Below are 57,671 nucleotides of genomic sequence, written 5' to 3' on the forward strand. Positions count from 1 at the left end.
CCCCAAACCACCATTGATCAAGTCAATGGCTCAGGCGTTAAACATCTCACCGTGAAAAAACCGGTGAACATGGCTGAATTAAAAACCATGGTCAGTCAAATCGGTGAAGCATTAGACGCCGCTTCACAAAGTGAAGTGATCAATGCCGAGTTAGAAGAAAAGCATCAAACTTTGCAAAAAGCGATTGCCGCGCGCGGTGAGAAAAAAGCCCTCTTTATTATGAATGAAATGGGGCAAGGCAAAAATGGCAGCAGTCAAAACTTTGCCGGCAATGATACGAGTGCGAATGCTTTAATTGAGCTCTTGGGCATGAACAATCCCTTTGCAAAACAATTCAGCGCTTATAAGGCGGTGAATGTGGAAACACAAATTCAGCAAGGGGCGGACATTGTCTTCATCGGTAAGCGCTATGATGGCAAAACAGAAGTACCGCCCATTGTGCGTTTAGACAGCGCTGCTTTAGGTTGGCCTGCGCCCGTTGCGCCTAAATGTGTCTATGAAGTTGACATTAGCCACATGCTTGTCTATGGCATCCATTTATATGATGATGCGCTCGCCCTCAATGGGCTCGTCAATGAGTGCCTAGGGGAAGAGTAGTTGTGGGGGAACGATCATTATCGTTGAGCCTGCTAATCATGGTGGGCTTGATCATCTGTACGGTTGTGATCTCAAGTTATGTGGGTGCGCTCAGCATCTCATGGTCAGAGATTTTTAACACAGGCAGTTTAGACAATTACATCTTCTGGCAGATTCGTCTGCCAAGGATTCTCGCAGCACTTTTAGTTGGCGGCGCATTTGCCATCTCAGGTGCTGTGATGCAAGGTTTATTTCGCAATCCCTTGGTGGAGCCCGGCATTATTGGGGTCTCAAGTGGTGCGGCGTTTTTTGTAGCGTTAACAATTGTTTTGGGTGGCAAGCTATTTCCTGCACTAATAGATTACTTAAACGATTATACGCTGCCTGTCGCAGCCTGCATTGGTGGGTGGGCTGTGACAGCTTTTTTATACTATGTCTCAAGACACAATCAAAATGTGAGCGTCAGTTCGATGTTATTGGTGGGGATCGCCATCAATGCTTTCATTGGCGCGCTCTTGGGCTTACTGAGCTTTGTGGCAACCGATGATCAATTGCGCTCTTTGACCTTTTGGTCATTGGGCAGCTTAGGCGGATTTGATTACTCAAAGCTGCTCGTATTATTGGTGATTCAGCTTATAGTGGTGCCTTTTTTCCTTTTGAGAATTCGCGCGATGAATGCGATGCTCCTAGGTGAACGAGAAGCGCGCCATTTGGGCATCAATGTGGAGCGCTTAAAGAAACAGCAGATCTGGGGCGTTGCGATTCTAACGGGCAGTGCGGTGGCATTTTCAGGCGGCATTGGCTTTGTGGGCTTGGTGATTCCGCATTTAGTGCGCATGCTGTTTGGCTCAGATCACCGCTTTGTTCTGCCGCTCTCCTTTTTAATGGGTGGATTGTTGCTGCTGATTGCCGATAGTTTATCGCGTGTATTAGCGGCTCCCGCTGAGGTGCCGATTGGCATCTTCACCGCCTTCATAGGCGCACCATTTTTGGGCTATTTAGTCTATCGACAAGCGGGGCTGAGATGATGTTAGAGATTCATGATTTAACTTATGACATTAAAACGCGTCACGGCGTGCGCACTTTGGTGAACATTCCGCGCCTAAGCATTCAAAAACATCAGTTAACCGCGCTCATTGGCCCTAATGGCGCAGGGAAAACAACGCTCCTACATTTGTTATCGGGCGATACTGAGCCGACAACCGGGCGAGTTGAATTAGATGGACGCAATTTACAACATTATCCCATTGAGCATTTGGCGAAAAAGCGCGCTGTATTACCACAATTGCAGCACATTCCTTTTGCCATCAGCGTGATGGCGATTTTGTCGATGGGGTTAATGCCCTATGGCATCCATGAGCAGCATCCCGAAGGCAAAGCACTCATTGCGGAAGTGGCAGAGAGTTTACAGCTCAGCCATTTATTAGATCGCACCTATCAAGCATTATCGGGCGGTGAGCAGCATCGCGTGCAAATTGGGCGCGTGTTGGTGCAATCGCTCTTTGAGCTTGAAACAGCTGGCGAGGATCGCTTGTTGCTGTTAGATGAGCCCTTTAACCATCTAGATTTGTATCATCAAAAACATTTGCTGAAATATTTTGATTGCTTGCGGGCGCGCAAAATGACAATTGTGTGCGTGATGCATGATCTCAATCAAGCGCTGCATGCGGCGGATGATTGCATCATTTTGGCAAAAGGTGAATTGCAAGGTGTGTATCCTGCCGAATCCTTAAAAGATGGGGCGATTTTAGGGCAAGTTTTCCAAATTCCCTTCATACAATTGAACAATGCAAATCATCCTAATGCGCACGCATTATCCATTTTTGGCGGTGAGTGAGCCACTCATTGAAATTGTCATGGTACCTATGTGAATTACAGGCAGAAAATCCTATTTTGTGATATGATTTTGTAGTTTTATGGTTAATTATTACACAAAGGAAATTCAATGAGTGAGTTTGCCAAAGAGATAGTTTCGGTTAACTTAGAAGAAGAGATGAGAAAATCTTATCTCGACTATGCCATGAGCGTCATTATCGGACGTGCATTGCCGGATGTACGAGATGGTTTGAAACCCGTTCATCGTCGAATTTTACACTCGATGAACCAAACTCATAACGATTGGAATAAGCCTTATAAAAAATCTGCGCGCATCGTGGGTGATGTGATGGGTAAATACCATCCACACGGTGACAGTGCAATTTATGATTCCATTGTGCGCATGGCGCAACCCTTCTCAATGCGTTATATGTTGGTGGATGGTCAAGGTAACTTCGGTTCGGTGGATGGGGATTCCCCAGCGGCGATGCGTTATACAGAAGTGAGAATGAGCCGCATTGCCCATACATTATTACAAGACATCGACAAAGAAACCGTTGATTTCATCCCAAACTATGATGGATCAGAAGTTGAGCCATCTGTATTGCCAACGCAAATCCCGAATTTATTGGTCAATGGATCATCCGGTATTGCGGTGGGGATGGCGACGAACATTCCGCCACACAACTTAACAGAAACCATCAATGCATGTGTTGCCCTCATTCAAAATCCTGAGGTGACGATTGATGAGTTGATGGAACACATTCCTGCCCCAGATTTCCCAACGGCAGGCATCATCAATGGTACAAAAGGTGTGCGTGAAGCGTATCACACTGGCCGTGGTCGCGTTGTAATGCGTGCCCGTTGTGACATTGAGATTGATGAAAAACGCAATCGCGAAGTGATTGTGGTTTCAGAATTACCTTATCAAGTGAACAAAGCGCGCCTCATTGAGAAAATTGTGGAATTGCACCGCGATAAAATCATTGAAGGCATTGCGCCTGATGGTTTGCGTGATGAATCCGATAAAGACGGCATGCGCATTGTCATCGAATTAAAACGCGGTGAATCTGGCATGGTGGTGCTCAATCAATTGTATAAGCACACAGCGTTACAAAGCAGCTTTAGCATCAACATGGTGGCGATCGACCAAGGTCAGCCAAAATTGTTGAACTTAAAGCAAGTGCTAGAAGCGTTCATTGCCCATCGCCGCGAAGTGATCACACGTCGCACCATTTATGATTTACGTAAAGCGCGTGAACGTGCACATTTGTTAGAAGGCTTGACAGTGGCACTTGTGAACATCGATGAGATGATCGAGTTGATCCGCTCTTCAAAAGATGGCGCGACAGCTAAAGTCAAAATGCTTGATAAAATCTGGACAGCCGGTGATGTGATCCCGATGCTTGAGCGCGCAGCAGAGCTCAATGAAGCCGCTGCCCTTGATCAAAATGGCGAATACGGTTTGATCGATGGTGGTTATCGCCTCACAGAAGTACAAGCCCAAGCCATTTTAGACATGCGTTTACAGCGCTTAACGGGTTTAGAGCAGGATAAGATTCATGATGAATATCAAATCTTATTAGAAGCGATTGCCGCATTCATTGAAATTTTAGTGAATCCTGATCGCTTAAAAGAAGTGGTGTTAGAAGAGTTAGAAAAAGTGCGTGCTGATTTCCATGATGCGCGCCGTACAGAGATTCGTCCATCCGCTGAAGACATTGATATTTTAGATCTCATTGCCGATGAACAAGTGGTGGTGACATTGTCTCACCGCGGATACATTAAGTATCAGCAATTGGGTGAATATCAAGCGCAAAAACGTGGCGGTCGTGGTAAGTCGGCTGCGAAAGTGAAAGATGAAGATCACGTGGTGAACCTCATCACCACAAGTACGCATGCACAATTGATGTGTTTCTCATCCATTGGCCGCGTATATTGGCTTCGCACTTATGAATTGCCAGAAGCTGGGCGCGGTTCATCGGGTCGCCCGATTGTGAACATGTTGCCATTGTCTGAAGGCGAGCGCATCACCTCCATTTTGCCGGTGGAAGAGTACAGCGCTGAATTGTTCATTGTGATGGCAACGCGTCATGGTGTGATTAAGAAAACAAGCTTAGATAAGTTTGCAAGTCAGCGTTCAACGGGTGTGATTGCCTTAACGTTAGATGAAGGCGATGAGCTCATTGGCACAGCGATCACAGATGGTGAGAAAGACATCATGCTCTTCACCTCTGATGGTAAAGTCAATCGCTTCAGTGAAGCGGATGTGCGTGATACCGGTCGTGGTGCTCGTGGTGTGAAATCCATGAATCTGACGGATGCACAAACCATCATTTCCATGATCATTCCTGAAGCGGACAGCGTGATTTTGATCGCCACAGAAAATGGTTATGGTAAACGCACGCGCGCTGAAGAGTTCACGCGTCACCGTCGCGGTGGTAAAGGGATGATCGGCATTCAAACCTCAGAGCGTAATGGTTCTGTGATCAGTGCCTGTTTAGTGAAAGAAGACGAGGAAGTGATCCTCATCTCAAGTAACGGCGTATTGGTGCGCACGCGCGTTTCTGAGATCTCCATTTTAGGTCGCAACACGCAAGGGGTTCGCTTGATTCGCTTAGATGAATCGGATCAATTGGTGGGCTTAACAGCGGTTGAAGCTGAAGAAGAGATGGAAGAGATGCCAGAAGATGCAGCAGAAGCACCGGATGCTGAAGAAGTGGTGACAACGAACGAATAAGATCGTGTCACAATTCATTTCCATAAGGCAGGGCAATCCCTGCCTTATCTAATTTTGAGGAGGTGACATGTTTGATTTTGTGAAAGTGATCGCAATGGTTTTCTTGATGCTGATTCCATTGGCGAACCCTTTGGTGGCGGTCACGTTGATGATGAGCCTTGGGGCACGACTCTCAACCGAAGAAAAACATAAGCAGGCAAAGGATGCTGCTAAATACTCATTGATTGTGATGCTCATCAGCTTTTATTGTGGGCAATTGGTGATGCAGATTTTTGGCATCTCCATTCCAGGATTGCGCATTGCTGGCGGTTTAATTGTGATGGTGATTGGCTTTCAGATGCTCTTTCCGCCACAAAATTATGGCTCAACGCCTGAGCTTGAAAGTAAAAAAGATGAATTGAAAAACAGAGCCGCCATGAATCTTGCATTTATCCCATTAACCATGCCAGGTTTTGCAGGGCCAGGGACGATTGCGATGGTGATCTCCATTGCCTCAACATTGCCAAATTTTGGTGCGCCAACGTGGGTAACACTGACCGCGCCTGTGTTTTCCTTCATCGCATTGTGCCTATTTTTATGGTTTTGTCTAAGAAGTTCAGAATTCATCATCCGTAAATTAGGACAAAGCGGCATCGAAGTGATCTCACGCGTAATGGGTTTTTTACTCGTTTGCATGGGCGTACAATTTTGCATCAATGGTGTGGTGGAATTACTGCATCACACATAACCTTAAATCACCTCTTTTTGACGAGGACACTGCATGAAAAAAGTTTTTGTGGGCGCTGAATTTAAAGCGCTCATCTTCTTAGCGCTGCCCATTTTATGTACTCAGCTGTTGCAAGTGGGCATGGGCACCACAGACATTGCGATCACTGGGCACTTTGATCCCCTTGTGCAATCAGGTGTTGCGATGGGCGTTTTTGTATGGAACCCCATTTTACTTTTCTCATCGGGCACTTTGATGAGCATCACCATTTTGACAGCGCACTTCTTTGGGGCAAATCGCATTAAACGCATCCCGACAGTCTTTCAAGGCGGCACGATGATGGCGATGGTGTTTGCCGTAATTGCGATGTTCATCATGTGGCATTCAGAAGGCATTTTGCGCCTCTTTGAAGTGCAAGAAGCGGTGATTCCTTTAACGGTGGATTATCTGCGTGCGCTCTCTTTAGGTGTGCCCGCAATATTCTTATTCAATACATTGCGCTGCGTGTGTGAAGGCGTGGCCAAGCCATTGCCTGTGACGTTGGTGACGTGTGTAGGGTTCATCATCAATGGTGTGATGAATTATTATTTAGTCAATGGTTATGCGCCCATCGGTTTACCAAGTTTGGGTGTGATTGGTTCAGGGATTGGCACAGCGAGCGCAATGTGGTGCATGTTGATCTGTATGCTGCTCTTTTTTAGGGTGGAACCTCGATTAAAAGCATTGCAACTTTTTAAATATCGTGCGCGCATTCTGAAGCAAATTCGCGCTTTATTGAAAGTGGGTTTGCCAAATGGTGCATCGATCTTTGCAGAAGTGGCGATGTTCTCTGTGTCAGGTTTGATTTTAGGGCGTTTTGGCGAGCTTGTGATCAATAGCCATCAAATCGCGCTGAACATCACCAGTTTATCGTTCATGATTCCCCTTAGCACCTCATTTGCTTTAACGGCTTTAGTGGGGCAGCGCATGGGGCGCAAAGATTATGAAGGCGCAATGCGCATTGCACGCATGGGGCGTCGAACCTGTTTTGCCATCATGATTTGTACGGGCATCTATTTATACACCGCTCGTTTTTATCTGCCGATGGTGTTCTCAGATGATCCAAGCATTTTGGCATTGAGCGCGCACCTATTGATTTATTCCATTATTTTCCAATTACCGGATGGATTACAAATTGCAGCTGCAGGCGGACTTCGTGGCATGAAGGATACCAAAGCACCGATGATGATTGGCATTGTTGCGTATTGGTGCATTGCGTTGCCCACAGGTTATTATTTGGCGGTTGTGAAGAATATGCAGGCTGAAGGGGTCTGGATTGGTTTGATTGTGGGCTTGACTTGTTCTGCGATTCTCTCGAATTTGCGCTTAGAATGGCAGTTTAAGCAATTGACCAAAAAACTCCCTTTGATTTAAATCAACGAGCACTTTGATTTTCCTGTGCGATGCAATTCATTTGTTACATTGATCATCTGTATGAATAATGATCGACAGCTATACAGCAGGTAAGCTTAGGACTATTTTAGTACCATTTCGGATCACTCAATTATTTTTTTGTAGGATTGTTCAACATTATGAATAGCACTTCAACACCTTTGTATGATATTAAAGCCATTAAAGAGATCGAGCAAACAGCGCTTGAGACGTTAAACATTGCGTCCATCACCTTGATGCAGCGCGCGGCGCTCTTTATTTTAGGATATCTCTATAAGTCGTACCCGGATGTGAAAAAAATTGCCGTCATTGTGGGCGCAGGGCGTAACGGTGGGGATGGCTATTTCTTTGCACAGCAAGCGTTGAGCGCTGGATTTGATGTGAAGGTGTACTATCTTGCAGAGCCGAATAACTTAGTGGACGATGTGCGTAAAGCTTACTTAGCGGCTAAAGGCATGGGTGTGCCTTGTGAATCCTTTTCATCATCTAGTTTAGATGATGCAGATCTCATCATTGATGCCATGATGGGTACCGGTGTGAACCGTGCCTTGTCTGGCGAATGGTTAGGGGCGGCCATGCTCATTAACCGAAGTGGCAAACCTGTGATTTCCATCGATGTGCCATCAGGCATGAATGCGAACACAGGCGCGATTTTAAGTGAAGCGGTCAAAGCCACAGAAACCATCACATTCATTGCCCAAAAACCAGGTTTATACACCGGTAAAGGTCCTGAATATGTGGGTAAGGTGATCTGTTCAGATTTAGGGATCCCGCAAGCGTGCTTTGAGTCTGTGCGCGCGGCATCGTGCTGCTTTAATTTACCTGCGATGGCGGAATGGTTTCCGGATCGTAAAAAATTCAACCATAAAGGCAATTTTGGTCATGTATTAGTGGTGGGCGGTTACATTGGCATGGCGGGCGCAGCATTGCTCGCAGGGCATGCGGCACTGCGCATCGGCGCAGGGCGCGTATCAATTGCCACGCATCCACATCATGCTACGGCCATGATTCCGTATCATCCTGAATTGATGGTGCATGGCGTACACAACAGTGAAGAGATGGCGCATCTGTTAGACATCGCCACGTGTATTGTGGTGGGCTGTGGGCTTGGCACCAATGAATGGTCGATTGATTTGATGAATGCTGTTTTGGCATCCGGCAAGCCACTTGTGATTGATGCCGATGGTTTAAACTTGATTGCCAAAGGCGCTGTGTCAAAAGAGTTATTGGATGAAAACATCGACAATATGGTGATCACGCCGCATCCTGTCGAAGCTGCGCGCTTGTTGCATGGCACAGTCAATGATGTGGAAGCCGATCGCTTAGTGACGGCAAATCAACTCTCTTCACGTTTTGGCATTACAGTGCTCAAAGGTGCTGGTTCATTGGTGTGCGATTCTGACTTTTTAAGCATCAACACAACGGGCAATCCTGCCATGGCAAGCTCCGGCATGGGCGATGCGTTAAGCGGCATCATTGGCGGTTTGATTGTGCAAGGCGTGTCCATTCGTCGTGCCACGCGTTTAGGCGTATGGCTTCATGGTTTATCGGGCGATTTATGCGCGAAAGATGGTTATCGCTCAGTGATTGCAACGGATGTCATTGAGTTTTTACCTGAAGCGATTGCGAAATTAAAGGAGTAAATCATGGAGCCAAAAATGATTGAATTACACTCTGAGGCGGACACCGCGGAAATTGCGCGTGCACTTGCCGCGCTCATTCAAGAGTTTCGTCACAACAGCATTAAAATTTATCTCTCCGGTGATTTAGGTGCAGGCAAAACCACCTTTTCCAAATACTTTTTAACGGCGCTTGGGGTGAATGAAACCATCAAAAGCCCAACCTATACCATCATTGAGAGTTATCAAGCCGGTGACATTGCGGTGGATCACATTGATTTGTATCGCATTCATGAAGAGGATCTGTATGATCTTGGCTTTTTAGAAGATGATCATAAAGTGTGGCTGATTGAGTGGCCAGAAAAGGGCGGCGATTCATTGCCTGCGCCTGATTTATTGTTATCCCTTGAGCGCGATGAATTTTTGACGATGCATCTATTGCCCGAAACAGAGCTCGGGCAACAGGTGCTCAGCGCATTAAATGTCTAAGGCAAATTTAGACACTTTACGATCTAATGGAATGCTCACAAAACCTTCGCCTAAATAGGCGCGGGTTTTGGCATCATAAAATGCATAACGAAGATTTAAATCTTCGTTTTGTACTTTATAAACACCCATCACAATCACTTCTGAGTTGAAAATCTCAGCCGCTTTCGTGGCTTGAACTGTTGGGGCAACCATATGGTTGGCAACGGTGATCATGTCACGCTTGTAGCGAATGTATTTAGCTTGCGCTGTTTTACCAATCACATTTGTTAAGCCCATCGCAGAGATGCGGCCAGCCTTATCGCTTTTATTTAAATCATTGACATCCACAAATGCGCCCACTAAGAATGTCGTGTGATCATTGAAAATGCTTGGGTATTTTTTCTTCACGTCGATGACAGATTTACGCATCGCTTCTTGCATATTGTAAGAGGCTTGTGTTTCATACGCGAGCGCATTGCCGCCCATTGGCGTCACTTCCACCGCTTCAATGTTGAAGTTTTGATAATGCTCATAGTCATATTTAGGTTGGGCGGCGATCGGTAGATCATAAGGCACGCCAAATACAGGGGCACCTTCAACGGCCGGCCAAATACAACCTGTGAGCACAACCATGCTCGCAGCACATATGGGGATCATTTTTTTCATCATTATCCTGTCTCTATTCAATTATTAGATTGATCAATTACACTATTTTGAGAAGTCTTCAGCGCAAAAGTATATCACGGAAATTTATGAAATAACCGTCTCACATTTGACCGAGAATCAAGAGAGGTAAAGGTTTATTTGAATGTCTCGTTCGAATTGGTTCTATTCATATTTGTTGTGCGTGGTAGAATGTTGCAATTGATTAGATGAACATTGAGGGTTGTATGAAAGAACAGATCATTAATGCTTTAAATGACGTTAAAGTGATTTATGACAACAAGCGTTTAGGTGAGCTTTTGCGCATCAAGTCTGTGGAGTGGCAAGAGAGTGATCAATCTTATACCGTGACGATCGCCCTCAACTTTGAAAGCAAAACGTATAATGATGCGTTGGTCAAAGCTTGCAGCGAAGCCATTGAGCCTTTATTGCAACGCGGTCAAAGCGCGCGCTTTGTGATCAATGCAAAAAATGTTGCCCATAAAGTGCAAAATGGCTTAAAACCGATGGACAACATCAAAAACATCATTGCGGTGGGTTCAGGTAAAGGCGGCGTGGGTAAATCCACAACCTCCATCAATTTAGCCCATGCGTTAAAAAATGAAGGCTTTACGGTGGGCATTTTAGATGCGGACATTTATGGCCCAAGCATGCCAAAAATGTTGGGTACGAATGAACGCCCACGTTCACGCGATAATAAAAGCATGGAGCCGATTGATGTGGATGGCTTACAAGCAATGTCCATCGGCTTTTTAGTGGATGAAGAAAATGCCATGATTTGGCGTGCCCCCATGGCTGTGGGCGCATTGACGCAATTATTAAATGACACCATGTGGCGCGATCTTGATTATTTAATCATCGATATGCCTCCGGGCACTGGCGACATTCAATTGACGTTGTCCCAAAAAATTCCAGTGGCGGGCAGTGTGATTGTCACCACGCCACAAGACATCGCTTTGATTGATGCGCGTAAAGGCATCGACATGTTCAATAAAGTGGATGTGCCAATTTTAGGTGTTGTGGAAAACATGAGCACACATGTGTGTTCTCATTGTGGTCATGAAGAGGCGATCTTTGGCGCAGATGGCGGTAAAGCCTTAGCGGCAGACAGCCATGTGCCATTATTGGGGCAATTACCGCTTGATATTCGTGTGCGTCAAGCCCTCGATCAAGGTCAAGTGCATGTGTTAGATGAGTCCGATATCGCTTTGCGTTATCAAGAAATTGCACTTAAAATGGTGTCACATTTGTCTCAGCGTCCGAAGGATGTTGCCGGCAAATTCCCTAAAATTGTTGTAGAGAATCGCTAAATTATGAGCATTAAATCAGATCGTTGGATCCGCGAACAGGCCGAAAAATATGGCATGATTGAACCATTTGCCCCAGGGCAAGTGCGCTATGATGACAATGACAATCGCATCATCAGCTATGGCACCTCAAGCTATGGTTATGACGTCCGTTGTAGCAATGAGTTCAAAGTTTTTACCAACATCAACTCTACGATTGTAGATCCGAAAAATTTTGAAGCTGGCACGTTTGTCGATGTCGAATCCGATGTGTGCATCATTCCGCCAAACTCTTTTGCCTTAGCGAGAACCATTGAGTATTTTCGCATTCCGCGCAATGTTTTGACGGTGTGCTTAGGTAAATCCACCTATGCGCGTTGTGGCATCATTGTGAACGTCACGCCTTTAGAACCTGAATGGGAAGGGCACGTGACGCTTGAGTTTTCAAACACAACACCATTACCTGCAAAAATTTATGCAGGCGAAGGCGTTGCACAGATGCTCTTTTTTGAATCCGATGAAGTGTGTGAAACCTCTTATAAAGACCGCGGTGGTAAATACCAAGGCCAAACCGGCGTCACACTTCCTAGAACTTAAGAATAAGGATTGTAATGTCTAACATTAGAATTAAAACCGCAGAAGAGATCGCGGGCATTCGTAAAGCTTGCCGTTTAGCTGCGGATGTTTTGGATATGATTGGTGATTATGTCAAAGTTGGGGTCACAACTCTTGAGCTTGACAACATCATGAATCAATACATTTTGGACAATGGCGGCATCTCTGCTTGCTACGGTTATGGTGATCCAGGTTTTCCAAAATATACATGTATCTCCGTCAATCACGTGGTGTGCCACGGGATTCCGAGTGACAAAAAGCTCAAAAAAGGTGACATCCTGAACATTGATGTGACGGTGATTTTAGACGGATACTTTGGTGATAACAGCCGCATGTATACGGCAGGTGACGTGTCAACATTGGCACGCCGTTTGATTGACACCACTTACGAATGCATGATGCTTGGCATCGAAACTGTGAAGCCGGGCGCATCTTTCCGTGAAATTGGTCAAGCCATTGAAAAACATGCCCATGCGAACCATTTTTCTGTGGTGGAAGATTTCTGTGGCCACGGCGTTGGCATTGAGTTCCATGAAGCACCTTTAGTGCTCCATTATGATTCGCCAAAAGTGACGGATGTGATGGCGGAAGGCATGATTTTTACCATCGAACCCATGCTCAATGTGGGCAAGCACACCTGTAAAGTGTTATCCGATGGTTGGACGGTTGTGACGCGTGATCGCTCATTATCCGCACAATGGGAGCATCAAATTTTAGTCACAGCCACAGGTCATGAAATTTTAACTTTACCTAAAAAAGCATAATTATGAACGATCATTCTAAAGTGTCATTTTGTGTATCAGGCGCAGGGCCCATTGGCCTTGCATTGGCGTTAGGATTGGGGCAAGCGGGCTTTAAGGTTACGCTCCTTGATCAAAAAGAGCGCATTGATCCGAAGATATTGTTAGATGATCGTCGTATGTTGGCTTTGTCCCATCGTACCGTTACGTTTTTTAAGCGTTTAGGTGTGTGGGATCAATTATCGATGCATGCAACGCCGATTGATGCAGTGCATGTGTCGCAAAAACATTGCAAAGTGGAAGTGTTGATGAAGGCAAAATCGCACGACATTGATCACTTCGGCTTTTTAGTGCCCCAAGGGCGCATCATTTTGGCACTGTATGAGCATGTGACAAAAATGGCTGAGATTACCGTCGCCTTTGCCACATCGATTGTGCCAAGTTCAGGTTTAGCTGACGGTGATGTGATCCTTAAACATCAAGGGCAAACGCGCACAGAACATTTTGATTGGTTGATTGCCGCAGAAGGCGTGAATTCAGTCTTGCGTCAACACTTTGGCATTGAAACCTTCATCCGTGATTATGATCAAATGGCCATCATTGCGCGTGCAAAATTTGAGAAAAAACATCAAAACATCGCCTATGAGCGCTTCACGCAAGAAGGACCTTTGGCATTATTGCCCGTCAATGAGCAAGAGATGGCGGTGGTTTTAATCACCGATCGCAAAGAGCGCGACCGCTGGCAGCGTGCCTCTGATTTAACATATGCCGCGGAAGTCTTGTCCCGCATTGGGGCGCGTTTAGGTGACATCACAGCGGTGAGTGAGCGCCAGATTTGGCCATTGACATTAATGGTGCCCAAAAAAGTGGTGGAAGGGCGCCTATTATTGGCGGGCAACAGCGCGCATGGTTTGCACCCGATCGCTGGGCAAGGGCTCAATTTAGGGATTCGTGATTGCGAGGCGATTGTGGATCTTTTTACACAAAATCATCACCCAAATGCCCATGATTTAGCGGCATTTAACGCAGTGCGACATAAAGACATTATTAAAACAGTGGGAGCCACGGACTTTTTAGTCAATGCGTTTGGCATCGAAGGACACGCCGCACAAACGGCACGTTCTTTGGGTTTGCTTGGCGTCAAACTCCTCCCATTTGTGAAGAAGAAAATTGCCACAGTCGGCATGGGCTACTAGGAGATGCTATGCAAAAATTTGATGTCATCATTAATGGTGCAGGTTTAGTTGGTTCAAGCATTGGTTTAGCACTCGCATCGGCGGGTTTACAGGTGTTGATTGTTGAATATGCACCGATTGAAAAATTATACCCAAAAGATGATTACGGTTTACGTGTTTCAGCCTTCACCCCATCGAGCCGCAAATGGTTAGAGCATGTGGGCGTTTGGGATCAGTTGCTCCACAGCGGCCGTATGACACCCTTTTTGCACATGTATGTGTGGGACGGCTCAGGCAGCGGCGCATTGCAGTTTGATGCCGATGGCACAGGCTCAGATGCCTTAGGTTGGATTTTAGACAATGAAGCCACTCAAGGTGCATTGATTGATCGCGTTAAAATGCATCAAAACATCGCTTTGATGGATCAAAGCAAGTTGGTGCGCTTTGAGAATTTTGCCGATCATGTTGTCGTCTATACAGAAAAAGGCGAAGCCTTTCAGGCTGAACTTGTGGTGGGGGCAGATGGTGGACGTTCCCTCATTCGTGATTGGGCAGGCATTGCGTGCACGGGCTGGAGTTATGGACAAAAAACCATCGTGGGGCAAGTGAAGCCAGAGCGCGGCCATGACAACACATGTTGGCAAAAATTCACCACCAATGGCCCTGTGGCGCTCCTGCCTTTAAATGATGGGCGCTGCTCCTTGGCATGGCACACCACGCATCAAGAAGCCGATGAATTATTGGCGCTTGATCGTGAAACCTTTAGTCGCCGTTTAACCGAAGCCTTTGATGGTCGCTTTGGCAATATCGAGGCCAATTGGTCGCTTGGGGCATTTCCCCTTCGCTTGAATCATGCACGCAATTATTACCGTGACCATTTTGTCTTGGCAGGTGATGCGGCGCATAACATTCATCCGTTGGCAGGGCTTGGCGTCAATATCGGCTTTTTAGATGCCGCAACGTTGGTTGAAGAGCTCATCAATGCCCGCAATGATGGCATTGCGCTGTATGATGAATCCGTTTTAAAACGTTATGAGAAACGCCGCAAAAAACATAATTTATTGGTGATGGGGGCAATGGATGCCTTCAAACGCAGCGGTGGATCGGATCACTTTTTGGTGAACAAAATTCGCAACATTGGTTTGAGCCTTGCGGACAAAGTCCCTTTTGGCAAACGTGAATTGGCACGCTTTGCGATGGGTTATTACGGCGATGTCCCTAAATTTGTCAAACCTTAATCCATAAGGAAATGAGAATGATCGAAGAGAAATTCAAGTTATTAGAATCAAAAGTGTTTAAATTGTTGGGTGAAAATCAAACCCTACGCGCAGAATTGTTGGTGCTCAACACAACTCTTAATGAACATAAATCAGAAGCAGTGGCGACGATTGAGTCATTAAAGCACGATGCGGCCGCAAAATTGGCAGCGTTTGAACATGAATCGGCTGAAAAACTCTCTGCGTTAGAAGCCTCAACGAGTGAGAAAATTGCAGCCTTAGAAGCGGAGAATGAAAAGATTCAATCGCGCAATGTTGAGCTCAGTAACCATTTGAAAAAAATCATGAGCCGTTTAGAGTCTTTAGGCATTCAATAGGAGAAGAACGTGGAACCGATTACCATTACCATTTTAGGCATCGACTATAAAATCTCTTGTCCGCCCGACAAAGAGGATTCTTTAAAACGCTCAGCTGCCGCCTTAGACAGCCGTTTAGCCGCCATGCGTGCGAGTGGCAAAATGTCCCCAGAGCAAGCGGCAATCATGGTGGGCTTGCATTTATCGGATGAATTATTGCAAGCACAAGCGGACTTAGAAAACATTCGTTCAAGTTGGGTGGGGCATTTAGATTCCCTTAATGAGAAATTAGATGCCGCTTTAATGACAAAGGAAGGGTAATGATTTTAGATGCCCGCATCGAGCAAAGCACGTTTTTTGTGGCGAAATTGCCCCTTTGCAATGTCTATTTACAAAATGAGTCACGTTTTCCGTGGCTCGTTTTGGTGCCGCGTCGTGATGATGTGGCTGAACTCATTGATTTATCAGAAGTGGATCAACAACAAGCCATGCGTGAGATGGCGCTCACCGCTCGCGTGATGCAAGGCTTATTCAGCCCAGATAAACTCAATGTGGCGAATTTAGGCAATGTGGTCAAGCAATTGCACATTCATGTGGTGGCGCGTTTTGCAACGGATGCTGCATGGCCAGATCCCATTTGGGGCAAATTCAGTGCACCGATTGCATACAGTGAAGCAGAGGCAGAAGCCTTAGTGAAAAAATTACAAGCGGCATTGATTGAGGTGTTATGAAGTTAGTTGAACGCGCCAATGCATGGCTGTGGCAAGGTGAACATACGCCGCTCAAATGGAGTTGCCGTTTATTGTATCGTTTGCTAGAGAGCGTCTCTAAAGAGGGCATTCGCACGCAAGCCCAAGCTTTAGCTTACACCACGATTTTATCCATCGTCCCTTTTATGGCGGTGAGTTTTTCCATTTTAAAGAGCTTTGGCGTGTATCAAACATTTGTGCCGATGCTTCATAAAGGCTTTGATGCCATTGGTTTACACGATGCACAATTGATGGATACATTGATTGGCTTTGTGGACAATGTGCAAGTGGGACTCCTTGGCAGTATAGGTTTTGTGGTGCTGTTTTATACGGTGGTGAGTTTGATGAGCACCATTGAAAGCGCCTTTAACTCTGCGTGGGGTGTTGAGAAAAATCGCTCTTTTGCGCAGCGTTTTGCCTATTATTTGGTGGCGGTGCTTTTTGGTCCTGTGTTGATTTTCTCGCTCATTTCGTTGATTTCAAGCACGGTGATTGTGCAGGCTTTTCAAGTGCCGGTACCGATGTGGCTCACAAAATATGCCAGTGAAGGGCTCACCATTGGATTGTTGACATTGGTGATTTCAGCGGTCTATTTTTTACTGACGAATGCAAAAGTGAAGATTGTCCCTGCGTTGATTGGCGGTTTAGTGGCGGCGATTGCTTGGCACTTTATGGGTAAAGTTTTTGCGGATTTTATTGCCACATCGAGCAAATATTCTGGCATTTATTCAGGTTTTGCCAGTGTGATTCTCTTCTTCATTTGGATGGATTTGACGTGGCTTGTGATTTTGTTGGGCAACCGCTTGACCTGTTTGTTGCAATATCCACAGCAGTTGATGAAGCAAGAGGGTGAGCAAAGCCGAAGTGTACCGCAAAGCATTACTTTAACCATTGCGCCAAAAGATAAACTTGGTGAAGAGTGGATCGTTCAATCGATTGCAACAGAGAAGGAGAAAGCCCTTGGATAAGCAAACACCTTTTTGGGAAGCCCCTTTAGAAACACTGAGCAGCGATGAATGGGAGCAATTGTGTGATGGCTGCGGTTTATGTTGTTTAAATAAAATTGAGGACATTGACACCGGCGACATCTACACCACGCGTGTGGCATGCGATTTGTTGGACTTAAAAAGCTGCCAATGCACCAATTATGTCAATCGTAAGCGCTTTGTGCCCGATTGCATTAAGCTCACTTATGAGATGATTCAAGAGATTGAATGGTTGCCGGAGAGCTGCGCGTACATTCGCCGTTATCACAATCAGCCTTTACCAAAATGGCACCATTTATTAACGGGCAGCCGTGACACTGTGCGTGAATATGTGGGTTGTGGGCAGCGCCTCATCCACGAAAAGTCGGCGAAAAAGCCATTGTATTACTATGTGATTGAAGGAGATTTAGTCCGTGAGTCATGATGCATTAACACACTTTAATCAAGCAGGCGAAGCCCATATGGTTAATGTTGCTGAAAAAAGTGACACCAAGCGCATTGCCATTGCCCATGGCAAAATCACCATGAATGATGTGGCGTTTAAAGCTTTAACGCAAGGCGAGAGCAAAAAAGGGGATGTGCTTGGCATTGCGCGCATTGCTGCAATTCAAGCCACAAAACAGACATCATTGTTGATTCCGCTGTGTCATCCGCTGCCGTTAACGCATGTGTCTGTTGAGTTTGAGTTGTGTGAAGGCAACACCTTAGAGATCATCGTGCAAACTGAAACGGTGGGCAAAACTGGGGTAGAGATGGAAGCCATCACAGGAGTTTCTGTGGGTTTAATGACCGTTTATGATATGCTAAAGGCTGTGGATAAATCCATGGTGTTGAGTCAAATCGAGCTCCTAGAAAAAATCGGTGGCAAGAGCGGACACTATAAACTCACTGAAAAGTGAAGAATTTTTGACAAAAAAATCAGCAAAGATTAGAATAGCAATCTTTTTTGAGAATATTAGCAGGGTATTTTAAGTGAAATACGCAGAGTTTCCCCTCAGAAAAACTGTCAATGAAGGACGGGTTTACGATGATGCGCTCGATGTCGAGCTTTTTCCTCGATTGAGAGATGCAGTGCATTCGGTCGATTCGCCCATTCGTTTTCGAATTCAAGGTGAAACCAATGCATTAGGGCAAAAAGAGATCAATGGTAATGTGGAAGTGACCCTTTCACAAATTTGCCAACGATGTTTAGAACCTTTCGAGACAAAGTTTGATTTGCCCATTCACTGGATTCCTGTCAAAGATGAGTCTGAGCAAGAGTTCATTGGCGATGACGAGGCCATTTTAGTAGTTGACGAAGATGATGTGAATCTCTTAGAACTATTAGAGGACGAGCTATTATTAGCTTTACCTTTAGTGCCAAAGCATGACCTAAATGAGGATTGCGAAGGAAAGGATTATTTAGAAAAGCTCCAACCGCAAGAGGAAACAAGACAACCTTTTGCAGAGCTTGCTGAATTACTAAAAAAATAGTTTTTCTTTAGTAAATTTTAAGAGGAAATAGACATGGCTGTTCAGAAATCAAAAGTAACACGTTCAAAGCGTAATATGCGTCGTGCACACGACTTCTTAACAAGTGCACAATTAAGCACTGATGCGACAAGCGGTGAATTACATCGTCGTCACCACATCACTGCTAACGGCTTTTACCGTGGTCGCCAAGTATTAAATTTTGATAAAAATGTACCAACTGTAGAGTAATTACGCTCAATTGTTGATAAAGTAAAACCTACGTAAATGTACATTTGCGTGGGTTTTTTTATTAAATAATTCTATTGGATAGTACGGTGCTTAATCAAAAAATTACGATTGCAGTGGATGTAATGAGTGGCGATAAAGGCTTAGCCGAGCTATTGCCTGCTGTTATTTCGACTGTTAAAGAACATGATCAACTGACTGTGATTGCCGTTGGGCAACAAGAGCAGTTAAAAGCGCACATTGGCAATCATCCTATGGTGACCTCAGGTCGCATCGTGATTCATCACGCAAGCGAAGTGGTGGCGATGGATGAGCAACCCCAAAGTGCGCTTAAGAACAAAAAAGATTCCTCCATGCGTGTGGCCATTAACTTAGTGAAAAATGGTCAAGCGATGGCGTGTGTCTCTGCGGGTAATACGGGGGCTTTAATGGCCACGGCACGCTTTGTGCTCAAAACAATGCCCGGGATTGATCGCCCGGCAATCTGTACGGTATTGCCGTCGATTCGTTCGCCTTATAAACATGTGCATATGCTCGATTTAGGGGCAAATGTGGATGAAGAGCCAAAACATTTACAGCAATTTGCCATGATGGGTTCTCTCATTGCAACGGCTGTGGATAAAAACGAAAATCCTAAAGTGGCGCTCCTTAACATTGGCTCAGAAGCCATTAAGGGCAACAGTTTAGTGCGTGAGACTGCGAAATTATTACAAAATACAGATGTGAACTACATTGGTTTTGTGGAAGGTGATGGCATCTTCTTTGATGATGTAGACGTTGTCGTTTGTGATGGTTTTTCGGGCAATGTGGCATTGAAAACATTGGAAGGCTCATGCAAATTGGTGGCGAAGTATTTAGAAGCCTCTTACAAACAGAACATTTTCACAAAAATGGCGGCGTTGATCTCAAAGCCAGTGTTGCGCTCCTTAAAGAGCAAAGTGGATCCACGCAACTACAATGGTGCAAGTTTACTTGGGCTGCGCGGCATTGTGGTCAAATCTCATGGAAATGCCGATCGCATTTCATTTGCCAATGCCATCAACATTGCCATTAAGCTCGCAGATCAAGACGTTGTGGGCAAGATCGAGAAGCAATTTTCAGTGGAAGATGGTATAACATCCGATTCGGAACAAGTTAAAGGTTAAAGCATGTACTCTAAGATTATTGGAACAGGTCACTACTTGCCAAACAACGTGGTCACCAATCATGACTTAGCAAAAAAGATTGAAACAAGTCATGACTGGATTGTGGAGCGTACAGGGATTCATCAGCGCTACATCGCAGAGGAAGGCGAAACAGCGACAAGTTTTGGTGCCAATGCGGCGCGTTCTGCATTAGAAAATGCAGGTTTGAGCGCAGAGGACATTGATTTAATCGTTGTGGCAACCTCCACACCCGATAAAGTGTATCCATCGACTGCCACATTGATCCAAGCAGAGTTAGGCAACCATTTTGCCCCTGCATTTGATGTCACCGCAGCATGTTCAGGTTTTATTTATGCCTTGAGCGTTGCGGATAATTTCATCAAAGCTGGTTCAGCAACACGTGCCTTAGTGATCGGAACAGAGGTGTATTCACGCCTATTGAACTGGGATGATCGCTCAACATGTGTATTGTTTGGCGATGGGGCAGCGGCCATTATCTTAGAGGCGAGCGAAACCGCTGGCGTATTGTCCACACACATCCATTCCGATGGTCGCCATGCAGATTTATTGATGGTGGATCGTCCGTATGTGGATGATGTGGATGGTAATCCGTATGTACAAATGAAGGGCAGCGAAGTGTTTAAGCACGCGGTCTCTAAATTGCATCAAATTGTCTCCGAAACATTGACGCACAACAACATTGACCCAAGCGAAGTGGATTGGTTGATTCCGCATCAAGCCAATCTTCGCATCATCAATGCGACGGCGAAAAAAATGGGCTTAGATTCCAGTAAAATCGTCATCACAGTGGATCAGCATGCGAATACATCCGCAGCGAGCATTCCATTGGCATTAGATGCCGCGCGCCGTGATGGTCGCGTCAAAGAAGGACAATTGGTTTTATTAGAAGCATTTGGCGGCGGGTTCACTTGGGGTTCTGCGCTCATTCGCATGTAATACAAGAGGTTTTTATGATTCAAAATGATTTGGCTTTTATTTTTCCAGGACAAGGCTCACAAACAGAAGGCATGCTCAGTGATGTGAAAGATCATCCTGTGGTGGCTGCAACGTTAGCAGAAGCAAACGAAGCATTGGGCTTTGATTTAAGCACCATTATTTTGGAAGGCTCAAAAGAAGAATTGAGCAAAACTGTGATCACGCAACCGGCCATTTTAACGGTGAGCATTGCATTGTGGCGCTTGTGGTGTGAATCCACTGAGATTCGTCCACAATTTTTAGCCGGTCACAGCTTAGGTGAATACTCAGCGATGGTGGCGGCAGGCGTTTTATCGTTTAAAGATGCCGTGCAATTGGTGTCTAAACGTGCATCATATATGCAAGAAGCCGTGCAACCAGGTGAAGGCGCAATGGCTGCGATTTTAGGCATGGATGATGCTGCAGTGGTGGCCTTGTGTGAAGAAGCGGCCCATGGCGATGTTTTATCTGCTGTGAATTTTAACTCACCGGGTCAAGTGGTGATTGCAGGTACAGCTGCTGCGGTTGAGCGCGCAAGTGTTTTGGCCAAAGAAAAAGGCGCACGCAAAGCGATGCCATTGCCGGTGTCTGTGCCTTCTCATTGTATGCTGATGAAACCTGCGGCAGATCGTTTAGCTGTGGATATGGCAGCATTGACTTTTAATGCACCAAGCATTGCAGTTTTGCACAATGTCGACGTACAAAGCCACACAGAGGCACAAACCATTAAAACATGCTTAATTGAGCAGTTATATCAACCGGTGCGCTGGACAGAAACCATCGAAGCGATGGCCAAAGCTGGCGTGACGCGTTTAGTTGAATGTGGCCCAGGTAAAGTATTAACAGGCTTAAATAAGCGCATTGATAAGGGGCTCACCTCTTATAACATTGACAGTGAAGCAACATTGAATGAGGTTGTAGAGAATTTTGCGTCGAATTAATATTCCACAAATTGCCCTCGGTGCAACATCGGTTGCATTTTTAGCAGCATTCTTTTTTGGTGGTAAAGATTTAATCTTTGCCACGAAAGTTCTACTCATCAGCGCAATTGTTGCTGCCGCAGCTTGCGTTGTGTGTTATCGTCAAACGAACATGAAAACTTGGGGCATGCTGATCAGCTTGTTATTGTTTTCAGGTTTGACGGTCTATTTTGACAATGAAGCCTTCATTAAATGGCGGCCAACGGTGATCAATGCAGTGCTCTGTATTGCTTTGTTGGTGATGTATTTTTCTAAAACGATGCCATTTAAATACTTTTTTGCCAAGCATTTAGAGCTCAATATTCCTGATCATGTTTGGCTCAAACAAAACTTGATTTGGATGACCTATTTCTTCATCAGCGGGCTCATTAACACTGCATTGGTGGTGATGAATGTGTCAAATGAAGGTTGGGTGCTCTACAAAACCGTGATTGGCCCAATTTTAGCCACAATTTTCTCATTGGTGATGATCGGTTATCTTTACCGTGAGAACAAAAAACACAATCGAGCAAAGGAGTCATAAGCATGAATGTTCAAAGAGTTGAGCGCATTGAAGCGTTACTTCGTGAAAATTTATCCCCAGAGTTCCTTGAAATTGAGGATGATAGCCACCATCATGCAGGACATGCCGGCGCACAAAATGGTGCAGGCCATTTCTCTGTGAAGATCTGTTCGCGTGCATTTATTGGGCAAACCCCCATCAAACGTCACAGAATGGTCTATGCAGCGTTAGCGTCAATGATGGACAGCGACATCCACGCATTGAGTATTGATGCAACCGTTCCGACAGAATAAGGACATGATTATGAAAAAAACATTGATTAGTGCAGCATTGGTAATGAGCAGTTTTGTAGGCGCAAGTTTTGCCCAAACATTTGAAGTGCCAGATCCTGTGGCGATTGTTGATGGTAAGCCTTTGTCTAAAGCAGCGTTTCAAGCAGCCATTGAACCGGTTGTGGGTACGGATGATTTATCTTTTTTACAAAACTCACAACAGCTCAATGACTTGATTGCACAATATGCATTGCAAGAAAAATTGGCCGCTAAAGCGAAAAAAGAGCAGTTAGATGAAACCCCTGAGTATAAAAAATTCATCGAACATGCAGAGCGTTTAGGTTTATCCCAAGCGTATTTGAAAAAAACATTAGACAGCATTCAGATCTCAGATGATGAAGTGAAAGCTGAATATGACAAACAAGTCAAAGCCCTTGATAAAAATGAGTATCGCGCGGCGCACATTTTAGTGGATTCAAAAGAAGAAGCCGATAAAGTGCTTGCTGAGTTAAAAGCGAAGAAAAAACCTTTGTCTTTTGCAGAGGCTGCGAAGAAATACTCAAAAGATCCCGGATCAAAAGCAAATGGCGGTGAACTTGGTTGGTTCCGTGCACAAGTAATGGTGCCTGAGTTTGGTGAAGCGTTACAAACCATGAAGCCAGGTGAGGTGTCAGCTGAACCTGTGAAAACACAGTTTGGTTACCACATCATCAATTTAGAAGAAGTGCGTGAAACCCCTGTAGCCACTTTAGATGAGTCTAAAGATCGCATCAAAGAATCCCTCACAGAGCAAAAGCTTCGTGATAAAATTGAAGCGATTCAGCAAAAAATTAAAATCGAGTATAAAGCGCAATAAGCATTGCTTGAGTCAATGACACCAAAAAGCCTGAATCCTTGATTTGGGCTTTTTTATTGAATAACACAAGGAGCAGCGAGTGGATTTTTTAGCCAACTATTTTTTATTTTTCCTAAAGCTCACCACCATTGTTGTGGCATTGGTGATGATTTTGATTGTGCTTAAAAGTGGCCGTGATTTAAAAAAGAAAAAAGGGGAGATTCAGTTTGATGATCTCTCAGATGCTTTTGAAGAATTAAAAGCATCTTATCAAGATTTGATTGAGGATGAAGCGGCAGAGGATGCACAAAAGCCACAGAAAAAATGGTGGCAGTTTTGGAAAAAATCGCAAGAAACGGCCGACTCTGAGAAAAAAACACAACCTAAACTTTTTGTGATCGATTTTGATGGCGATACCGCTGCACACGCTGCACAAAACTTAAAGCAAGAAGTGAATGCCGTGCTCAGTGTGGCAAAAGCTGAGGATGAAGTGTTGGTGCGTTTGACAAGCCCAGGTGGCGTTGTTAATGGTTATGGTTTAGCCGCAGCGCAGCTTGAACGCTTTTCAGCCAAACAACTCAATTTAACGGTTGCGGTGGATGAAGTGGCAGCCAGTGGCGGCTATTTAATGGCATGTGTGGCGGATCGTATTGTGGCGGCGCCTTTTGCCATCATCGGTTCGATTGGCGTTGTGGCGCAGTTGCCAAATTTCCATCGCTTATTGGAAAAATACAACATTGATTATGAGCAATTCACTGCCGGTAAATATAAACGCACCGTTACGATGTTTGGTGAAAACACAGAAGAAGGGCGCGAGAAGTTCAAAGAAGAGCTTGAAGATGTGCATGTGATTTTCAAAGAATATGTGGCCAAGCATCGCCCACAAGTGGACATCGAAAAGATCGCCACCGGAGAGCATTGGCTCGGTTCTCAAGCATTGAATTTAAACCTTGTGGATGCGTTGCAAACCAGTGATGATTATTTATTGTCGAAATTGACAGATTTTCGCGTGATTCATGTGGCGTATGTGGAGCGTAAAAGCCTACGCAGCGGCATGTTGAAGATGTTGGCGAAATTACAATCGCGCTTTTCGTACTGATATGATTGTTCAAGTTGCGGTGCCATGCCCGCTGTATTCGCTCTTTGATTATGAAATGGCGGTGGAAACTGCCCCGATTGGTCATCGTGTGAATGTGCCCTTTGGTCCACGGCGCGTGGTGGGCATTGTGGTGGGCACGGTTGAAAAAAGCGAATATGATCGGCTCAAAACGGCAGAATGTTTGGATGAATCTGCCGCGTTTACCGAGGATTTATTGCGCCTTGGGCAGTGGATTGCCAACTATTATCATGCGCCCATTGGGCTTGTGTACCGCATGATGTTGCCGCAAAAGCTCCGTAAGCTTGAGCCCTATCAGCGCAGCGCCGTGACGCTTCTCACACTCAGCGAGCAGTATCAAACGTGGATGGCGAATAATGCAGGCAAAACTGCAAAAGTGACGCTGTTAGAAACACTCAGTCCTGTGGTGCCCATTGAACGCACAGCGTTTTTTAAAGCCCACAGTACACTTAAATCCCATGAGAAATTGTTGTTAGATGAAGGCATCATCATTCATCAATCGGCGTATGCGCCAGCGGTGGATCATTCAAATCATGCCTTTCCGCAATTGCCATATGTGCTTAATGCTGAGCAGCAAACGGCCGTCGATGCATTACAGCTGAAACAATTTTCCACCACGGTATTAGAAGGCGTGACGGGCTCAGGGAAAACGGCTGTTTATTTAGAATGGGTGAAAAAAGTTTTAGCCGCAGGGCAGCAGGTGCTGATTTTAGTGCCAGAAATTGGCCTAACGCCGCAATTCATTGAGCGCGTGGAACGCATTTTAAACATTCCGTTTGTGGTGGTGCATTCTGAGGTCAATGAAACGCAAAAAATGGCAGCGTGGGAAGCAGCGCGTCATCATACGGTGCCTTTGGTGATTGGTACGCGCTCAGCGCTCTTTACGCCGTTTGATGATTTAGGGCTCATCATCATTGATGAAGAGCATGATGGCTCTTATCGTCAGCGCGATACGGTGCGTTATTCTGCTCATGATGCTGCCATTACACGCGCTCATTTTTTAAAGATTCCCATTGTGCTCGGTTCAGCGACACCCATTTTAGAAACGGTGAATAATGTGGCACGCGGACGTTATCAGCATCTATCCTTAGCTTCGCGAGCAAAAGGTGCACCGCCAAAATGGTCAGTTGTGGACATGAATGAAGCGATGGTGATGGATGGCTTATCCTCTGAGTTGTTAGATGCCATTGAAGAGACATTAGCGCGCAAAGAGCAGGTGATCATTTATATCAATCGTCGTGGTTATTCGCCCGTGTTGATGTGTGAATCCTGCGGTTGGGTGCCAGAGTGTACGGCATGCCAATACCGTTTGACGGTGTACCGAAAATCCCATAGTTTGCGCTGCCATCATTGTGGGCACCGTGAACGTTTACCACAAACGTGTCCATCGTGTGACAGCCATCTGTTAAAAATGATGGGGCAAGGCACGGAGCGCATTGAAAAAGCATTGTCTGATGCATTTCCGCAAGCGAATGTGGTGCGCTTTGATCGTGATCAGCTGCGCACAAAAAATGCCTTTGCGGCGGCTGTGAATGATGTGATCGATGGCACAGCAGACATCATCATCGGCACGCAAATGATTGCGAAAGGTCATGACTTTGCCAAAGTGACCTTGGTGGGCATGCTGGATATTGATGGCATTTTGTATTCGTCTGACTTTCGTGCAGAAGAGAAATTGGCGCAAACGTTAATGCAAGTCTCAGGCAGAGCAGGGCGCGATGTGTCTCATGGTCGCGTGATGATTCAAACCCATTTTCCCGATCATGCCCTGTTTACAGAGCTTGCGAAAGTGGGGTATGGAAAATTTGCCAAAACTCTATTGGCGCAGCGTGAAGACTTTGAGTTTCCACCTTTTGCCCATCAAGCATTGTTTCAGGTGGAAGGGGTGAATGAAGCCGAAACATTGCGGCGCTTTGAAGCATTGGTGGCATTCATTGAAGGGCAAAACTGCCCCATCACCATCACGCCCGTTTATCCGAATGCTTTGTCAAAACGGCAGAATTTTTATCGTTTTTATGTGGTGCTGCAAAGTGCGGATCGCCGAGTGCTGCATCAATGGATTGATTATGTGATGGCGGTGGCGGCTCAGCAGTTGCCCAGCCACATTCGCCATTTTTGTGAGATTGATCCGTGGGATTTTGATTAATTGTACCAAGGGCGATAATAGCGCGGCCCAAAACGAGGACCCCAAAGCCAAGGATCATCATCCCAAGGCTCAAAGCGTTGATTGGTCCATGTGCGGTAATCATCGGCGGTCATCTCGACAATTGTCATCGGGTTGCCAGCAATGTCTAGTGATTGCACTTCTTTAACAGGGCCAAGTGCTGCTAAGCGATCACCAATCGTGAGATCATAAAAGTTGATTTGAACGGACATTGGAATGTTCACAAAAATGCGTGCATTTTGTTGATTGGTGCCGGCTTCTGGGTAACCTGAAGCATTGATGTGCCGTGCCACAAGCTCAATTTGTCGCTTCGCGCGATCAATGGTGACGATCTGTCCGCCAAGATAAGCCATTTGTCCGATCACCTCTTTTTTCGGGAGATCAGCGATCGCCTCATAACGCAGTGCATTGCTTGCATTTGCTTGATTGACCAGGAAATTTGAAGCACAGCCTTGTAAGAGTAATAGGGTTGCGATGAGCCAATATTTTTTCATGATGTCACCTTAAGGTTAATGCATGTGATGATTCATCATAGCAAATTTATGCAAAAAACGGCGTCAATGGTATAGTGATGCGTTTAAAATTCTAACAATCATGCACAAATTATGAGCAACGAACCATCAAACCACACAAATAGAAGACCATACAATCAACGCTCAAATCGCACAACTTATGGGCAAAATAGACACGCTTCGCCACCAGTAAAGCCTAAACGCTTGCTGAGCAATGCATTAAAAATGATTTATTATCTTTGTGCATTCGCTGTGACAAGCGCAGGCGTTTACACCTTTTATGTTCAATATGGCATCAGATGGCTACCGATTGTGTATGGCATTGCGAGCGTCATTACGCTGATTTTATACGCAAAAGATAAGAAAGCAGCCCGCACAGAGCAATGGCGCGTGGCAGAAAACACGCTGCATCTTTTTGAGTTATTAGGTGGTTGGGTGACAGCATTTTGGGCGCAATGGTTTTATCGCCATAAAACTCGCAAGGTGAGTTATCAAGTGGTGTTTTGGGGCATTGTGACATTGCATTTACTGTTTTGGTCAGACGTTTTATTCTTTAAAATGCAAGGCATTCAAACCATCGTGGAATTTGTGAATCTCAATTTGCCGGAAAATTTACGTGTGTGGGAAAAGCAACCGGTGCAAGGTTATGAATTTTCGATGCCTAATGGCACGATTGAATGGGCGAAGTGATCACGCCTCTTCAAAGCGTACTAAACCTTCGAGCACTAAATGCTTGTGGACATAAAACTGCGTATTTGGTGGCAATACAGGCGTCAGAATGGATTTGAGCCATTCTGCGCGGCCACCGGATAAAATGATCGCCTCGATGTGAGGCAGTGTTTGATACAGCGCGAGCACTGAACCGACAATCGCGTAATGAATGCCTGAAGAGATGCATAAGCTTGTATTGTGCCCTAATTCACTGGTGTAGGGTAAATCTGTAATGTCGCGAATGGCTGTGTCTTTAATGAGGGCATCACGCAGGGATTTAATGCCAGGCAAAATCATGCCGCCTTCAAATTCTCCTTCAGCGGTTAAATGATCCACCGTTAGGGCGGTGCCCAGATCAATCACCAAAGAAGATTTGTGATAGAGATCCCAAGCGGCAATGAGGGCCAGCCAGCGATCCACGCCAAGTGCTTTCGGCTCATAATAAGTATTCGTAACGCCAAGGGCAGAGGCTTGTGATGTTGCAATCACAGGCTCTAAATCCGTATTTTCTTTGAGAATTTCCACAAGCAGATGCAGGCGCTCTTTTTGCGTGACGGAGGCAATTTTAATGTTGTCTGGCTTAGGATACGCTTCAAAAAGCTGCGGAATGAACGTCGGCAGCGCCGCATAATCTAAAAATTGATGATCCGATAACCCATTTGCCTCATCATATAAGGCGAATTTAATGCAAGTGTTACCACAATCAAACAGAAATTTAGGCATAGGCACGCAGCGAAAGCTCTCCGGAAAAATAGTGCGAAACAGTATCATCTTCATGTTGAATCAGAAGCGCACCGTTATCTGCAATGCCCACTTCTGTCCCAATAATTTCGCGCAGTGGAGAGAACAGGCGCACTTTTTGATGATACAGGGCGCTGTTGTGATTCCATTGCTCAACGATATTGGGCACATTGAAGGACTCATAATCATCTCTGAGTTTAGAGATGATCTCAATAAAATCAACAATAATTTGGTTACGGTCTAAAGAGTGACCAAGCACTTCATAAATGGAAGTGGGGCGATTTTGTGTCACGCTGTCATCGGCCAGCGGTAAGTTATTGAGGCCAATGCCAATGATCATCTCCACATCGTGCTCTGATCTTGCGTGCGTTTCGATCAAAATCCCCGCCAATTTTGCGCCATCGACCCAAATGTCATTCGGCCATTTGATTTTCGCGGGCACATTTTGGCGCTGTAAATATTCCACCAATTGAATGCCAAGGGCAGGGCTAAAGCTTGTGAGATTGGCAAGGGCTTGGGCTTTAAATTGGATGCGCATCGAAAAATAGAGATTGCGCGCTAAAGGCGAAATCCACACTTTGCCATTGCGACCGCGACCTTGCGATTGCATCTCGCTGACCATCACCAGTGATTGATTGAGGGGTGCTTTAGCGATCTCTTCATTGGTGGAACCGACATCTAACAGCACAATGACATCGTCAATGGTGCCAGAAGGCAAACGGCTTAAAATCGCATCACGATTTAAAGGAATGTAGGGAAAACGCGCTTTATAACCTTGTCGGCCAATGGTTTCAACAAGGTGGCTACTTTTGAGCTCATTGATGGCTTTCCAAATGGCTTGGCGCGTCACATTAAAGCGCTGCGCTAAGGCTTCGCCACTGTGTAATTCGCCGGTTTGAAGCAAGTAAAAGAGTTCTTTTGCAAGTGGGGACATAAATTTTTCTACAGTCAATAAAAGAAAAAAGTGCCAACAAGCACTTTTCTCTGTGTCACTACATCTGTCTTAGCTGAAGAAAACTACAGAAAAAACAGCGATATAACCAACAATACATAGCGTCCAAATAATGGTAAGAGGTAATTGGTTTTCAATAAATTTCATCATACATCCTCCGATGCCATAAGCGTTATAAAACTTTGATAATAGCATGCGCTGCTAATGTTATATTATACTCGTTTAAGGCGGCAATACAAATTCTGCCCGTATCTAAGATGTATAGACCTTCTTCGCTGCGCAGCTTTTCTGCTTGCGCTTTTGTTAAGCCTGAATAGCTGAACATGCCTTGCTGGGCTTTAATGAAGCTGAAATCTTTTTTCGTTTGACCTTGATTGAGCAGTGCCACAAATTTTTCACGCATGGCGTGAATGCGTTGGCGCATTTCGCTCAGTTCATCAAACCATTCTTGGCGAAGGGTCGGATTGCTCAATACGTGACCCACGATTGCCGCACCAAATGCAGGTGGAGATGAGTAGTTTGCACGCACCATTTTTTTCAATTGTGAGGTGACGCGCACTTGCTCATCGCTTGATGTGGTCACCACAGACAATGCACCAACGCGCTCGCCATATAAGGAGAAGGATTTAGAAAATGAGTTGGCGATCAATACAGGTAAACCTGCATTGGTCATGATGTGGATCGCTTTGGCATCTTCTTCAACGCCTTTGGCAAAACCTTGATATGCCATGTCTAAAAATGGAATCAACTCTTTTTCTTTGATGAGCTGGGCAAGCGCTGTCCATTGTGCTTCATTTAAATCTGCACCGGTTGGGTTATGGCAACATGCATGTAAAATTAAGATGTCATTTTTTGGCAATGTTTTGCAGTAATCCACCATGGCTTCAAAATTCACGCCGCCTGTGGCTTCATCAAAATAAGGGTAAGCTTTAACCGTAAAACCTGCCCCTTTAAAGATGGCTTTATGGTTGTCCCACGTTGGGTCAGACACATGCACCGTTGGCAATTTGTCTTTAAACAATTGGCTTAAGAAATCTGCGCCCACTTTTAATGCACCGGTGCCCCCTAATGTTTGCACAGTGGCTAAGCGGTTTTCTGCAATCACAGAATGATGCTCTTGAAACAACAAACGCTGAACAGATAAGTTATACGTTTGTAAACCATGCATTGGCAAATAGATGTGTGGTTTTTCTTCTGCAAAAAGCGCCGCTTGGGCTTTTTTCACCACATTAAGCACTGGCACTTTTCCATTTTCATCGGCATAAATACCAATGGTGAGGTTAATTTTATCCTCGCGTGGATCTTGTTTGAATTTTTCCACCAATCCTAAAATAGGATCATCCGGTGCCAATACAACATCATTGAAAACGCTCATATCGATTTCCTTATTAATAAACATCGTGAGATTTTACGAAAGCGGCCACACCCACAATAATGTTGGTGTAACGGTGATAAGAATTAATATATCTAAAATTAAGCCAACACGCCAATAATCGCCAAATTGATAACCGGCAGGCCCCATCACTAAGGTGTTTGAGTGATGGCCAATCGGTGTATTAAAGGTGCAAGAGCTTGCAATGGCAATGCCCATCAAATAAGCATCGGGATTGTGGCCAAGCTGTTGAGAAACGCCATAGGCAATCGGACACATGATCATTGCGGCGGCTGAGTTGTTGATGATGTCCGTCATCGCTAAGGTGATGACTAAAATGGCACCTAAAATGAAAATGTCCGGTAGATCACCAATCAAACCCACCAATTTTGCGGCCAAGATTTCTGTGGCACCCGTTTGTTGAAGGGCAGCGCCCACCGTAATGAAACAGCCCAGCAGCATGATTAAAGGACCTTCTTGGCTGCGGTACACATCGCGAATGGGTAAAAGTTTGAAGATCACCAGTAAAAAGACCGCCAATGGAAAGCTGATTTGTGGCGGCAATGTTTGTGTGGCCACCAAAATGATGGAAGCTGTGAAGATGAGCAAAGTTGGCATTAAGCGGTAAGAGGCTTTGAGGCTAATGTCACGTTCAGCGAGCGGAAAACAGCCTAAATAACGCAAGGTGTCTGGCAATTCATCGGCATGACCTTGCACTAACAGTACATCGCCCACTTTTAATGTGATGCGGCTAAAGCGTTTACGGATGTTTTCCCCTTGACGGGCAACGCCAATGACATTGAGGCCATATTTTTCTCTAAACTGAAGGTCGGATAAGGTGTGATCCGCCATGCGCGAACCAGGGTTGATCACCACTTCAAGCACTTCTAATTTATCGTGGGGAATGTTTTTATTGGCGCTGCTGCGTGTGAGATTGAGCCCTGTTAATAACTCTAATTGCTTGAGTTCTTCAGGTTGCCCTTCAAGCAATAATGTGTCGTTGGCGCGAATCAACTCTTCTTGGCTTGGGGCGATGATGCGGCGCGCGCCACGAATGATCACCACCACTTTGACGGTATTTTCAGAAATTTCCTCTAAATCCGCCACCGTTTGATCGGCAATTTTATTGCCTTGTTCCACTTTTGCTTCGAGGAGATAATTATCCGTGGTGAATTTATTGTGGGCGCTTTCTGAACGGCGATTGGGAATCAAACGCCAGCCAAATGCAGCTAAATAGATGAGCCCCACAATGGTGATCACGATGCCTGTGGGCGCAAAGTCAAACATGCTAAAGGCTTTTAACCCGATGGATTCACGATAGTTTGAGACAATGAGGTTAGGCGGTGTTCCGATCACTGTGATTGTACCGCCTAACAGGGAGGCAAATGCCATGGGCATCAATACCTTAGCCGGTGAAATGTCATAGCGCTGACACAGCTGAATGGCAATTGGCATGATGAGGGCAAGCGCCCCAACGTCATTCATAAAGGCAGAGAAAAATGCCACAAGCCCAGCCAATGTCAGAATCAGCATCGATGGGCTGCTTGAAAAATAGCTCAATCGCTTTGATAGATGATAGGTGATACCCGTTTTACCAATGGCATGGCTGAGCACCAAAACAGAAGCAACAGAAATCACCGCAGGATGGCTAAAGCCTTTAAAAGCATCCGGAATTTGCACAATGCCCAAAATGACAAGTGCGAGCAGGGCGCCAAGGGCCACAAAATCATAACGAATGCGCCCGGATAAAAAGGCTAAAAATGCCAAAATGAGCACCGTCAAAGCGGCCAACTGATCATTGGTCAAATAGGGAATAAGCTGTACATGGAGATAATTGAGCATCGCAAATCCTAACGTAGACGTTTTTGTATCAAACGATGTTGTAATGAGGTCTGTGGATCAATGGTGACGGCTTGATGATAGTGACCGGTTTCACCATCTAAACACCAGGCACTTTGATCCTCTAAGCACCACAATAACCCTTCTTCAATCAATTGTTCACGAATCACTTTATCAAAAACGGGCACCGCAATCTCTATGCGACGAAAGAAATTGCGATTCATCCAATCGGCACTGGAAATATAAGTGTGATCTTTGCCGCCATGATAAAAATAATACACGCGAGAATGTTCTAAAAAGCGCCCGACAATGGAGCGCACGCGAATGTTTTCAGAAAGCCCAGGAATGCCAGGTTTTAAGGCACATGCGCCACGCACAATCAGATCAATTTCAACGCCCACTTGTGAGGCATTGTAAAGGGCAGTGATGACAATCGGTTCCATCAACGCATTCATGCGCGCCACAATGCGCCCTTTGCGGCCAGCTTTGACTTCATTCATTTCAAATTCGATCTCTTCGAGTAAGCGATCAATGAAGTTAAAAGGCGATTGCCACACGGTTTTGAGTTTCGGGATTTTCGCAAGGCTCGAGAGGTTTAAAAAAATCTCTGAGATGCTTGCGGTGATCTCTTTATTTGAGGTCAATAAGCTGAAATCTGTGTATAAGCGCGCATTGCCTTGATGATAATTACCTGTGCCTACGTGTGCATAACGGCGCAGATAATTTTCACCTTTATGATTTTTCTGTTCACGGATCACAAGTAGCATTTTTGCATGCGTTTTATAGCCAAACACGCCATAGACAATTTTAACGCCGGCTTCTTCTAAGCGCGATGCCCACGATAAATTGGTGGCTTCATCAAAACGCGCCATCAATTCCACCACCACATTGACCTCTTTACCAAGACGGGCGGCACGCACCAATAATTCCATCAATTCAGAATCATCCCCTGTACGATACACTGTCATGCGAATGACGCGCACATTAGGATCTTCAGAGGCTTCGCGTAAAAAATCTACCACTGGTAAAAATCGATCATAAGGATGGTGGAGTAAGATGTCTTGACGGTCAATTTCGCTAAAGGCATCGCGGCGCTTTTCCCAACGACCCGGCATGTGGCGTTCAATGGGCTCAAAGACTAAATGTGGTTTTTTATCAATGTAATCGAGCACATTATAGATTTGGGAAAAATCAAAATAATGGGGCAGTGCATAGAGATCTTCAGGCGCTAAACCAAACTCTTTGAGCAATAGATGCTTTAAGTGAGCCGGGCAACTGTCATCAATCTCTAAACGCACCGCATGCCCAAAGCCACGCTGCTTTAACTCACCACGCAGTGCTTGATGTAAATTGGTCAGCTCTTCTTTATCAATGTATAAATGGCTGTTGCGGGTGGCTCTGAATTGATAGAGTCCAAGGATCTCAAGCCCTGGAAAAATGTCCGACACAAATGCCGCCATCACGGATTGGATGGTGGTCAATTGCGTGGCGCCATCTTCGGAGGGCAGCTCAATGATGTGGGGTAAATTCTCAGGAATGGGCAAAATGGCAGTGTCAATGTTGCGGCCATAAGCATCCACGCCTTTAAGATCCACAATGAAATTTAAGGATTTATTGGTGATGTGTGGAAACGGATGCGCCAAATCCAGGGCAATGGGCGTAAACACAGGCAGCATGTTTTGCATGAATAGATGATACAGCCACTCATGTTGTGCATCGCTCCACTGATTTTCATCAAGCAAGGTAATGTGCTCATGCGCCAATAAGGGCAGTAAATCATCAAAAAAGAGTCGATGTTGATCTTTGGTGATGCGAAGGGCATATTGCTGAATACTTAAGCGCCATTCGTGTGCCGATTGATTTTCCACGCGGTCAAGCCCTGATTGAATCTGCTCTTGCATGTTCGCCATGCGCACTTCAAAAAATTCATCGATGTTTGAGGCCACAATGGCGATGAATTTTAAGCGTTCTAACAGTGGCAGTTGTGGATTTTTCGCCTGTGCAAGCACGCGTTCTTGGAATGCAAGAATCGAGCGCTCCCGATTGATGAGCGGCACAGAATGCGGTGTGAGCATGCTAAGAGAAGTATCCACAACGACCTACTTATGATGAGTTAAAGAACAACGCATTATAATAACTGACCTATTGCGTCACTTGCAATGTATAGGTGAGGGCTTGTTGTGCTTTTGCAGGCACGATGATCTGCCAATTTGCTTGATCACTGCCTTGCGTTGTCACGGCGATGGATGATGCTGTCACTTGCCAAGTATTAAAGGGAATAAAATCGCTGTAATCGACGGTCACGGCTTCATCTTTGGCATTGTTAAACACCACTTCATAGCTGTATTGCGTGGTCTCTTTACTAATCTTGGTAACCTTGGTGCGTTTTTTCGTTAAAGAGACATCAAAAGCTTGTCCCGTGGCCACTTTAAACACCTCATTTTCTGCCGTGTGCTGAATGCTGTCTTCACCCACTAACAATGCATTGCCAGATTGATCATTTTTATACATGCGGAGGATGCCTTTAGGCAAAGGCATGCCTAAATGGTTCTCTTGGCTGTTTTTAAAGCGGTAAAGGATGCTCGCTTTTAAGTTTTGTCCTTCAGCGGTGGTGGCATCAAAATATTGATTGAATTGATACATTTTTTGTACGGGCACGTGGCTGGCATTTAACAGCGCCACTTGCTTGGTTTGCTGATTGTTTAAGTCCGTTTTAAAAGGGATTTTATAGAGATGATAATCACTGAACGCTTCGCTTTCGGGCATCGTGTCCATCTCCATCATGGCAACAGGCATGGCAGATTTATACATCGGGCGCACCATGTTTTGTTGCACTTGATGGATGTCACCGGCCACCAATTGTAGATGGGCGTTTTTAAAGCTGGTGCCACTTTGATTGTTTAATGTGATGAGCCCTGAGAGATCCACAAAGGTTTCATCCGGTGACAGCGTTGCTGTGTAATCCGCACGCCAACTGAATCCACCACTTAAATAGCTGAGTTGCACTGTGTTATTGCCGGCGCGTTCACTGTTGAGCACCATGGATAAAGTGGGGTGGCTGCGTAAATTTGTGGGCAGGGACGAGAAGGCAAAATTGTCTAAATTGCCCACTTCGATGCGATCGGTAAATTGTACGATCGGTTGGCCATTGTTGGATAAAAGGGTTGCTTGTTCACGAGTGGTTTGACCAGTTTGTGGGTCGCGGGTGATCACTTCAATGGTTTGCCCAACGCTTTTGTCTAATAAAGTTTGTGGGGAGAGCAAATCATAATCAAAGTTTTGTTCGATCACGTTAAAAGGCATGTCAGATAGTGAGGTTAAGTGTGCAGTTTCTGGGCGAATGTGTGCTGAGACATGTTGCATTTCTAAGCGATTGAGGCCGCTTGTCATGGGAACGGTGCGTGTATCATTGATTAAAGCGAGTGCATCATTATAAATGGTGATGGAAAGCGCTTCTCGTTGCTGATCTTGACTGATGATCACGGAAGAATCAGCGAATGCTGAGGTGGACAATAAAACCATTGCGGCAAGTGGGGCAGACTTCAATCGACTCATGATGCACTCCTTAAATGGATAATAGTGGGTTGATTATACCTGTACAAACAAAGAAAAAGCACAGGAACTGTGCTTTTTCTCAAAGATTAATGGCGTGTGATGACCCTATTTTTTCTCAGGGGCATCATCTTCCACGATGATCTTAAAGCGGCTCTCTTCAGGTTCACTTTTTGGAATCACGACGGTTAAATCTTCTTCAACGCTGAGGGTGGCTTTAGGTGCAGCAGGTGCTGTGACCACTTCATCTTCCACCACGATTGTGGGTTCAATCACGTCTGCGACTTCTTTTTCTTCAGGCGCAGTTTTTTCTTCTGGTGTGTCCACAATGGTGTGTTGAATCACAATTTCTGGCTCAACTTCAGCCGTGGCTGTGACATTGGTGGCTTCAACGCTTGGCGTGTGCTCAATGATGATTTCTTCCACAGCTTCTGTAGCAGTTTCTACCGCAGCGTCCACTTTTGCTTCCACTTGATCAACCACTTCCGTCACGTGGTCAGAGACCGTTTGAATGGCTTCAACCACGGTTGCGACAGGTTCTGCTTCGATCACCGCTTCAACCGCAGCTTCAACTTTAGCGGGTACAGCTTCAATCACAGTTTCAGCCACAGCATCGGCGACAACAATCACTTCAGGCTTTGCAGCTTTCGGTGCTGTTTCTGCTTTTGGTGCTGGCGCTGCATCTACTGGCGTCACGGCTTCAGGTGCAGCCTCTTCAACACGAGGACGACCCTTACGCACGCGGCGCTTACGGGTTTCGCCATTGACTTCAACTTCTACAAATTCAGGACGTGGCGTGCGTTCTTGTTTCACCGCATCATTGCCTTTGTCTTGCTTGTTGTTTCTGTCTGTGCGTTCAGCACGTGGGGCACGCTCTTGCTTTGCAGGCTTTTCTGAAGTATCAGGTGCATCATTTTTTACGTCAGTTTTTGCATCACCTGTGTTTTGGTTGTTGCGATTGCGTGAGCGGCGATTGCGAGATTTAGGCGCTTCACCATTGTCACGGTTTTCACGTGGTTCGCGATTCTCACGCGTTTCATTGGTGTTGCGTTTCTCTTTTGTCTCAGCTTTATCGGCAGGCTTGTCACCATTTTTTCCAGAAAAATCAGGGCGATCTTCCGTAATGCGCGTCACTGTAGCAATCTCATTGTGCTCAGGGGCATTTGCACGCGTTGTCACACGGCGATTGCTCTTGCGGCGCGGATTGGTGCGTTGGCGCTGTTTAGGTTGCTCACTGCGTTTAACCGTCTCTTTTTTCGCTTCTTCAGGATGACTGAGTAAGGATTTTAACCAATCCACAATCATCTGCCAAAGGGTGGGTTGCGCTTCAACCGGCTTTTCAACCACAGGTGGCGGCGTTGCTGGCACCATGTTGCTCACCACAGGGATATTCTTTTGTGGCTTTGCAGGGTTGTATGCTTGATTGACAAGCGCTTCGTTCGATGGTTGCTCAATGATGCTGTGCTCATTGCTCACTTTGTTGTTCAACAATGCTTGATCTGAACGATGGCGTGAGATTTCAAAATGAGGCGTTTCTAAGTTTTGATTTGGAATCATCACAATGCGTACATTGAGGCGATTTTCGATGCTTGACACATCTTCGCGTTTTTCATTCAACAAGAAGATGGACACATCCACTGGCAATTGCACGATGATTTCGCTGGTGCGCTCTTTTAAAGCTTCTTCTTCAATGAGGCGAAGCACTTCTAAGGCCAATGATTTGATGTTACGAATTGTACCGTGACCCGAACAGCGTGGGCACACAATGTGTGTGGTTTCATCTAACGATGGACGAAGACGCTGACGAGACATTTCTAATAAACCAAAGCGTGAAATGTGCCCGGTTTGAATGCGTGCACGGTCTAAGGATAAGGCTTCATGGAATGTGCGTTCCACTTGGCGTTGATGATCTGACTCGAGCATGTCGATAAAGTCGATGACCACTAAACCACCTAAGTCACGCAATTTCAATTGACGAGCAATCTCTTCTGCGGCTTCTAAGTTGGTGTTTAATGCGGTTTCTTCAATGTCAGCTCCGCGGGTTGCACGGCCTGAGTTGATGTCAATGGAGATCAAGGCTTCTGTATAGTCGATGACCAAAGCACCGCCGGATGGCAATTTCACTTCACGTTGATACGCAGATTGAATTTGGTTTTCAATCTGATAACGGGTGAACAATGGAATTTGATCTTCATAGAGTTTAATTTTTGGGCGAATTTGTGGCATGGTTCTGCTCACAAACAGTGCCGCTTCTTCAAAAATCTCTTTGTTGTCGATCAAGATTTCACCGATGTCATTGCGATAGTAATCGCGTAGGGCACGGATGATGATGTTGCTCTCTTGATAGATCAAAAACGGGGCTTTCTCTTCAGAGGCAGTTTTAATCGAACCCCATAAGGTTAAGAGGTAATCTAAGTCCCATTGTAACTCTTCGGCTGTGCGGCCAAGACCAGCGGTGCGCACGATGACGCCCATCTCTTCAGGAATGGTTAAGTGGCTCATCGCTTCACGAATGGCCACGCGCTCTTGCCCTTCAATGCGACGCGAAACACCGCCCGCTTTAGGGTTATTTGGCATTAAGACTAAGTAGCGACCAGCTAATGTAATGAATGTGGTTAAAGCTGCGCCTTTATTGCCACGCTCTTCTTTTTCCACTTGGATGATCACTTCCATGCCTTCTTTTAAGGCTTCTTTGATGGAAGGCTTAGAGAGACTTTTTGCCTCTTCTGTATAGTATTCTTTGGACACTTCTTTGAAAGATAAAAAGCCGTGACGCTCTGCACCATAGTCCACAAAACAGGCTTCTAATGAAGGTTCAATGCGGGTGATGACGCCTTTATAAATGTTGGCTTTTTTCTGAATGTTCGTTGCGTTTTCAATGTCTAAATCGTATAAGCGTTGGCCATCCACTAACGCGACGCGCGTCTCTTCGGGTTGGCTCGCATTAATTAACATGCGTTTCATTCTCTTCTCCAGGCCTTTGCAATGAGCATCACAGAGATCACTCTATAATTCTCAATAATATAATGTACGCCATCATTTATTAATATGGTTAGTGATGCACGCAGTGATTGATATTAGTGCTGTCATGTCTCTTGTCGTGGCCAAATTTTTTAAATTCTGAAAAATGCACACCATTTTTTGAGCACAGCTCAACCCATCCATCACAAAGGATGGATAGGCAATGATGTGTGAAATTTGTGAGTGATCATTCAAAAGATTTATTGAGCGTTTCTCATCGCTTCTTGAGCACCTGCGGTATCTCCTTTTGCTTGACGAGCAGAAGAGATGACGCGCCAATTCTTATTGACTAAATCTTGATTACCTTTAGCAAAGCTGATGGACTTGTTTGCTAACTGTTCAGATTGTTCATATTTTCCTTGGTGCAGGCGAATCTGTGCTAAATCGTACCAAATACTTGCGTTGTTTGGTTCTAATCTAACAGCACGATTCAATGCAGTGGCAGCTCTTTCTAATTGGTTGGCTTTAACAGCTGAATTTGCCTCATCTAAGAGAGATTGCACCGCATTGTTTTGATTCTGTGACGGTTTGTACGTTCCTTTATCTGCCGATGCAGTGGTTGTGCTCTGGCCAGGAATCATCGGCGCATTTGGCGCGTAGGTTGGCTGTTGAGTGGTTGTGGGTTTTGGTGCAGAAACGGGTGCTTGCGCTGTATTTGGAAAGACAGGGGCTTGCGGCGCGTTCGGCGCTTTAGGGGTTTCTACAGGGAAGCCTGAGGATTGATCCATCGGGTACGATGGGAAGCGCACTTCATTGGTACCGCCATAAGGTGTGGCTTGTGCAGCGGGTGCACTGCCATCATCTAAAGGAATGCCGCTAGGAATGGCGCCAGACGTTGAAGATGCCGGTTGGTTAGGTAACGGGCGAACACGCGCACCACCATCGGTGCGAGAGGTACAGCCACTGATGACAATAAGCGCTAATATTAGAAAGGTGGTAGTTCTCACTATATTTTCCTATATAACGATGTTTTAAATTGGGTTAGATCTCAAAAATCAGAACCGCTAATTTATCACAAATTCAGCAAAACGAGTAGCTGCATTATTGCGGATATCCACTATTGAAAATCATCAAAGTTGAATTCGCCAAATGCATCATCGAAGTTAAAATCAGTGTCCGGTGGATAAAAATCACAATCCCCAGGATACGTAGGTTGATAGCCACGAATGAAAGGTAATGTCATGGTTTTCATATCAGGGCAAGCATAATTCGGTGGCGGTAAGCCCGTTGCCGTATTGATGCGCACATTGACAATGTCTTTAGGTGGGGTGTTTGAAATGTCCTCTAAAATGAGGTTTTTCATGGCAGCAGCCCAAACAGGCAAGCCACCTGTGGCGCCACCAACGCGGCCAACAGGTGTGTTGTCATCTTTCCCAACCCACGCAACGGCTGTACGATCACCCGAGAAACCTGCAAACCATGCATCGCGGTAGTTGTTTGTCGTCCCTGTTTTACCTGCCACGCGTGCTTTGATGCCAGCGCGGCGTAAACCACCGCCTGTGCCTGCATCCACAACATTTTGCATTGCGCGTGTGATGAGGTAGTTCGGTCCTGGGAAAATGGCTTGTTTCGGTGCCACTAAGTTTTGTGCCAGCACCGTGCCATCTGTTTGTGTCACTTCACGGATCGCTTTTAATGGAATGTAATAACCATCATTAGCAATCGTTGAGTACATTTGCGTCACATCAAACACCGTGATGTCAATGGCGCCAAGCAAGGTTGATGGCACCGCAGGGAAGTTGTATTCAGTCGGATTTAAACCTAAGCGATATAACGTATCAATCACGCTATCAACGCCCACATCTAACCCTAAACGAATGGTGGGGATGTTGTATGATTTTGCCAAGGCTGTGATGAGTGGAATCCAGCCATGCAAACGGCGATCATAGTTTTTCGGTGACCATTTTTTGCCGCCTGAGTTCATCTCAAAAGGTGTTTCATCGTCTAACAATGTGGCTAAAGAAAAACGCTGAGGCTCTTCTAACGCGCGCAGATAAATGAAGGGTTTAATGAGTGAACCAATTTGACGTTTAGCGCTCAATGCACGGTTAAAGCCAGCTTGACGCACTTGGCGATCCCCCACTAAAGCTTCCACTTCGCCAGTATTGTTTTGCGCGATGATGATGGCGGCTTGAATGTTTTTTACGCCGCGCGTTTTTTCAATCACGGGCAATGTATCAATCACTGCTTTTTCTGCATAGGTTTGCACAATCGGATCAAGCGTGGTGAAGACTTTTAAGCCTTCAGTGGTTAAATCTTCACTGGCATATAACTCTTTGAGCTGGCGGGTCACTAAATCCACAAAGGCAGGATATTTTGTGATGCCAGAAGAGGGCGCTTGTTCTAACACATCAAGCGGCTCTTGCTTTAAGGCTTCCACTTCTGCTTCTGAGAGAAGATTTTGTTTGGCCATCACATCTAACACTAAGTTGCGGCGTTTCAGGGCAAGTTTAGGGTTCTTGCGTGGATTATACGCCGAAGGGCTTGGAATCACGCCCACTAATGTGGCAATGTTGTTGATGCTGAGTTCTGTGACGGGTTTACCAAAGAAAAATTCGCTCGCAAGCCCAAAGCCATGAATGGCGCGTGCACCATCTTGACCTAAATAAATCTCGTTCATATACGCTTCAAGCACATCATCTTTCGGATAGCGCCAGTCGATGATGAGGGCATAAAACATCTCTTGAATTTTACGCTCATATGTTTGCGCGGGCGTTAAGAAATAGTTTTTGATGAGCTGTTGGGTTAATGTTGAGCCGCCTTGTTCTTTGCGTCCCGCCTTCATGTTCGCAACCATCGCACGAATGATGGCTTTAGGATTGACGCCCATGTGATCGTAAAACTGGCGATCTTCCATCGCAAGTAACGTATCCACCAATAATTGAGGGATTTCTTCGCGCTTTAATAAAATACGATCTTCATTGTGGGCAGGATAAATGGAGGCAATGTGTAAAGGTTCCACGCGAATCAAGTCAATTTTCTTGGCTTGATCTTCTTGGTTGCTCTTTAAATCTTTGACGGTGTTGCCCGCAATCGTCACTTGAATTTTTTGTGCAGGATCGTGTTGATCGCTGTAAGTAAACTCACGCAAGTAGATATTGATGGTGCCATCTTTATCGTTATATGTGCCAGGTTGATTGAGCTGGGCGGTCTTTTTGTAATGGAGCATTTCAAGCTCAAGCAATAGATCCGCTTTTTTAATGGGTTTACCCACATACAACTCTAAAGGACGTGCATAAACACGCGCAGGAATCGACCAACTGCGATCCTCAAATTGTGTGCCCAATTCTTGATTGGTTTTGATGAGATAGTAAAAGAAAATGGGGATCATTAAAAATGCACCACCCACGATCATATAAATGACAAGGCGCAAGAAATAACGCAGGGCTGCGTTGATCCTTGATCCAACTGTTCTTTTCTTGAGCGTTAATTTCATGATAAAAGTATGAAGTAGTTTAAGGAGTTTTGCTGTGAATAATTGCTTGCTATACTAGACGAAGTTTAAGGTGAAAGGGAAATTTAATCTTTCATGCCTTAAATCGCTATTCAAATAAAATAGTGTAATTTTATCATTTTGAGGAAAAAATAAAAATTATGTCAGACGATCCTTCGCCGAGCCGAAAGAGTTGGTTATCTCGATTAGGATTAGAACGTAAGAATGTTACATTAAATAATTGGAATACAGAGCTGACCTTGCTGCAAAAGGAAGGGAAGATTGATTCAGAAGCGGTGAGCATGATCCGTTCTGTATTGTCCTCGCAAACCCTCACTGTGCGTGACATTATGGTGCCGCGTGCCCACATGATCTCTGTGGCCATTGATGATGATTTTGATGAGTCATTACAAAAAATCATTCAATCTGGGCACTCTCGCATCCCTGTGTTAGCCGAAGATCATGAAGAGGTTCAAGGCATTTTATTGACCAAAGATTTGTTGCATAAAATGCGTGATCCGAGCATTGATGTGGCCACATTATTGCGTCCTGTGGAATATGTGCCTGAAGGTAAATATGTGATTGCCCAGCTCAATGAATTTAGAGCGAAACATTCACACATGGCATTGGTGGTGGATGAATATGGCGCGGTGTCAGGTTTAGTGACCATTGAAGACATCATTGAACAGATTGTCGGGGAAATTGATGATGAGCACGATTTCATTCCCGCCGATGAAGAGATTGAAGTGGAACAAGTGGATGAAAATCATTACATCGTGGATGCAAAAATGTCCCTTGAAGAGTTCAATGAGCGCTTTGGCACACACTTTGTGAAAGATGAAGTGGAAACCATCAGCGGACTTGTGATGACGCAAGTGGGCTTTTTACCGAATGCCCATTCAGAAGTGGTGATTGATGAATTAAAATTCAAAGTCTTACCGTATGATGGCAAGATGCTTGATAAGTTAGAAGTGGAACCGAATAAGCAATCAAACAATGATTCCTAGTGTTGTATAAAAAATAATCAATTGAAAATTTGACAACCTTTGAAAAATAGATATAATTGCAATCCTTCATTCCTCGATAGCTCAGTTGGTAGTAGCACTTGACTGTTAATCAAGGGGTCCCTGGTTCGAGCCCAGGTCGAGGAGCCAAATTAAAGAAACCTAGCTTTGCTAGGTTTTTTTATTGCCTGTCAGAAAAAAATAACACCGCTCTGCTACAATGATTTACAAATCCACTGCTATAATCGGCAGAGAGTCAATCATTATGGAACATGACGACAATGACAGAACAAAAGGCCTCCGTGTTTCGCTTACCGATTCGTGTCTACTATGAAGACACCGATGCCGGTGGTGTAGTTTATCACTCAACGTATTTAAATTTTATGGAGCGTGCCCGCACCGAGTGGATGCTTGCCCGAAACATTAACTTAAACACGTATGCTGCCACTGAACACAAGATGTTTGTGGTCAAATCCATTGAGGTGGACTATAAACAGCCCGCGCATTTGTGTGATGATTTAGTGGTGGAAAGTTCGATTGAAAAGCTCACCGCGACACGGGTATATTTCAAACAACAAATTTTCAGGGGTGAGATGCTTTTGACATCTGCGCGCGTACAATTGGTCTGTTTAGACACGGATTCACGCCGCCCAATTCCATTGCCACCCATTTTTTCATAAGGATACACATGAACGCACATTCACAGTTAAATCTATGGACCCTTGTGGTCGAGGCGAACATCATTGTACAAATCGTGATGTTGTTGCTGGTTATGATGTTGATTTCCGTGATCTTCATCGCTTGGCGCAAATGGATTTTGTTAAAATTAGCACTGCGTGATGCGAAAAAATTTGAAAATAAATTCTGGTCAGGGGCGGACATTCAAGAGCTCTATCACAATGCGAGCCAAAAGAAATACACCGAAGGTTTAGAGTATATTTTTGTCTCAGGCTTTCATGAGTTCAATCGCTTACGCACCACGCCCATTTATTCACCTGAATTTGTGGTGGACAATGTGCGCCGCGCAATGGAAGCGAGTGCCCAAAGAGAAGAGAACAGCCTTCATAAATCTTTATCATGGTTAGCAACCACAGGTTCGGTTGCCCCTTATTTTGGTCTATTTGGTACGGTGATTGGCGTCATGAACTCATTTGTGGCGCTTGGCGCGGTGAAACAAGTGACATTGAGCCAAGTGGCGCCCGGCATTGCAGAGGCATTGATCGCAACGGCGCTCGGTTTATTGGTGGCGATTCCATCGGTGATGATTTACAACTCCTTTGTCAATGCGATTGGCAAAATCTCCGATGCTTATGATGTCTTCATTGAAGAGTTTGCCAATATTTTGGCAAGACAATATGGTCAATTGCAGATCAACCGTCAAAATGGAGCGCAATGATGCGTCGATCACGTAGAAAGGGTAATGGCAAAGGCCTACAGGCAGAGATGAACATTGTCCCCTATGTGGATGTGATGTTCGTGTTACTCACCATTTTTATGGTCACCGCAACGACGATTCCATTAGGTGTAGATATTGATGCCCCAGAAATGGAATCAGATTCTGATTATGAGGAAGTTGTGGAGGATTACTTGATGGTGAGTATTGATAAATCTGGGCAATATTATTTCAGCGAGTTAGAAGAGCCTGATCAAGCTTTGAGTCTTGAGCAGCTTACAGCTGAAGTCCAGTCCTTTATGCAGCAAAAGCCGAATGCACGAATTTTCTTGCAGTCTGACAAAGATGCGCCTTATGGTAGCTTGATTGATGCCATGAGTCGCTTAGGTCAGACTACAGGGAAAAATGTTCAATTGACAACGCCAGTGAAATAAATCGCTATGAGTAATCCTAAAAGAACAGTTTTTGCAAATATTGTCAGTACCGTAATGACGAGTGCTTTAGTCATTGTGACTGTGTGGGTGATTTATTATATGCAGAAAAAGGAGCTGATGTTTTTTATGTCTGATTCTCCATCTCATAATGAAGCGCCAGATTTACCTGAGTTATTAGCACCCGCATTAACAGCTGAGTTAAATACAGTGGCTCAGCATCAAGCTGCAATGAATCAGCCGGATCAATATCAAACCGATGATTATTTCAAAAAGTTTGCTTTTAGGGATAAATTAGAAGAGAAAAAGCGCCTAGAAGAGTTAGAGCGTAAAAGAATTGCTGAAGCAAAACGCAAAGCCGCAGAAGCTGAGAAAAAGCGTTTAGCTGAAATTGCCGCAAAGAAAAAAGCAGAGGAAGAGGCGAAGCAAAAAGCCATCGCTGCTGAAAAGAAACGCCTAGAAGAGATTGCATTAAAGAAAAAGCAAGCCGAAGAGCAGAAGAAAAAAGAAGAAGCTGAGCGTCAAAAGCAATTGGCAGATCAAAAAGCTGCAGAAGAAAAAGCGGCAAAAGTGGCGGCTGAGAAAAAACGCTTAGCGGATGAAAAGGCCAAAGCTGATAAAGCCGCGGCAGACAAAGCAGCCGCTGAAAAGAAACGCCTGGCAGATGAGAAAGCAAAAGCCGATAAGGCAGCTGCCGAAAAAGCCGCCGCTGAGAAAAAACGCATTGCCGATGAAAAGGCCAAAGCCGATAAAGCAGCAGCGGATAAAGCTGCGGCAGAGCGTAAGGCAAAAGCCGATGCAGCCGCGGCTGCGGAAAATGATCGCATCGCCACTGCTTATTTGATGAGTGGCGGATTCTTAGGCGCCATTCAAAGTGCACTTTATAGCAATTGGCGTGTGCCGACAGGTTCAAGTGGTTTAACCGCAACGATCGTATTTTATGTGGATGCCCAAGGCAACATCACAAAAATTGATGATAGAAAATCAAAATATAGCGGCAATACTGCCTTTGATGATTCTGTCAAAGCGGCGATTTTGCGCACCGGCAAAATCCGCATGCCAGACAATCAACATGCCATCAATAAGCTTGTGAAAGAGGGCATTGAGGTGACATTTGATCCGAAAGAGTTTTTCTAGGAAACGTGATTTAAAAAATTTTTGACAACAAGGTTGTCGAATTGTTGTAAAATTACTGTTTTCTTATCGGTGGATTGCTATAATTTTGAGCGATAAGACTATAAATGATGAATTTTAAATTTTGGAGCCCATAGCTTTATGAAAAAGTTACCTCTTTATCTTATGTTAACAGCGGTGCTCAGTGCCTGTTCACTTGCGCCAGATTATCAGCGTCCGCCATTGCCTGTGGCCAATAGTTTCCCGGGTGAGCCTGCGAAAGCCAATGAGATTAAAGTGAAGGCTGCCGAAATTGGTTGGAAACAATACTTTAAAGATCCTCGTTTACAAGAATACATCAGTGCGGCATTGGCAAATAACCGCGACTTAAGAATTGCGATGCTCAATGTAGAACAAGCCCGCATTGCTTATGGCATCACCATCAGTGATCGTTTACCGGGCATCAATGCACAAGGTGGTTATTCACGCGCTAAAAATGGTGAGAATCCATACACAGGCTATTCAAATATTACAGAGGGCTACAAAATTGGCGGTGGCATTTCTGCCTTTGAATTGGACTTCTTTGGTAAGTTTGCATCTTTAAGTGATGCGGCACAAAACCAATATTTAGCCTCTGTTGAAGGGCAAAAAGCGGCGCACATTGCATTAGTGGCACAAGTGGCACGCAGCTACATTCAATTGAAAACGGCAGAAGAGCAGCTCAATCTTGCCCGTGAAACATCTCGCACTTATAACGCATCGTATCAATTGGTGAAACAACAAGTGGAAGCAGGGATTGCCAATGATCTAGACTTAGCACAGTCTGAAGCACAATTGTATTCATCTAAAGTTGCGGTCGCGAGTGCTGAGCGCGCGGTATTACAGTTAAATAATGCGTTAAATTTAGTGGTGGGTAAAACCATTGCACCGCATGCACGTGGTTATGCCATTGGCAGCCAGAAAATTTTGGGTAAATTGCCAGCAGGTTTACCGTCAGAAGTGTTGTTATCCCATCCTGATGTGATGGCGGCAGAATATCAATTGATGGCATCGAATGCCAACATTGGCGCAGCGCGTGCAGCCTTTTTCCCGAGTATTTCATTGACGACAACGATTGGTTCAATGTCAGAAAAATTCTCTGACCTCTTTAAAGCACCCGGTGAAACATGGAGCTTTGCACCACAAATTTCCATCCCGATTTTCAACTGGGGCAAAATCAAATCGAATTACGACTTATCTTTAGTGCGTAAAGATGTGGGCATTGCCACCTATGAAAAAGCGATCCAAACCGCCTTTACAAATGTGGCCAATGGTTTGCAGTCCCAAAAACCGTTGCAACGTCAGTTAGCGGCACAAGTGAAATTAGTGGCCACCACCAAAGAGAGCTTGCGTTTAGCTCAATTGTTATATGATAACGGGATTGCGAGCTATTTGAACGTGTTAGATGCACAGCGCTCACACTTCCAAGCACGCAATGGTTTATTGAGCACCTATCAAGAACAAATTTTAAATGGCATCTCGTTGTATGTGGCGCTTGGCGGCGGCTTGTACGAGGATACGGTCTCAAATACCGAGCCCATGTTTGAAGAAGTAAAGTAGCTCCTGATTGCAAAATTAAACAGACACTGTATAATACGCACATAACGGGGTATGGCGCAGTCTGGTAGCGCACTTGCATGGGGTGCAAGGGGTCGTAGGTTCAAATCCTGCTATCCCGACCAAATCTAGCCTTAAGATCATCTTAAGGCTTTTTTAATTGTCAACATTTTGCCTTATAGGAAATTATGTCTAAAGAAGATCATATCGAAATGGAAGGCGTTGTAATTGAAACGCTTCCTTATACAACATTTAAAGTAGAGTTAGAAAATGGCCACGTTGTGACGGCTCATTTATCTGGAAAAATGCGCAAAAACTTCATTCGTATCTTAACCGGCGATAAAGTACGCGTAGAATTAACACCTTACGATTTAAGCAAAGCGCGCATCGTATTCCGCGGTCGTTAATATCAAGCTTCAAAGTTCTTTAAAAAGATTAGCTTTCACTCACTCTGTGTTCTGCCATAATAATTATCATAAATGGCTAATCTTTTCTCATCTTCAAAAAAATATAAGGGTTTCTCATGCGTCCGTCTAATAGAGCATTCGATGAAATGCGCTCCGTAGAATTCATTACTGACTATACAAAACATGCAGAAGGCTCTGTGTTGGCATGCTTTGGCGATACAAAAGTATTGTGCACAGCATCGATCGAGCACAAAGTCCCCTCTTTCATGCGTGGTGAAGGTCGTGGTTGGATTACGGCTGAATATGGCATGTTGCCACGTTCAACTCACTCAAGAATGGCGCGTGAAGCGGCAAAAGGTAAGCAATCGGGGCGTACGCAAGAGATTCAGCGCTTGATTGGTCGTTCGTTGCGTGCTGCGGTGAATTTAGAAACCCTTGGCGAATTTACCATTACAATCGATTGTGATGTTCTACAAGCCGATGGCGGCACACGCACCACAGCAATTTCTGGTGGTTTTGTGGCACTCAAAATGGCGATTGACTCAATGCTTAAGCAAGGGTTAATCACAGAAAATCCCATCATCTCAAACGTTGCCGCAATCTCTGTGGGCATCTATGAAGGCAATGTGATCTCTGATTTAGAGTACATTGAAGATTCAGCCGCTCAAACAGACATGAATGTAGTGATGAATGGCGAAGGCCGCTTCATTGAGCTGCAAGCAACGGCGGAAGAAGCAGCTTTCACCGATGAAGAATTGGCAAAAATGATTGCCTTTGCCAGAGCAAGCATTGCCCAGATCATCGAAAAACAACAGGCGTGTTTTGCATAATGGACTTTAAAGTTCCTTTACAAAAAGCCACTCTATTAAAGCGCTATAAGCGCTTTTTAGCTGATGTGGTGCCGGAAAACAGCGATGAAACCATCACCATTCACTGTGCAAATACCGGCTCGATGCTCAATTGCTTTGTGCCAAATGGTGAGATTTGGTATGAGCCTTCTCAAGATCCGAGCCGCAAAACGAAGGGCAGTTGGACATTGTCAACAACGCCTCAAGGGCGCACAGCCTGCATCAACACGCATTTAGCGAATGCGTTGGTGGAAGAGGCGCTGAATAATGGCATCATTACGGAACTTGCAGGCTTTACGCGATTAAAACGCGAAGTGAAGTATGGCGCGGAAAATTCCAAAATCGATTTTTATCTTGAATATGCAGATGGGCGCATTGTGTATCTTGAAGTCAAAAGCGTGACGCTTGGCTTTGAAGATGGCAACATTGCTGCCTTTCCGGATGCGGTGACAACGCGTGGCGCTAAGCATTTGCGTGAACTCATGAACATTCAGTCAGACACAACGGAGGCTTACATTCTCTATTGTGTGAATTTATCGGGCATTGAAGGCGTGCGAGTGGCATCAGAAATTGATGCCGCTTATGCAAGCGCGTTTGATGAAGCGGTGCGCGAAGGCGTCAAGCCCTTGGTGTATGGCACCACGATGGATGAAAGCGGTATTTCCATCACGCATCGATTGCCATTTGTGGGCGCATCCGATAACGTAGGGTGAATCATCAACAAAGGTAATGGATTATGAATGATTTAAGAGGACAAACCATCGGCCTTGCCGGTGCGATGCAAAGTGCGATTTTAGTGGATCGCTTTGCAAAAGATCACGAATATTTAACCGAATACGCCACAGGCTTGATTCACAGCATTTTTGAGACCGATCCTGATGGTTTAGAGGCTGTGTATGGCAACTATGCCAACATTGCCATGGGGCTGCATGCTTTAGCGAGCCAAGAGAAGTTATCCCGCGAGGTGATGACGTACTTTAATGCTGTGCTCGTGTTGCAAAAGCGTTTGCGTCAAAATGAAGCATTGCTCAACATCATGAGCAGCGGCATTGAAAACATTAAAGGGCGCTTGGTACATTTTCCGATGATGCATGAAAACATTCAAATGGCATTGGCGGATTTGTATTCTCAAACCGTCAGTAAACTCAATCCGCGCATTTATGTCAAAGGCACGGATCAATCCTTTCTCATGAGTGAGCGCAATGCCGCGATGATCCGCACGCTGTTATTGTCTGGCGTTCGTTCGGGCATTTTATGGCATCAATATGGCGGCACGACTTTTAAACGCCTCTTTGGGTATCACAAAGTGGCCAATGAGGCGCGTCAGATTTTAGTAGAGATCACACAATAATCAAAAGAGCGGTTTTTTACCGTGTGGAATCTCTTGGATTAAAACTGGTACACAAATGCCAGACAGTTTCAGCCGTAGTTCTCGAATGAGGGCCACGGCTTTTTCTTCGGGCACGCGAAAGTGGCTGGTGCCGCGGGCAAAGTCGAGTTGGTGTAGATAATAGGGTTTAATGTGTACGGCAATGAAGCGGCGCATGAGGGCGGCAAGCGTCTCAAAATCATCATTGATGCCACGCAGCATCACTGATTGAGAAATGAGCATGATGCCATTTTGTTGTAAGTGCTTCATGGTTGCGGCAACCGTGTCCGTCAGTTCATCGGCATGATTGGCGTGAATCACGATGGTGAGCGTTTTGCCCATCGCTTGAATCTCTGAAAAGAGTGATAATAATTCATCGGTGATCATCTCTGGGGCAACCACAGGAATGCGCGTATGAATGCGTATGTTTTGTAAATGGGGCACGCGAGCTAAGCGCGTTAAAATGTGCGTCAAACGATTGACGGACAAAATGAGTGGATCGCCACCGGTTAAAATGATCTCCCAAAGCTCAGGATGAGATTCAATGTAGGCAAAGGCATCCTCTAATTCATCGCGGCTTAACGATTCCCCATATTGACCAATCATCTCTTTACGAAAGCAAAAGCGGCAATAAACGGCGCACAGCTGCGTCACTTTCAATAAAGCACGATCTTGATAACGGTGCACAATGCCGGTGACCGGCGTATAGGGAATGTCCCCAATCGGATCACTGACTTCATCTTCTAAAATGATCCCTTCTTTGCTTGAGGGGATGAATTGCTGATGAATGGGATTTGTGGCATCGCCATCCATCAATGCTTGCATTGCAGGAGAGATGCGAATTTGAAAGTGTTCGGCAACACCTGAAAGATCCGCAGGGTTGTCAATCATGTTTGCTTGCTGTAAATCTTTGAGGGTTGTCCAGTATCGAGCCATAATCGTCTGATGAGGTTTATTGTGAAAGGAAAAAATGATACAGTCCATTTTCGCAACTGTATAGTCTAAACCGATATTATGCCGAATTTTCCAGTTATTTTTTTGATGGGGCCGACGGCTTCCGGTAAAACCGACACCGCACTCGCCTTAGCTGACCATTTTCCTTGCCATTTAATCTCCTGCGACTCTGCGCTCATTTATCGTGATATGGACATTGGCACCGCAAAGCCAGATCGCGCAACCCTTGAGCGTTATCCTCATGCATTGGTGGACATTTTATCCCCAATGGCGCGCTATTCTGCGGAGCAATTTAGACAAGATGCCCGTGCTGAAATTGAACTTGCCCGCGCGGCAGGCAAAATGCCGGTGATTGTGGGCGGCACATTTTTATACATGAAGGCGTTGATTGAAGGCATTTCGCCGATTCCACCCGTTAAAGATGATGTGCGTGCAGAGTTGTTACAGCGTCATCAAACAGAAGGCATTGAGCCTTTGTATGCTCAATTATCGCTGTTAGATCCTGAAAGTGCCGCGCGTTTAGCACCTGCCGATACGCAGCGCATTCTCCGCGCTTTAGAAGTGGTGTTGAGTACAGGGCAAACCTTGAATCATTTTTGGCAATTGCCACCGAAAGAGGCATTGCCATATCCATACCTTAAATTTGCTTTAACTTATCAAGACATTGCACGGGCAAATGCGCGCATGGCACTGCGTTTTGAGCAAATGATGGCGTTAGGCTTTGTGGATGAAGTGGTGCATTTACGTGAGAAATATCCTGAACTTAATGGAGATTATCCATCGCAGCGTGCGGTGGGTTATCGTCAAATTTGGGATTATTTAGAGGGCTTAATGACGAAAGAAGACGCCATTGAGCGCGCCATCATCGCCACTCGCCAATATGCAAAACGTCAGCGCACGTGGCTTAGAAGTGAAACGGAGCTGTTGCCGGTGAATGTGGAAACCTTGAATTTCCATCAAACCATCATTCAGCGGATTGAGGCGGAGCTTCTTCTGTAACGGGCGACACTTTAGGTGCGAGATTTTCTCGCATCTGCTCGATCATGGATTGCCCTAACGGATGGAGTTTAATCGGATTGATGTCGTAAGTATCCACAATGGTTTTCGGCGTGATGTTGGTGCGCACCGTGGTTAAATTGATCTCATCCTCAATGTGCTCAAGGCTCTCTAACACGGCATCGGTCACATCTGGCGTTGGGTTGACCACTAAAAATGTGCGTGAGCGCAATGTATTGATGTCTTTTGGCATGCGCCAATACATGCCTTTTGGAATGGTACCAGGGTACAGCCCAAGGCTGCTTTTGATGATCTTTTGGATTTGATCATCGGTAAATGAGAGAATTTGTCCATCGCAACTGGTGGTGAGCTCGCGCACCAATGCACTTGATGGATTGGACATGATCATCACGCCATCAATGGAAAAGCTGCAAAACAGATCAGAGAGCTGGGATAAACCATTGCTGATGGGAAAATAGACATCTTTTTCCGTCAGTCCTAAAGATTTGGCCAACGGTTTGCCACGGTGTTCTTTTGTGGCCCAATCGGTGACGCCAATGGTGCGATCGCGAAAGCTTGCCACAGATTCGAGCGTCACATCATGGCTGCCCACCAACAGAAGATATTGCTGATAGAGCGGGGCAATGATGATGGGTTGACGCTTTTGTTTTTGATTGGCAATGAGCACCTCTTCAGGCATCAAAGCAATTTGAATGTCATTGTTCATGAGTCGATCCCACATCACCTCAGAATCCACAAATTGTGTGGCGCAGTGATTATTTGGGTGATCGGCTTCAAAGCCAAAGCAAACAAGGTTTGTGGCTTCTTTGGTGATGTCTAATGTATCGCTGTAGCCCACTGTAATGTTTCGAAGCTCATCGGCATGAAGTGGTACAAAGATGAGGGTGCACAGTGCAGCAATCGAGCGAATTTTTTTCATCATGATTATCAACCTCAGACAACTCGAAACATCAAATTTAGCACGATGGCAAATTTGGCGCAAAAAAAAACCTAGCTAGGCTAGGTTTTTTAATTTGGCTCCTCGACCTGGGCTCGAACCAGGGACCCCTTGATTAACAGTCAAGTGCTACTACCAACTGAGCTATCGAGGAATTAAGGATTCGCATTATAGCCATTGTGTGATGAATGTCAACACTTTTTTAAACGTCTGACGAAAAAATTGTCATCAAAAATCTTCTACTGGGAAACAAAAAAACTACCATGACTGCCCAATGAACGGTGTAAAGTAAAATATAAATAAATTATTTAGAAATTTTTTTAAAATAAATGAAAAAAATTATTTTATTTGGACAAAACTCAAGATAAAAATGTAGCTTTTTAGTAATATTGGGCGTTTATTGTATTCAAAAAATCTAAGGAGCAACTGATGGCGGAGCCTAAAGTTAAAGATCGATCCGTGGGATTGGTCAATAAATTTCTCAATGGCATTGAGTGGGTGGGGAATAAATTGCCCTCACCCTCATTGTTATTCTTTTATTCGATGTTGTTGATCATGGTGGCATCGTGGCCATTGTCCTACGTGAATTTCTCGTTTTCGATTGCCGATGCTTCAGGTGAAATCAATACTTCTGTGGAGCATGTGCATAACTTATTGTCTGGCGAGAAAATTGTCTACTTCTTAGAAAATTTTGTCAAAATCTTCATTAATTTTGCACCGCTTGGCGTTGTGGTTGTGGGGATGCTTGGCATTGGCGTGGCAGAACGCACCGGCTACATTGATGTGGCATTGAAAAAATTACTCAACATTACGCCAAACAAACTCTTAACACCGATGGTGCTTTTTGTGGCGATGCTCAGTCACTTTGCGGCAGATGCCGGCTACATCGTCGTGATTCCAATTGGCGGGATTTTATTCTATGCAGCAGGTCGTCATCCTGTGGCGGGAATTGCCGCAGCATTTGCCGGTGTGTCTGCCGGTTTCTCTGCAAACTTGATCCCTTCAACAAATGACATTTTATTGCAAGGCATTACAGAAAAAGCAGCGCACATCATTGATCCTGAATATACAGTGAATGTGCTCTCTAACTGGGCATTTGGCAGTGCATCGGTCTTTTTCTTAGTGATTGTGGGCTGGTTTGTGACGGATAAAATCGTCGAGCCTCGTTTAGCGGGCGTTAAAATCGATGGTGACACACAAGCTGAAGAGCGCCGTGATGTGACGCCAAAAGAGAACCGCGCATTCTGGATTGCCTCTTTCGTGATGATTGCAATTTTAGCTGCGTTCACCATTTGGGCGATTCCGGCAGATTCATTACTGCGTACAGAAGGCTCTTTAACAAGTGCACACGCACCTTTGATGCGTTCGATTGTGGCCATCATCTTCATTGGCTTCATCATTCCGGGCATTGTGTACGGCTATTTGGTGGGCTATTACAAAAAAGCGGATGATGTGATCGCATCGCTCATGGAAAATATGAAAGACATGAGCAGCTTCCTTGTGATGATGTTCTTTTGTGCGTTTTTCATCGAAGCATTCACGCAATCAGGTTTAGGTCGCATCATTGCATTGGCAGGTGCTGAAGGCCTTCAAGGTTTGCGTGTGGGCGCTTATACCACCGTTGTATTGGCGATTTTATTCATCGCATTCATCAACTTATTCATTGGTTCGGCCTCAGCAAAATGGGTATTGTTGTCCCCAATTTTGGTGCCAATGATGATGCATTTAGGCATCGCGCCAGAATTAACGCAAGCGGCCTATCGCGTCGGTGACTCCACAACGAACATCATTTCACCATTGATGACATACTTTGCCTTAGTGGTGGTGTATTGTCAGCGTTATGTGAAATCAACAGGCGTTGGGACATTGATCTCCACCATGATCCCATACACATTGGCATTCTTAGTGACATGGATTGTCTTCTTGTTGGTGTGGTGGGGCTTAGGTTTACCACTTGGCATTGAGGGTGCATATTTATATACGCCAGCGAGCTGATTCTAAAATGAATGAAGCCCTGCATTGCAGGGCTTTTTTTATGGGCATTTATTGAGTGGTTAGGCGGCGAAGCTCTAACTCATAACGCTTGCCTTTATCGTAGTAAACGATGAAGGAGGGCACAAAATAGAGGTTTTTCGCCAAACCCACTTCAATTTTTTTATCGCCCTCACCACCGACATAATAGGCAGACACCTCTTTTTTATTGTTCACATAGTGTTGCTTGTCGGCTTTTTTCTCAAGGGCTTGCAGGGCATAGAGCTTTTTACCATTGGTGGCATGGGTGCCAGCTTTAGGGGCATTTTGGTTGATGCTCATTTGCCAAGCGATGGAGAATAAATCTTGGGTCAATTGTGGCAACGACTCACTTTTTTGCGTGGGCAATTTGCCATATGTGATGGTGCCTTTTTGATAATCAAATTGCGCCGATGAATAGAGATCATTACTGCGATAGACGCTGTATTGCGTCGGCATCAGTTGATCATTTTTAATGATGCCTTTGGTGACAAATCGCATGTTTTTAAATGGAATGTTGATGTTGGTGATGATGGTGTAATTTTTATCATCGTGTTGAAATTTTAAGGTGGCCGGAATGCCATAAGGGCCGCTGTATTCAAGCGTCATCTCTTTAGGTAACTCAAGGGCGATGCTCAATTGCGTCAACACTGCGAGGGATAAGAGGGTGCGATAGAAATATTTCATGAATCTCCTTACATTGTTCAATGACTCATTAGAGTATGGTAGCGATTTGATGAAAAAGGGGAAAGTCATCTTTTATTTTTCAAATCATCAAAAAAATGGAATTGCCTATTCTTTAACCGAAGATTCCTTGCTACATTATGATGTTCAAGGAGGAAAATATGTCACAAAAAAGTATTTCGGTCGGTATCATTGGTGCCACGGGATATGCAGGCCAGCAATTGGTTTGGCTCTTGCATCAACATCCTAACGTGGTGATTAACTTTGTCGCATCGCACAGCCACAGTGCAAAACAGTTTTCGGAAGTGTACCGAAACTATGAATCATTTTTTGATAAACGACTCATCAATTTAGAAGAGGTCGAGCCGCGACTGCGATCCATCGATTTACTTTTTTTAGCGTTGCCCCATGGTTTATCTGAGCCTTTGACAAAAAAAGCCCTAGAAGCTGGCATTAAGGTGATTGATTTAGGTGCAGATTTCCGTTTTGATGACGAGAAAATCTTCGAGAAATGGTACAACACGCAGCATGATGATCCTGCCATCAATCGCCAAGCGGTGTATGGCTTGCCCGAATTGTATCGCGATGAAATTACCCAAGCCAATTTAGTGGCATGCCCGGGCTGTTATCCAACCTCTGCCATTTTAGGTGTTGCGCCTTTATTGAAAATGGGCGTGGTTAAACCATCGGTGATTGTTGATGCGAAATCTGGCGTCAGCGGTGCAGGGCGTAGCGAGAAATTAGAGTTACTCTTTGCAGAGCTCAATGAAAATTTTAAAGCCTATGGTTTATTTTCTCATCGCCATACGCCAGAGATTGCCCAAGAGATGAGTAAGCTTTTGCATGCACCTGTTGATGTGACTTTTACGCCGCATTTGTTGCCCATTAACCGTGGGATTTTATCGACGATCTATCTAGACATCACAGAACCCATGACAGAAGCCG

The 57,671-nt window shown here is 45.1% G+C and carries 57 protein-coding genes and 3 tRNA genes (2 of these 60 cut by a window edge); 45 read left to right on the forward strand and 15 right to left on the reverse strand.

Features of this window, described 5'->3' with window-relative positions; all coding sequences use genetic code 11:
- From B9T10_RS08165 to tsaE, 8 genes are all read left to right on the forward strand, one after another.
- On the forward strand, window positions 1-597 hold the 3' portion of the coding sequence (locus B9T10_RS08165) for a heme/hemin ABC transporter substrate-binding protein (RefSeq protein ID WP_246782181.1). It extends 270 nt beyond the left edge of the window; only the last 597 of its 867 coding nucleotides appear in the window; its start codon lies off the left edge, out of view; the stop codon is at window positions 595-597.
- A gap of 2 nt (window positions 598-599) precedes the next feature.
- Complete coding sequence (locus B9T10_RS08170) at window positions 600-1,604, forward strand: FecCD family ABC transporter permease (protein WP_246782182.1); 1,005 nt, start codon at window positions 600-602, stop codon at window positions 1,602-1,604.
- A complete protein-coding gene (locus B9T10_RS08175; RefSeq protein ID WP_008315590.1) occupies window positions 1,601-2,413 on the forward strand; it encodes an ATP-binding cassette domain-containing protein in 813 nt (270 codons plus the stop codon). Before B9T10_RS08170 ends, B9T10_RS08175 begins: the two co-directional genes overlap by 4 nt.
- A gap of 108 nt (window positions 2,414-2,521) precedes the next feature.
- On the forward strand, window positions 2,522-5,131 hold the full coding sequence (gyrA, locus tag B9T10_RS08180; RefSeq protein ID WP_094491728.1) for a DNA gyrase subunit A: 2,610 nt from the start codon (window positions 2,522-2,524) through the stop codon (window positions 5,129-5,131).
- A gap of 67 nt (window positions 5,132-5,198) precedes the next feature.
- Window positions 5,199-5,858: a MarC family NAAT transporter gene (locus tag B9T10_RS08185; protein WP_094492466.1), complete on the forward strand. Its 660-nt coding sequence runs from the start codon at window positions 5,199-5,201 to the stop codon at window positions 5,856-5,858.
- Between the two features lie 33 nt (window positions 5,859-5,891).
- The gene (locus B9T10_RS08190) at window positions 5,892-7,250 is read left to right on the forward strand and encodes an MATE family efflux transporter (protein ID WP_094493745.1); all 1,359 of its coding nucleotides are present in this window, start codon (window positions 5,892-5,894) and stop codon (window positions 7,248-7,250) included.
- Between the two features lie 158 nt (window positions 7,251-7,408).
- Window positions 7,409-8,911, forward strand: coding sequence for a bifunctional ADP-dependent NAD(P)H-hydrate dehydratase/NAD(P)H-hydrate epimerase (locus tag B9T10_RS08195; RefSeq protein WP_008315583.1), 1,503 nt, complete (start codon window positions 7,409-7,411; stop codon window positions 8,909-8,911).
- Between the two features lie 15 nt (window positions 8,912-8,926).
- Complete coding sequence (tsaE, locus tag B9T10_RS08200; protein WP_246782183.1) at window positions 8,927-9,376, forward strand: tRNA (adenosine(37)-N6)-threonylcarbamoyltransferase complex ATPase subunit type 1 TsaE; 450 nt, start codon at window positions 8,927-8,929, stop codon at window positions 9,374-9,376.
- On the opposite strand, the gene B9T10_RS08205 is transcribed toward tsaE, so the two are convergent.
- The gene (locus B9T10_RS08205; RefSeq protein ID WP_143695672.1) at window positions 9,365-10,012 is read right to left on the reverse strand and encodes a hypothetical protein; all 648 of its coding nucleotides are present in this window, start codon (window positions 10,010-10,012) and stop codon (window positions 9,365-9,367) included. The genes tsaE and B9T10_RS08205 overlap by 12 nt on opposite strands.
- Before the next feature lie 233 nt (window positions 10,013-10,245).
- On the opposite strand from B9T10_RS08205, the gene apbC reads away from it, so the two are divergent.
- The 21 genes from apbC (at window position 10,246) to B9T10_RS08310 (ending at window position 26,812) form a co-directional block, all read left to right on the forward strand.
- Entirely contained in the window at window positions 10,246-11,328 is a 1,083-nt protein-coding gene (gene apbC, locus B9T10_RS08210; RefSeq protein WP_018122819.1) for an iron-sulfur cluster carrier protein ApbC, read from the forward strand.
- 3 nt (window positions 11,329-11,331) lie between these two features.
- The gene (gene dcd / locus B9T10_RS08215) at window positions 11,332-11,901 is read left to right on the forward strand and encodes a dCTP deaminase (RefSeq protein ID WP_008315579.1); all 570 of its coding nucleotides are present in this window, start codon (window positions 11,332-11,334) and stop codon (window positions 11,899-11,901) included.
- A 14-nt stretch (window positions 11,902-11,915) separates the two neighbouring features.
- Window positions 11,916-12,683 (forward strand): type I methionyl aminopeptidase, encoded by a 768-nt coding sequence (gene map / locus B9T10_RS08220; protein WP_063455328.1) that lies wholly within the window; start codon window positions 11,916-11,918, stop codon window positions 12,681-12,683.
- A 2-nt stretch (window positions 12,684-12,685) separates the two neighbouring features.
- A complete protein-coding gene (locus B9T10_RS08225) occupies window positions 12,686-13,855 on the forward strand; it encodes an FAD-dependent monooxygenase (RefSeq protein ID WP_094538250.1) in 1,170 nt (389 codons plus the stop codon).
- 8 nt (window positions 13,856-13,863) lie between these two features.
- Window positions 13,864-15,072: a UbiH/UbiF/VisC/COQ6 family ubiquinone biosynthesis hydroxylase gene (locus tag B9T10_RS08230; RefSeq protein WP_063455326.1), complete on the forward strand. Its 1,209-nt coding sequence runs from the start codon at window positions 13,864-13,866 to the stop codon at window positions 15,070-15,072.
- A 17-nt stretch (window positions 15,073-15,089) separates the two neighbouring features.
- Window positions 15,090-15,428 (forward strand): hypothetical protein, encoded by a 339-nt coding sequence (locus B9T10_RS08235; protein WP_008315574.1) that lies wholly within the window; start codon window positions 15,090-15,092, stop codon window positions 15,426-15,428.
- A gap of 9 nt (window positions 15,429-15,437) precedes the next feature.
- Window positions 15,438-15,728, forward strand: a complete 291-nt coding sequence (locus B9T10_RS08240) for a cell division protein ZapA (protein WP_018122816.1) — start codon at window positions 15,438-15,440, stop codon at window positions 15,726-15,728.
- The gene (locus tag B9T10_RS08245) at window positions 15,728-16,138 is read left to right on the forward strand and encodes an HIT domain-containing protein (RefSeq protein WP_063455325.1); all 411 of its coding nucleotides are present in this window, start codon (window positions 15,728-15,730) and stop codon (window positions 16,136-16,138) included. The genes B9T10_RS08240 and B9T10_RS08245 overlap by 1 nt, the downstream gene beginning before the upstream one ends.
- Window positions 16,135-17,124, forward strand: a complete 990-nt coding sequence (locus B9T10_RS08250) for a YihY/virulence factor BrkB family protein (RefSeq protein WP_018122814.1) — start codon at window positions 16,135-16,137, stop codon at window positions 17,122-17,124. Before B9T10_RS08245 ends, B9T10_RS08250 begins: the two co-directional genes overlap by 4 nt.
- Window positions 17,117-17,566, forward strand: a complete 450-nt coding sequence (locus B9T10_RS08255) for a YcgN family cysteine cluster protein (RefSeq protein ID WP_094538251.1) — start codon at window positions 17,117-17,119, stop codon at window positions 17,564-17,566. The genes B9T10_RS08250 and B9T10_RS08255 overlap by 8 nt, the downstream gene beginning before the upstream one ends.
- The gene (gene moaC / locus B9T10_RS08260; RefSeq protein WP_063455323.1) at window positions 17,556-18,041 is read left to right on the forward strand and encodes a cyclic pyranopterin monophosphate synthase MoaC; all 486 of its coding nucleotides are present in this window, start codon (window positions 17,556-17,558) and stop codon (window positions 18,039-18,041) included. Before B9T10_RS08255 ends, moaC begins: the two co-directional genes overlap by 11 nt.
- Window positions 18,042-18,114: 73 nt before the next feature.
- Window positions 18,115-18,615, forward strand: coding sequence for a YceD family protein (locus B9T10_RS08265; protein ID WP_233491555.1), 501 nt, complete (start codon window positions 18,115-18,117; stop codon window positions 18,613-18,615).
- A 33-nt stretch (window positions 18,616-18,648) separates the two neighbouring features.
- On the forward strand, window positions 18,649-18,843 hold the full coding sequence (rpmF, locus tag B9T10_RS08270) for a 50S ribosomal protein L32 (RefSeq protein WP_008315565.1): 195 nt from the start codon (window positions 18,649-18,651) through the stop codon (window positions 18,841-18,843).
- Between the two features lie 86 nt (window positions 18,844-18,929).
- Window positions 18,930-19,985: a phosphate acyltransferase PlsX gene (gene plsX, locus B9T10_RS08275; protein ID WP_082818398.1), complete on the forward strand. Its 1,056-nt coding sequence runs from the start codon at window positions 18,930-18,932 to the stop codon at window positions 19,983-19,985.
- A gap of 3 nt (window positions 19,986-19,988) precedes the next feature.
- On the forward strand, window positions 19,989-20,942 hold the full coding sequence (locus tag B9T10_RS08280) for a beta-ketoacyl-ACP synthase III (protein ID WP_018122811.1): 954 nt from the start codon (window positions 19,989-19,991) through the stop codon (window positions 20,940-20,942).
- A 14-nt stretch (window positions 20,943-20,956) separates the two neighbouring features.
- On the forward strand, window positions 20,957-21,901 hold the full coding sequence (fabD, locus tag B9T10_RS08285) for an ACP S-malonyltransferase (protein ID WP_094538252.1): 945 nt from the start codon (window positions 20,957-20,959) through the stop codon (window positions 21,899-21,901).
- Window positions 21,888-22,463: an inner membrane-spanning protein YciB gene (locus tag B9T10_RS08290; RefSeq protein ID WP_094538253.1), complete on the forward strand. Its 576-nt coding sequence runs from the start codon at window positions 21,888-21,890 to the stop codon at window positions 22,461-22,463. Before fabD ends, B9T10_RS08290 begins: the two co-directional genes overlap by 14 nt.
- A gap of 2 nt (window positions 22,464-22,465) precedes the next feature.
- Entirely contained in the window at window positions 22,466-22,735 is a 270-nt protein-coding gene (locus B9T10_RS08295; protein WP_018122810.1) for a BolA family protein, read from the forward strand.
- A 10-nt stretch (window positions 22,736-22,745) separates the two neighbouring features.
- The gene (locus B9T10_RS08300) at window positions 22,746-23,570 is read left to right on the forward strand and encodes a peptidylprolyl isomerase (RefSeq protein ID WP_008315558.1); all 825 of its coding nucleotides are present in this window, start codon (window positions 22,746-22,748) and stop codon (window positions 23,568-23,570) included.
- 79 nt (window positions 23,571-23,649) lie between these two features.
- Window positions 23,650-24,648 (forward strand): protease SohB, encoded by a 999-nt coding sequence (sohB, locus tag B9T10_RS08305; RefSeq protein ID WP_094538254.1) that lies wholly within the window; start codon window positions 23,650-23,652, stop codon window positions 24,646-24,648.
- A gap of 1 nt (window position 24,649) precedes the next feature.
- Window positions 24,650-26,812 (forward strand): primosomal protein N', encoded by a 2,163-nt coding sequence (locus B9T10_RS08310; RefSeq protein WP_094538255.1) that lies wholly within the window; start codon window positions 24,650-24,652, stop codon window positions 26,810-26,812.
- Here B9T10_RS08310 and B9T10_RS08315 read toward each other — a convergent pair.
- Entirely contained in the window at window positions 26,809-27,324 is a 516-nt protein-coding gene (locus B9T10_RS08315; protein WP_018122806.1) for a Slp family lipoprotein, read from the reverse strand. The two genes, B9T10_RS08310 and B9T10_RS08315, sit on opposite strands and share 4 nt — an antisense overlap.
- A 243-nt stretch (window positions 27,325-27,567) precedes the next feature.
- Between B9T10_RS08315 and B9T10_RS08320 the strand changes: the two genes are divergently transcribed.
- A complete protein-coding gene (locus B9T10_RS08320; protein ID WP_094538256.1) occupies window positions 27,568-28,032 on the forward strand; it encodes a DUF1294 domain-containing protein in 465 nt (154 codons plus the stop codon).
- On the opposite strand, the gene B9T10_RS08325 is transcribed toward B9T10_RS08320, so the two are convergent.
- The 9 genes from B9T10_RS08325 to mrcB all read right to left on the reverse strand — a co-directional run bounded on the left by B9T10_RS08325 (window position 28,033) and on the right by mrcB (window position 42,966).
- Complete coding sequence (locus B9T10_RS08325; RefSeq protein WP_094489052.1) at window positions 28,033-28,776, reverse strand: type III pantothenate kinase; 744 nt, start codon at window positions 28,774-28,776, stop codon at window positions 28,033-28,035. It abuts the gene before it with no gap.
- Window positions 28,769-29,728 carry a biotin--[acetyl-CoA-carboxylase] ligase gene (locus B9T10_RS08330; RefSeq protein ID WP_094489053.1) on the reverse strand — a complete coding sequence of 320 codons (960 nt, stop codon included), beginning with the start codon at window positions 29,726-29,728 and terminating at the stop codon, window positions 28,769-28,771. Before B9T10_RS08330 ends, B9T10_RS08325 begins: the two co-directional genes overlap by 8 nt.
- Window positions 29,729-29,918: 190 nt before the next feature.
- Window positions 29,919-31,121 (reverse strand): amino acid aminotransferase, encoded by a 1,203-nt coding sequence (locus B9T10_RS08335; RefSeq protein WP_008315549.1) that lies wholly within the window; start codon window positions 31,119-31,121, stop codon window positions 29,919-29,921.
- A 33-nt stretch (window positions 31,122-31,154) separates the two neighbouring features.
- A complete protein-coding gene (locus B9T10_RS08340; RefSeq protein WP_008315548.1) occupies window positions 31,155-32,960 on the reverse strand; it encodes an SLC13 family permease in 1,806 nt (601 codons plus the stop codon).
- Window positions 32,961-32,968: 8 nt separating this feature from the next.
- Window positions 32,969-35,050 carry a polyphosphate kinase 1 gene (ppk1, locus tag B9T10_RS08345; protein WP_246782184.1) on the reverse strand — a complete coding sequence of 694 codons (2,082 nt, stop codon included), beginning with the start codon at window positions 35,048-35,050 and terminating at the stop codon, window positions 32,969-32,971.
- A 49-nt stretch (window positions 35,051-35,099) separates the two neighbouring features.
- On the reverse strand, window positions 35,100-36,512 hold the full coding sequence (locus B9T10_RS08350; RefSeq protein WP_094538258.1) for a DUF4139 domain-containing protein: 1,413 nt from the start codon (window positions 36,510-36,512) through the stop codon (window positions 35,100-35,102).
- A gap of 105 nt (window positions 36,513-36,617) precedes the next feature.
- Window positions 36,618-39,473: an Rne/Rng family ribonuclease gene (locus B9T10_RS08355; RefSeq protein WP_094538259.1), complete on the reverse strand. Its 2,856-nt coding sequence runs from the start codon at window positions 39,471-39,473 to the stop codon at window positions 36,618-36,620.
- Window positions 39,474-39,730: 257 nt separating this feature from the next.
- Entirely contained in the window at window positions 39,731-40,477 is a 747-nt protein-coding gene (locus B9T10_RS08360; protein ID WP_018122797.1) for a tetratricopeptide repeat protein, read from the reverse strand.
- 110 nt (window positions 40,478-40,587) lie between these two features.
- The gene (mrcB, locus tag B9T10_RS08365) at window positions 40,588-42,966 is read right to left on the reverse strand and encodes a penicillin-binding protein 1B (protein WP_246534783.1); all 2,379 of its coding nucleotides are present in this window, start codon (window positions 42,964-42,966) and stop codon (window positions 40,588-40,590) included.
- Window positions 42,967-43,124: 158 nt separating this feature from the next.
- Between mrcB and B9T10_RS08370 the strand changes: the two genes are divergently transcribed.
- The 12 genes from B9T10_RS08370 (at window position 43,125) to B9T10_RS08425 (ending at window position 51,106) form a co-directional block, all read left to right on the forward strand.
- Entirely contained in the window at window positions 43,125-43,970 is an 846-nt protein-coding gene (locus B9T10_RS08370) for a transporter associated domain-containing protein (RefSeq protein ID WP_008315539.1), read from the forward strand.
- Window positions 43,971-44,040: 70 nt separating this feature from the next.
- Window positions 44,041-44,117 (forward strand) — tRNA-Asn (locus tag B9T10_RS08375).
- Between the two features lie 131 nt (window positions 44,118-44,248).
- A complete protein-coding gene (gene ybgC / locus B9T10_RS08380; RefSeq protein ID WP_008315538.1) occupies window positions 44,249-44,647 on the forward strand; it encodes a tol-pal system-associated acyl-CoA thioesterase in 399 nt (132 codons plus the stop codon).
- An 8-nt stretch (window positions 44,648-44,655) separates the two neighbouring features.
- Window positions 44,656-45,363 carry a protein TolQ gene (tolQ, locus tag B9T10_RS08385; RefSeq protein WP_008315537.1) on the forward strand — a complete coding sequence of 236 codons (708 nt, stop codon included), beginning with the start codon at window positions 44,656-44,658 and terminating at the stop codon, window positions 45,361-45,363.
- Window positions 45,360-45,794 carry an ExbD/TolR family protein gene (locus B9T10_RS08390; protein ID WP_246782074.1) on the forward strand — a complete coding sequence of 145 codons (435 nt, stop codon included), beginning with the start codon at window positions 45,360-45,362 and terminating at the stop codon, window positions 45,792-45,794. Before tolQ ends, B9T10_RS08390 begins: the two co-directional genes overlap by 4 nt.
- Window positions 45,795-45,920: 126 nt before the next feature.
- On the forward strand, window positions 45,921-46,928 hold the full coding sequence (gene tolA, locus B9T10_RS08395; RefSeq protein WP_246782185.1) for a cell envelope integrity protein TolA: 1,008 nt from the start codon (window positions 45,921-45,923) through the stop codon (window positions 46,926-46,928).
- 138 nt (window positions 46,929-47,066) lie between these two features.
- Window positions 47,067-48,503: an efflux transporter outer membrane subunit gene (locus B9T10_RS08400; protein ID WP_094489902.1), complete on the forward strand. Its 1,437-nt coding sequence runs from the start codon at window positions 47,067-47,069 to the stop codon at window positions 48,501-48,503.
- A 45-nt stretch (window positions 48,504-48,548) separates the two neighbouring features.
- Window positions 48,549-48,625, forward strand: a tRNA-Pro gene (locus B9T10_RS08405).
- Between the two features lie 63 nt (window positions 48,626-48,688).
- Window positions 48,689-48,907, forward strand: coding sequence for a translation initiation factor IF-1 (gene infA, locus B9T10_RS08410; RefSeq protein WP_008315533.1), 219 nt, complete (start codon window positions 48,689-48,691; stop codon window positions 48,905-48,907).
- 116 nt (window positions 48,908-49,023) lie between these two features.
- A complete protein-coding gene (gene rph, locus B9T10_RS08415) occupies window positions 49,024-49,737 on the forward strand; it encodes a ribonuclease PH (protein ID WP_026165766.1) in 714 nt (237 codons plus the stop codon).
- The gene (gene sfsA / locus B9T10_RS08420) at window positions 49,737-50,468 is read left to right on the forward strand and encodes a DNA/RNA nuclease SfsA (RefSeq protein ID WP_094538260.1); all 732 of its coding nucleotides are present in this window, start codon (window positions 49,737-49,739) and stop codon (window positions 50,466-50,468) included. Before rph ends, sfsA begins: the two co-directional genes overlap by 1 nt.
- 23 nt (window positions 50,469-50,491) lie before the next feature.
- Window positions 50,492-51,106: a DUF489 family protein gene (locus B9T10_RS08425; protein ID WP_008315530.1), complete on the forward strand. Its 615-nt coding sequence runs from the start codon at window positions 50,492-50,494 to the stop codon at window positions 51,104-51,106.
- Here B9T10_RS08425 and B9T10_RS08430 read toward each other — a convergent pair whose 3' ends face one another.
- Window positions 51,107-52,060, reverse strand: a complete 954-nt coding sequence (locus B9T10_RS08430; protein ID WP_094538261.1) for a KamA family radical SAM protein — start codon at window positions 52,058-52,060, stop codon at window positions 51,107-51,109.
- 78 nt (window positions 52,061-52,138) lie between these two features.
- On the opposite strand from B9T10_RS08430, the gene miaA reads away from it, so the two are divergent.
- On the forward strand, window positions 52,139-53,077 hold the full coding sequence (gene miaA / locus B9T10_RS08435; RefSeq protein WP_094538262.1) for a tRNA (adenosine(37)-N6)-dimethylallyltransferase MiaA: 939 nt from the start codon (window positions 52,139-52,141) through the stop codon (window positions 53,075-53,077).
- On the opposite strand, the gene B9T10_RS08440 is transcribed toward miaA, so the two are convergent.
- Together B9T10_RS08440 and B9T10_RS08445 are read right to left on the reverse strand one after the other, a co-directional pair.
- A complete protein-coding gene (locus tag B9T10_RS08440; RefSeq protein WP_094538263.1) occupies window positions 53,043-54,017 on the reverse strand; it encodes a TAXI family TRAP transporter solute-binding subunit in 975 nt (324 codons plus the stop codon). The genes miaA and B9T10_RS08440 overlap by 35 nt on opposite strands.
- A 92-nt stretch (window positions 54,018-54,109) precedes the next feature.
- Window positions 54,110-54,186 (reverse strand) — tRNA-Asn (locus tag B9T10_RS08445).
- Between the two features lie 275 nt (window positions 54,187-54,461).
- On the opposite strand from B9T10_RS08445, the gene B9T10_RS08450 reads away from it, so the two are divergent.
- On the forward strand, window positions 54,462-56,027 hold the full coding sequence (locus tag B9T10_RS08450; protein WP_008315523.1) for an AbgT family transporter: 1,566 nt from the start codon (window positions 54,462-54,464) through the stop codon (window positions 56,025-56,027).
- Between the two features lie 48 nt (window positions 56,028-56,075).
- Here B9T10_RS08450 and B9T10_RS08455 read toward each other — a convergent pair whose 3' ends face one another.
- Window positions 56,076-56,729, reverse strand: a complete 654-nt coding sequence (locus tag B9T10_RS08455; RefSeq protein WP_018122785.1) for a hypothetical protein — start codon at window positions 56,727-56,729, stop codon at window positions 56,076-56,078.
- Between the two features lie 158 nt (window positions 56,730-56,887).
- Here B9T10_RS08455 and argC point away from each other — a divergent pair, with 158 nt between their 5' ends.
- Window positions 56,888-57,671, forward strand: partial view of an N-acetyl-gamma-glutamyl-phosphate reductase gene (argC, locus tag B9T10_RS08460; protein WP_063503208.1) — the 5' portion only. Its footprint extends 263 nt past the window's final position; only the first 784 of its 1,047 coding nucleotides appear in the window; it begins with the start codon at window positions 56,888-56,890; the stop codon falls past the right edge of the window.

The sequence above is a fragment of the Wohlfahrtiimonas chitiniclastica genome, assembly GCF_002252325.1.
GTDB lineage: Bacteria > Pseudomonadota > Gammaproteobacteria > Cardiobacteriales > Wohlfahrtiimonadaceae > Wohlfahrtiimonas > Wohlfahrtiimonas chitiniclastica.

Excerpts from the sequence above, each read along its gene's own strand:
- B9T10_RS08175 (WP_008315590.1), top strand. The coding sequence starts at position 1,601 with ATGATGTTAGAGATTCATGATTTAACTTATGACATTAAAACGCGTCAC.
- gyrA (WP_094491728.1), top strand. The coding sequence starts at position 2,522 with ATGAGTGAGTTTGCCAAAGAGATAGTTTCGGTTAACTTAGAAGAAGAG.
- B9T10_RS08185 (WP_094492466.1), top strand. The coding sequence starts at position 5,199 with ATGTTTGATTTTGTGAAAGTGATCGCAATGGTTTTCTTGATGCTGATT.
- B9T10_RS08190 (WP_094493745.1), top strand. The coding sequence starts at position 5,892 with ATGAAAAAAGTTTTTGTGGGCGCTGAATTTAAAGCGCTCATCTTCTTA.
- B9T10_RS08195 (WP_008315583.1), top strand. The coding sequence starts at position 7,409 with ATGAATAGCACTTCAACACCTTTGTATGATATTAAAGCCATTAAAGAG.
- tsaE (WP_246782183.1), top strand. The coding sequence starts at position 8,927 with ATGATTGAATTACACTCTGAGGCGGACACCGCGGAAATTGCGCGTGCA.
- B9T10_RS08205 (WP_143695672.1), bottom strand. The coding sequence starts at position 10,012 with ATGATCCCCATATGTGCTGCGAGCATGGTTGTGCTCACAGGTTGTATT.
- apbC (WP_018122819.1), top strand. The coding sequence starts at position 10,246 with ATGAAAGAACAGATCATTAATGCTTTAAATGACGTTAAAGTGATTTAT.
- dcd (WP_008315579.1), top strand. The coding sequence starts at position 11,332 with ATGAGCATTAAATCAGATCGTTGGATCCGCGAACAGGCCGAAAAATAT.
- map (WP_063455328.1), top strand. The coding sequence starts at position 11,916 with ATGTCTAACATTAGAATTAAAACCGCAGAAGAGATCGCGGGCATTCGT.
- B9T10_RS08225 (WP_094538250.1), top strand. The coding sequence starts at position 12,686 with ATGAACGATCATTCTAAAGTGTCATTTTGTGTATCAGGCGCAGGGCCC.
- B9T10_RS08230 (WP_063455326.1), top strand. The coding sequence starts at position 13,864 with ATGCAAAAATTTGATGTCATCATTAATGGTGCAGGTTTAGTTGGTTCA.
- B9T10_RS08235 (WP_008315574.1), top strand. The coding sequence starts at position 15,090 with ATGATCGAAGAGAAATTCAAGTTATTAGAATCAAAAGTGTTTAAATTG.
- B9T10_RS08245 (WP_063455325.1), top strand. The coding sequence starts at position 15,728 with ATGATTTTAGATGCCCGCATCGAGCAAAGCACGTTTTTTGTGGCGAAA.
- B9T10_RS08250 (WP_018122814.1), top strand. The coding sequence starts at position 16,135 with ATGAAGTTAGTTGAACGCGCCAATGCATGGCTGTGGCAAGGTGAACAT.
- rpmF (WP_008315565.1), top strand. The coding sequence starts at position 18,649 with ATGGCTGTTCAGAAATCAAAAGTAACACGTTCAAAGCGTAATATGCGT.
- B9T10_RS08280 (WP_018122811.1), top strand. The coding sequence starts at position 19,989 with ATGTACTCTAAGATTATTGGAACAGGTCACTACTTGCCAAACAACGTG.
- fabD (WP_094538252.1), top strand. The coding sequence starts at position 20,957 with ATGATTCAAAATGATTTGGCTTTTATTTTTCCAGGACAAGGCTCACAA.
- B9T10_RS08295 (WP_018122810.1), top strand. The coding sequence starts at position 22,466 with ATGAATGTTCAAAGAGTTGAGCGCATTGAAGCGTTACTTCGTGAAAAT.
- B9T10_RS08300 (WP_008315558.1), top strand. The coding sequence starts at position 22,746 with ATGAAAAAAACATTGATTAGTGCAGCATTGGTAATGAGCAGTTTTGTA.
- B9T10_RS08310 (WP_094538255.1), top strand. The coding sequence starts at position 24,650 with ATGATTGTTCAAGTTGCGGTGCCATGCCCGCTGTATTCGCTCTTTGAT.
- B9T10_RS08315 (WP_018122806.1), bottom strand. The coding sequence starts at position 27,324 with ATGAAAAAATATTGGCTCATCGCAACCCTATTACTCTTACAAGGCTGT.
- B9T10_RS08320 (WP_094538256.1), top strand. The coding sequence starts at position 27,568 with ATGATTTATTATCTTTGTGCATTCGCTGTGACAAGCGCAGGCGTTTAC.
- B9T10_RS08325 (WP_094489052.1), bottom strand. The coding sequence starts at position 28,776 with ATGCCTAAATTTCTGTTTGATTGTGGTAACACTTGCATTAAATTCGCC.
- B9T10_RS08330 (WP_094489053.1), bottom strand. The coding sequence starts at position 29,728 with ATGTCCCCACTTGCAAAAGAACTCTTTTACTTGCTTCAAACCGGCGAA.
- B9T10_RS08335 (WP_008315549.1), bottom strand. The coding sequence starts at position 31,121 with ATGAGCGTTTTCAATGATGTTGTATTGGCACCGGATGATCCTATTTTA.
- B9T10_RS08340 (WP_008315548.1), bottom strand. The coding sequence starts at position 32,960 with ATGCTCAATTATCTCCATGTACAGCTTATTCCCTATTTGACCAATGAT.
- B9T10_RS08350 (WP_094538258.1), bottom strand. The coding sequence starts at position 36,512 with ATGAGTCGATTGAAGTCTGCCCCACTTGCCGCAATGGTTTTATTGTCC.
- B9T10_RS08355 (WP_094538259.1), bottom strand. The coding sequence starts at position 39,473 with ATGAAACGCATGTTAATTAATGCGAGCCAACCCGAAGAGACGCGCGTC.
- mrcB (WP_246534783.1), bottom strand. The coding sequence starts at position 42,966 with ATGAAATTAACGCTCAAGAAAAGAACAGTTGGATCAAGGATCAACGCA.
- B9T10_RS08370 (WP_008315539.1), top strand. The coding sequence starts at position 43,125 with ATGTCAGACGATCCTTCGCCGAGCCGAAAGAGTTGGTTATCTCGATTA.
- ybgC (WP_008315538.1), top strand. The coding sequence starts at position 44,249 with ATGACAGAACAAAAGGCCTCCGTGTTTCGCTTACCGATTCGTGTCTAC.
- tolQ (WP_008315537.1), top strand. The coding sequence starts at position 44,656 with ATGAACGCACATTCACAGTTAAATCTATGGACCCTTGTGGTCGAGGCG.
- B9T10_RS08390 (WP_246782074.1), top strand. The coding sequence starts at position 45,360 with ATGATGCGTCGATCACGTAGAAAGGGTAATGGCAAAGGCCTACAGGCA.
- tolA (WP_246782185.1), top strand. The coding sequence starts at position 45,921 with ATGTCTGATTCTCCATCTCATAATGAAGCGCCAGATTTACCTGAGTTA.
- B9T10_RS08400 (WP_094489902.1), top strand. The coding sequence starts at position 47,067 with ATGAAAAAGTTACCTCTTTATCTTATGTTAACAGCGGTGCTCAGTGCC.
- infA (WP_008315533.1), top strand. The coding sequence starts at position 48,689 with ATGTCTAAAGAAGATCATATCGAAATGGAAGGCGTTGTAATTGAAACG.
- rph (WP_026165766.1), top strand. The coding sequence starts at position 49,024 with ATGCGTCCGTCTAATAGAGCATTCGATGAAATGCGCTCCGTAGAATTC.
- sfsA (WP_094538260.1), top strand. The coding sequence starts at position 49,737 with ATGGACTTTAAAGTTCCTTTACAAAAAGCCACTCTATTAAAGCGCTAT.
- B9T10_RS08425 (WP_008315530.1), top strand. The coding sequence starts at position 50,492 with ATGAATGATTTAAGAGGACAAACCATCGGCCTTGCCGGTGCGATGCAA.
- B9T10_RS08430 (WP_094538261.1), bottom strand. The coding sequence starts at position 52,060 with ATGGCTCGATACTGGACAACCCTCAAAGATTTACAGCAAGCAAACATG.
- miaA (WP_094538262.1), top strand. The coding sequence starts at position 52,139 with ATGCCGAATTTTCCAGTTATTTTTTTGATGGGGCCGACGGCTTCCGGT.
- B9T10_RS08440 (WP_094538263.1), bottom strand. The coding sequence starts at position 54,017 with ATGATGAAAAAAATTCGCTCGATTGCTGCACTGTGCACCCTCATCTTT.
- B9T10_RS08450 (WP_008315523.1), top strand. The coding sequence starts at position 54,462 with ATGGCGGAGCCTAAAGTTAAAGATCGATCCGTGGGATTGGTCAATAAA.
- B9T10_RS08455 (WP_018122785.1), bottom strand. The coding sequence starts at position 56,729 with ATGAAATATTTCTATCGCACCCTCTTATCCCTCGCAGTGTTGACGCAA.